The organism is Tardiphaga sp. 866_E4_N1_4 (assembly GCF_052076075.1).
Classification (GTDB): Bacteria; Pseudomonadota; Alphaproteobacteria; order Rhizobiales; family Xanthobacteraceae; genus Tardiphaga; species Tardiphaga robiniae.
The window spans coordinates 728961-786631 of record NZ_CP197242.1 but is presented as its reverse complement, the minus strand read 5'-3'; the positions used below and the strand labels follow the sequence as shown (position 1 = coordinate 786631).

Annotated in this window: 49 protein-coding genes and 2 tRNA genes (2 of these 51 cut by a window edge); 35 read left to right on the top strand and 16 right to left on the bottom strand. The window is 62.2% G+C overall.

The window, feature by feature from the left end:
- The 4 genes in view from AB8B20_RS03980 to AB8B20_RS03965 are tightly spaced (at most 56 nt apart) and all read left to right on the top strand, a layout consistent with a single transcriptional unit that may run on beyond the window.
- Positions 1-1522, top strand: partial view of an ArnT family glycosyltransferase gene (locus tag AB8B20_RS03980; protein ID WP_439071755.1) — the 3' portion only. The gene continues 221 nt to the left of window position 1, outside the view; the window shows 1522 of its 1743 coding nt (coding positions 222-1743); its start codon lies off the left edge, out of view; its stop codon occupies positions 1520-1522.
- Complete coding sequence (locus AB8B20_RS03975; RefSeq protein WP_439071754.1) at positions 1522-2364, top strand: phosphatase PAP2 family protein; 843 nt, start codon at positions 1522-1524, stop codon at positions 2362-2364. Before AB8B20_RS03980 ends, AB8B20_RS03975 begins: the two co-directional genes overlap by 1 nt.
- 56 nt (positions 2365-2420) lie before the next feature.
- Positions 2421-3176, top strand: coding sequence for a glycosyltransferase family 2 protein (locus AB8B20_RS03970; RefSeq protein WP_120289651.1), 756 nt, complete (start codon positions 2421-2423; stop codon positions 3174-3176).
- Positions 3177-3515 carry a lipid-A-disaccharide synthase N-terminal domain-containing protein gene (locus AB8B20_RS03965; RefSeq protein WP_089264280.1) on the top strand — a complete coding sequence of 113 codons (339 nt, stop codon included), beginning with the start codon at positions 3177-3179 and terminating at the stop codon, positions 3513-3515. It abuts the gene before it with no gap.
- Between the two features lie 26 nt (positions 3516-3541).
- Here the strand turns inward: AB8B20_RS03965 and metC are convergent, their stop codons facing one another.
- The gene (gene metC, locus AB8B20_RS03960) at positions 3542-4738 is read right to left on the bottom strand and encodes a cystathionine beta-lyase (protein ID WP_439071753.1); all 1197 of its coding nucleotides are present in this window, start codon (positions 4736-4738) and stop codon (positions 3542-3544) included.
- 336 nt (positions 4739-5074) lie between these two features.
- On the opposite strand from metC, the gene AB8B20_RS03955 reads away from it, so the two are divergent.
- Genes AB8B20_RS03955 through AB8B20_RS03940 form a run of 4 tightly spaced genes read left to right on the top strand, consistent with a single transcriptional unit; the run spans position 5075 to position 9587 of the window.
- On the top strand, positions 5075-6091 hold the full coding sequence (locus tag AB8B20_RS03955; RefSeq protein ID WP_439071752.1) for an amino acid ABC transporter substrate-binding protein: 1017 nt from the start codon (positions 5075-5077) through the stop codon (positions 6089-6091).
- A gap of 14 nt (positions 6092-6105) precedes the next feature.
- Complete coding sequence (locus AB8B20_RS03950; RefSeq protein WP_184516721.1) at positions 6106-7317, top strand: amino acid ABC transporter permease; 1212 nt, start codon at positions 6106-6108, stop codon at positions 7315-7317.
- Complete coding sequence (locus AB8B20_RS03945; RefSeq protein ID WP_439071751.1) at positions 7314-8834, top strand: amino acid ABC transporter permease; 1521 nt, start codon at positions 7314-7316, stop codon at positions 8832-8834. Before AB8B20_RS03950 ends, AB8B20_RS03945 begins: the two co-directional genes overlap by 4 nt.
- A 6-nt stretch (positions 8835-8840) precedes the next feature.
- Positions 8841-9587: an amino acid ABC transporter ATP-binding protein gene (locus AB8B20_RS03940; protein WP_120289657.1), complete on the top strand. Its 747-nt coding sequence runs from the start codon at positions 8841-8843 to the stop codon at positions 9585-9587.
- A 9-nt stretch (positions 9588-9596) separates the two neighbouring features.
- On the opposite strand, the gene AB8B20_RS03935 is transcribed toward AB8B20_RS03940, so the two are convergent.
- From AB8B20_RS03935 to AB8B20_RS03925, 3 genes are all read right to left on the bottom strand, one after another.
- Positions 9597-10637, bottom strand: coding sequence for a cysteine synthase A (locus AB8B20_RS03935; protein ID WP_309949045.1), 1041 nt, complete (start codon positions 10635-10637; stop codon positions 9597-9599).
- Between the two features lie 125 nt (positions 10638-10762).
- Positions 10763-11992, bottom strand: coding sequence for an SAM-dependent methyltransferase (locus AB8B20_RS03930; protein ID WP_093758543.1), 1230 nt, complete (start codon positions 11990-11992; stop codon positions 10763-10765).
- Between the two features lie 128 nt (positions 11993-12120).
- Positions 12121-12342 carry a hypothetical protein gene (locus AB8B20_RS03925; RefSeq protein WP_184516712.1) on the bottom strand — a complete coding sequence of 74 codons (222 nt, stop codon included), beginning with the start codon at positions 12340-12342 and terminating at the stop codon, positions 12121-12123.
- A gap of 368 nt (positions 12343-12710) precedes the next feature.
- Between AB8B20_RS03925 and AB8B20_RS03920 the strand changes: the two genes are divergently transcribed.
- The 5 genes from AB8B20_RS03920 to AB8B20_RS03900 all read left to right on the top strand — a co-directional run bounded on the left by AB8B20_RS03920 (position 12711) and on the right by AB8B20_RS03900 (position 22621).
- A complete protein-coding gene (locus tag AB8B20_RS03920; protein WP_175368993.1) occupies positions 12711-14156 on the top strand; it encodes an efflux transporter outer membrane subunit in 1446 nt (481 codons plus the stop codon).
- Positions 14146-15534 (top strand): efflux RND transporter periplasmic adaptor subunit, encoded by a 1389-nt coding sequence (locus AB8B20_RS03915; protein ID WP_439071750.1) that lies wholly within the window; start codon positions 14146-14148, stop codon positions 15532-15534. Before AB8B20_RS03920 ends, AB8B20_RS03915 begins: the two co-directional genes overlap by 11 nt.
- 62 nt (positions 15535-15596) lie before the next feature.
- Positions 15597-18719: an efflux RND transporter permease subunit gene (locus AB8B20_RS03910; protein WP_439071749.1), complete on the top strand. Its 3123-nt coding sequence runs from the start codon at positions 15597-15599 to the stop codon at positions 18717-18719.
- A 32-nt stretch (positions 18720-18751) separates the two neighbouring features.
- Positions 18752-21829 carry an efflux RND transporter permease subunit gene (locus tag AB8B20_RS03905; RefSeq protein ID WP_305801706.1) on the top strand — a complete coding sequence of 1026 codons (3078 nt, stop codon included), beginning with the start codon at positions 18752-18754 and terminating at the stop codon, positions 21827-21829.
- 57 nt (positions 21830-21886) lie between these two features.
- On the top strand, positions 21887-22621 hold the full coding sequence (locus AB8B20_RS03900) for a tRNA-uridine aminocarboxypropyltransferase (protein ID WP_175368996.1): 735 nt from the start codon (positions 21887-21889) through the stop codon (positions 22619-22621).
- A gap of 29 nt (positions 22622-22650) precedes the next feature.
- On the opposite strand, the gene AB8B20_RS03895 is transcribed toward AB8B20_RS03900, so the two are convergent.
- From AB8B20_RS03895 to AB8B20_RS03880, 4 genes are all read right to left on the bottom strand, one after another.
- A complete protein-coding gene (locus tag AB8B20_RS03895) occupies positions 22651-22974 on the bottom strand; it encodes a hypothetical protein (protein WP_439071748.1) in 324 nt (107 codons plus the stop codon).
- A gap of 132 nt (positions 22975-23106) precedes the next feature.
- A tRNA-Cys gene (locus AB8B20_RS03890) sits at positions 23107-23180 on the bottom strand.
- Between the two features lie 85 nt (positions 23181-23265).
- Positions 23266-23445, bottom strand: coding sequence for a hypothetical protein (locus tag AB8B20_RS03885; RefSeq protein ID WP_068736432.1), 180 nt, complete (start codon positions 23443-23445; stop codon positions 23266-23268).
- A 172-nt stretch (positions 23446-23617) separates the two neighbouring features.
- Positions 23618-24589, bottom strand: coding sequence for a LysR family transcriptional regulator (locus AB8B20_RS03880; RefSeq protein ID WP_439071747.1), 972 nt, complete (start codon positions 24587-24589; stop codon positions 23618-23620).
- 346 nt (positions 24590-24935) lie between these two features.
- Between AB8B20_RS03880 and AB8B20_RS03875 the strand changes: the two genes are divergently transcribed.
- From AB8B20_RS03875 to AB8B20_RS03860, 4 genes are read left to right on the top strand one after another with little or no spacing between them, the layout of a single operon-like run.
- A complete protein-coding gene (locus tag AB8B20_RS03875; RefSeq protein ID WP_309949040.1) occupies positions 24936-26252 on the top strand; it encodes an ABC transporter substrate-binding protein in 1317 nt (438 codons plus the stop codon).
- A gap of 8 nt (positions 26253-26260) precedes the next feature.
- On the top strand, positions 26261-27136 hold the full coding sequence (locus tag AB8B20_RS03870; protein WP_439071746.1) for a branched-chain amino acid ABC transporter permease: 876 nt from the start codon (positions 26261-26263) through the stop codon (positions 27134-27136).
- Positions 27133-29013, top strand: a complete 1881-nt coding sequence (locus AB8B20_RS03865) for a branched-chain amino acid ABC transporter ATP-binding protein/permease (RefSeq protein WP_439071745.1) — start codon at positions 27133-27135, stop codon at positions 29011-29013. Before AB8B20_RS03870 ends, AB8B20_RS03865 begins: the two co-directional genes overlap by 4 nt.
- A complete protein-coding gene (locus AB8B20_RS03860; RefSeq protein ID WP_093758551.1) occupies positions 29000-29704 on the top strand; it encodes an ABC transporter ATP-binding protein in 705 nt (234 codons plus the stop codon). Before AB8B20_RS03865 ends, AB8B20_RS03860 begins: the two co-directional genes overlap by 14 nt.
- Positions 29705-29752: 48 nt before the next feature.
- Here AB8B20_RS03860 and AB8B20_RS03855 read toward each other — a convergent pair whose 3' ends face one another.
- Complete coding sequence (locus AB8B20_RS03855; protein WP_170849674.1) at positions 29753-29926, bottom strand: hypothetical protein; 174 nt, start codon at positions 29924-29926, stop codon at positions 29753-29755.
- A gap of 276 nt (positions 29927-30202) precedes the next feature.
- Here AB8B20_RS03855 and AB8B20_RS03850 point away from each other — a divergent pair.
- The 5 genes from AB8B20_RS03850 (at position 30203) to AB8B20_RS03830 (ending at position 36716) form a co-directional block, all read left to right on the top strand.
- Positions 30203-30277 (top strand) — tRNA-Asn (locus AB8B20_RS03850).
- A 151-nt stretch (positions 30278-30428) separates the two neighbouring features.
- Positions 30429-31007: a protein-L-isoaspartate O-methyltransferase family protein gene (locus AB8B20_RS03845; RefSeq protein ID WP_439071744.1), complete on the top strand. Its 579-nt coding sequence runs from the start codon at positions 30429-30431 to the stop codon at positions 31005-31007.
- Between the two features lie 232 nt (positions 31008-31239).
- Positions 31240-32631 carry a TolC family outer membrane protein gene (locus AB8B20_RS03840; RefSeq protein WP_093758553.1) on the top strand — a complete coding sequence of 464 codons (1392 nt, stop codon included), beginning with the start codon at positions 31240-31242 and terminating at the stop codon, positions 32629-32631.
- 291 nt (positions 32632-32922) lie between these two features.
- Entirely contained in the window at positions 32923-33666 is a 744-nt protein-coding gene (locus AB8B20_RS03835) for a PopZ family protein (protein ID WP_439071743.1), read from the top strand.
- A gap of 176 nt (positions 33667-33842) precedes the next feature.
- A complete protein-coding gene (locus tag AB8B20_RS03830) occupies positions 33843-36716 on the top strand; it encodes a valine--tRNA ligase (RefSeq protein WP_439071742.1) in 2874 nt (957 codons plus the stop codon).
- 136 nt (positions 36717-36852) lie between these two features.
- Here AB8B20_RS03830 and AB8B20_RS03825 read toward each other — a convergent pair whose 3' ends face one another.
- Positions 36853-37455: a DNA-3-methyladenine glycosylase gene (locus tag AB8B20_RS03825; protein WP_089264300.1), complete on the bottom strand. Its 603-nt coding sequence runs from the start codon at positions 37453-37455 to the stop codon at positions 36853-36855.
- 100 nt (positions 37456-37555) lie between these two features.
- Between AB8B20_RS03825 and lipA the strand changes: the two genes are divergently transcribed.
- Both lipA and AB8B20_RS03815 read left to right on the top strand, forming a co-directional pair.
- Positions 37556-38515 (top strand): lipoyl synthase, encoded by a 960-nt coding sequence (lipA, locus tag AB8B20_RS03820; RefSeq protein ID WP_184516693.1) that lies wholly within the window; start codon positions 37556-37558, stop codon positions 38513-38515.
- 10 nt (positions 38516-38525) lie between these two features.
- Positions 38526-39011, top strand: a complete 486-nt coding sequence (locus AB8B20_RS03815) for a type II toxin-antitoxin system RatA family toxin (RefSeq protein WP_439071741.1) — start codon at positions 38526-38528, stop codon at positions 39009-39011.
- On the opposite strand, the gene AB8B20_RS03810 is transcribed toward AB8B20_RS03815, so the two are convergent.
- The gene (locus AB8B20_RS03810) at positions 39001-39624 is read right to left on the bottom strand and encodes a CinA family protein (protein WP_093758557.1); all 624 of its coding nucleotides are present in this window, start codon (positions 39622-39624) and stop codon (positions 39001-39003) included. The genes AB8B20_RS03815 and AB8B20_RS03810 overlap by 11 nt on opposite strands.
- Before the next feature lies 1 nt (position 39625).
- Positions 39626-40822 (bottom strand): bifunctional 2-C-methyl-D-erythritol 4-phosphate cytidylyltransferase/2-C-methyl-D-erythritol 2,4-cyclodiphosphate synthase, encoded by a 1197-nt coding sequence (locus AB8B20_RS03805; RefSeq protein WP_184516691.1) that lies wholly within the window; start codon positions 40820-40822, stop codon positions 39626-39628.
- A gap of 232 nt (positions 40823-41054) precedes the next feature.
- Here AB8B20_RS03805 and dusB point away from each other — a divergent pair, with 232 nt between their 5' ends.
- The 8 genes from dusB to hflX all read left to right on the top strand — a co-directional run bounded on the left by dusB (position 41055) and on the right by hflX (position 51354).
- Complete coding sequence (gene dusB, locus AB8B20_RS03800; protein WP_283805448.1) at positions 41055-42089, top strand: tRNA dihydrouridine synthase DusB; 1035 nt, start codon at positions 41055-41057, stop codon at positions 42087-42089.
- Positions 42086-43264: a two-component system sensor histidine kinase NtrB gene (locus tag AB8B20_RS03795; RefSeq protein WP_231080673.1), complete on the top strand. Its 1179-nt coding sequence runs from the start codon at positions 42086-42088 to the stop codon at positions 43262-43264. The genes dusB and AB8B20_RS03795 overlap by 4 nt, the downstream gene beginning before the upstream one ends.
- 14 nt (positions 43265-43278) lie before the next feature.
- Positions 43279-44721, top strand: a complete 1443-nt coding sequence (ntrC, locus tag AB8B20_RS03790) for a nitrogen regulation protein NR(I) (protein WP_068731842.1) — start codon at positions 43279-43281, stop codon at positions 44719-44721.
- Between the two features lie 192 nt (positions 44722-44913).
- Positions 44914-47199 (top strand): sensor histidine kinase NtrY-like, encoded by a 2286-nt coding sequence (locus tag AB8B20_RS03785; protein WP_184516689.1) that lies wholly within the window; start codon positions 44914-44916, stop codon positions 47197-47199.
- 32 nt (positions 47200-47231) lie between these two features.
- A complete protein-coding gene (gene ntrX / locus AB8B20_RS03780; protein ID WP_089264305.1) occupies positions 47232-48602 on the top strand; it encodes a nitrogen assimilation response regulator NtrX in 1371 nt (456 codons plus the stop codon).
- Between the two features lie 46 nt (positions 48603-48648).
- Positions 48649-49506: a D-amino-acid transaminase gene (locus tag AB8B20_RS03775; protein ID WP_089264306.1), complete on the top strand. Its 858-nt coding sequence runs from the start codon at positions 48649-48651 to the stop codon at positions 49504-49506.
- Positions 49507-49693: 187 nt separating this feature from the next.
- Positions 49694-49939 carry an RNA chaperone Hfq gene (gene hfq, locus AB8B20_RS03770; protein ID WP_068731834.1) on the top strand — a complete coding sequence of 82 codons (246 nt, stop codon included), beginning with the start codon at positions 49694-49696 and terminating at the stop codon, positions 49937-49939.
- A 23-nt stretch (positions 49940-49962) separates the two neighbouring features.
- Positions 49963-51354, top strand: coding sequence for a GTPase HflX (gene hflX / locus AB8B20_RS03765; RefSeq protein WP_175369010.1), 1392 nt, complete (start codon positions 49963-49965; stop codon positions 51352-51354).
- A gap of 17 nt (positions 51355-51371) precedes the next feature.
- On the opposite strand, the gene AB8B20_RS03760 is transcribed toward hflX, so the two are convergent.
- Positions 51372-52157, bottom strand: a complete 786-nt coding sequence (locus tag AB8B20_RS03760; RefSeq protein WP_439071740.1) for a sulfite exporter TauE/SafE family protein — start codon at positions 52155-52157, stop codon at positions 51372-51374.
- A 31-nt stretch (positions 52158-52188) separates the two neighbouring features.
- Positions 52189-53013, bottom strand: coding sequence for a nucleoside triphosphate pyrophosphohydrolase (mazG, locus tag AB8B20_RS03755; protein ID WP_439071739.1), 825 nt, complete (start codon positions 53011-53013; stop codon positions 52189-52191).
- A 119-nt stretch (positions 53014-53132) separates the two neighbouring features.
- On the opposite strand from mazG, the gene queC reads away from it, so the two are divergent.
- A complete protein-coding gene (gene queC / locus AB8B20_RS03750; protein ID WP_089264310.1) occupies positions 53133-53849 on the top strand; it encodes a 7-cyano-7-deazaguanine synthase QueC in 717 nt (238 codons plus the stop codon).
- Here the strand turns inward: queC and AB8B20_RS03745 are convergent.
- The gene (locus AB8B20_RS03745; protein WP_089264311.1) at positions 53846-54745 is read right to left on the bottom strand and encodes a dihydrodipicolinate synthase family protein; all 900 of its coding nucleotides are present in this window, start codon (positions 54743-54745) and stop codon (positions 53846-53848) included. The genes queC and AB8B20_RS03745 overlap by 4 nt on opposite strands.
- A gap of 92 nt (positions 54746-54837) precedes the next feature.
- Positions 54838-55602 carry an SDR family NAD(P)-dependent oxidoreductase gene (locus AB8B20_RS03740; protein ID WP_439071738.1) on the bottom strand — a complete coding sequence of 255 codons (765 nt, stop codon included), beginning with the start codon at positions 55600-55602 and terminating at the stop codon, positions 54838-54840.
- Positions 55603-55905: 303 nt separating this feature from the next.
- Here AB8B20_RS03740 and AB8B20_RS03735 point away from each other — a divergent pair, with 303 nt between their 5' ends.
- Both AB8B20_RS03735 and AB8B20_RS03730 read left to right on the top strand, forming a co-directional pair.
- Positions 55906-56655, top strand: coding sequence for a FadR/GntR family transcriptional regulator (locus AB8B20_RS03735; protein ID WP_439071737.1), 750 nt, complete (start codon positions 55906-55908; stop codon positions 56653-56655).
- Positions 56656-56668: 13 nt separating this feature from the next.
- A protein-coding gene (locus tag AB8B20_RS03730; protein WP_439071736.1) for an FAD-binding oxidoreductase crosses the window boundary here: on the top strand, positions 56669-57671 show its 5' portion. It continues 428 nt past the right edge of the window; 1003 of the gene's 1431 nt are visible here — the first part of the coding sequence; its start codon is at positions 56669-56671; its stop codon lies off the right edge, out of view.

Below are 57671 nucleotides of genomic sequence, written 5' to 3'. Positions count from 1 at the left end.
GCAGATGGTCGAGACCGGCGATTTCGTCGACATCCGGTTCCAGGACGAGGTCCGCTACAAGAAGCCGGTCGGCATCTACTGGATGCAGGCGTCCGTGGTCGAGATCGCCGATGCGCTCGGGCTGCAGAACGCCGAAGTCCGCATCTGGCTCTATCGGGTGCCATCGCTGATCGGCGCCATTGGTGCAGTGCTGCTGACCTATTGGACCGCGCTGGCCTTCCTGGCGCGGCGCGGCGCCGTGCTGGCTGCGTTGATCATGTGCAGTTCGGTCTTGCTCAACGTCGAGGCCCGGCTCGCCAAGACCGACGCCATGCTGCTGCTGACGGTCATTGCCGTGATGGGCGCGATGGCGCGAATTTACCTGGCGTGGCAGCGCGGCGAGGAGGCCGACAAGTCGCGCTGGCAGGAGCCGGCGGTGTTCTGGACGGCCATAGCGATCAGCATTCTGGTCAAGGGCCCGCTGATCCTGATGTTCGTCGGGCTGACGATCATTGCGCTGGCGATCATGGATCGCTCGGTCGCATGGCTGTGGCGATTACGGCCGCTGGTCGGCGTCGTCTGGATGCTGTTGCTGGTGCTGCCGTGGTTCGTCGCGATCTTCCTGAAGTCGGGGCAAGCGTTCTTCTCCAATTCGCTCGGTGGCGACATGCTGAGCAAACTGGCTGCACAAGAATCCCACGGCGCGCCTCCGGGCATGTATTTCCTGCTGTTCTGGATTACCTTCTGGCCCGGGGCACCGCTGGCCGGTATGGCCACGCCGGCGATCTGGCGCGCGCGACGCGAGCCTGGCGCACAATATCTGCTGGCCTGGCTGATCCCATCCTGGATCGTGTTCGAAGTCGTGATGACCAAGCTGCCGCATTACGTGCTGCCGCTCTATCCTGCGATCGCCATCCTCGTCATCGGTGCGCTTGAACGCCAGGTACTGGCGCGCAATTGGCTGGCGCGCGGCGCGGCCTGGTGGTTCGCGATCCCGGCACTAACTGCTGTGGTCGCCGAGATCGGTGCCGTCGCGATCGTCCGCCATCCGGTGTTTCTGGCTTGGCCATTTGCCGCCGCAGCACTGGTCTTCGGCCTGTTTGCCTGGTGGCTGTATGATAACGCCCGCGCAGAACGCTCGTTGCTGAATGCGGTTGTGGCCTCACTGTTCATGAGCGCCGCCTTTTATGGCGTGCTGCTGCCGTCGCTCCGACCGCTGTTTCCAAGCGTGCAGATCGCACGCGCGCTGCGTAACGTGGTCTGCGTCGGTCCCAAGGCTGCCGCAGCGGGATATCACGAGCCGAGCCTGGTGTTCATGACCGGCACATCCACACAACTCACTGATGGTGCCGGCGCGGCGGATTTCCTCGGGCAGGGCAGCTGTCGTTTCGCGCTTGTCGAATTGCGTTCAGAACGCCAGTTCGCGATGCGCGCCGAGGCCATCGGCCTGCGCTACAACATGGCAACCCGCATCGACGGCTATAACTTCTCGCAGGGCAAAGCGATTTCGGTGGCGATCTATCGCTCCGAAGGGACCGAGTAATGGTAGCCCCGGACAAATCGCAACCACAGACCTATCTGTCGCAACTCGTTGCGCTTGTCTGGCAGTCATTCGCACAGCTTGTCCGCGCACCGTCGCATTCGCGGCGTGCCGAAGCTGCTCGTTATTGGGCGCGCCGTTCGCTGGCGCTTGGCGCCGTGACAGCCGTGATCATCATCGCGCTGATGTTCATCGTCGATGCCACCGAGATCGGACTGATGCCGGCGCGGGGCACGGCTGGCCTGTGGCCGCTGCGTATCTTCACTGACTTCGGCAAGGACGAATATGTCCTGCTGGCGTTGTTCGCGTTTATGATCGTTCTGGCGGTGCTGGCGCCGCTGCGACACGGCACGTCGCGTGCCGTACTTGTCAGCTTCGGCACGCGCATTCAGTACATCTTCCTGTCGGTCGCGCTGTCGGTCTTCGTGGCTGAAATCATCAAAGGCATGCTCGGCCGTGGCCGACCTTTCGTCAGTGGCGCGGCAGACCCCTTTCACTTTTCGCATTTCGCCTGGACGCCAGCCTATGCCAGTTTCCCGTCGGGTCATGCGACCACGAGTTTCGCATTGGCTTTCGCGGTCGCCGCGCTTTGGCCGCGGCTGCGCACGGTGATGATCGTCTACGCCGTCGCCATCTGTGCCAGTCGGCTCGTCCTGCTGGCGCATCATGCCAGTGACGTGGTCGGCGGCGGGCTGGTCGGCTGGATTGGCGCCATGACGGTGCGATACTGGTTTGCGGCCCGGCATCTGGCTTTCACCATCCACCAGGACGGCACGATCGACCCGCTGCCAGGGCCGTCCGCAGGCCATCTCAAAAGGGTTGCCCGCGGGACCGCGGCCCCATAATAAGCGGTCTTCGCCGGGCCAGCTGCGACAAGTTCCCGCAGGACCGCCCTCCAACCATGAGCTCCGATTTGTCCGCTCCCGAAGCTGCCCCCGTCGACGTCTCCATTGTCGTGCCCGTGCGCAACGAGCAGGACAATGTCGCGCCTTTGATCGCCGAGATCACCGCCGCGCTCGACGGCCGCTGGCCCTATGAGATCATCTACGTCAATGACGGCTCCACCGACGCGACGCCAGCACGGCTCGCCGAGTTGATGCAAACGCGCGCCAACCTGCGCCGCATCGACCACGCTGCGTCATCGGGCCAGTCGGCCGCCGTGCGAACCGGCGTGCGCAACGCCCGCGGCGCCATCGTGGCCACGCTGGACGGCGATGGCCAGAACAATCCGGCATTCCTGCCCAACCTGATTTTGGCCATTCAGGATGGCGGCGGCCGTGTTGGTCTCGCCGCCGGGCAGCGCGTTGGCCGCAAGGATACCGGCTTCAAGAAAGCCCAATCGAAGATCGCCAATGCCGTCCGCAATGCGATCCTCAAGGACGGTACCCGTGATACCGGCTGCGGTCTGAAGGCGTTCCGCCGTGATGTGTTCTTGTCGATGCCTTATTTCGATGGTCTGCATCGCTTCCTCCCGGCGCTGGTGCGTCGTGAGGGCTTCGACATCGCCTATGTCGATGTCACCGATCGGCCGCGCCATTCCGGTGTGTCCAATTATGGTTTTTTCGATCGGCTCTGGATCGGCATCATGGATCTCGCTGGCGTCTGGTGGCTGATCCGCCGCAAGCGTACGACGCCGGTCGCAACCGAGTTCAAATAAATGCTGATTCAATACGGTCAGGCGCTTGGCGACTATATCTACGACGTATTCGTCGCGAAGTTCGATTTCTGGCTCGCCTTTGGTTTGATCGCGCAACTGCTGTTTACCGCGCGCTTTCTCGTGCAGTGGATTTCCAGCGAACGCGCCGGACAGAGCGTGGTGCCAATGGCCTTCTGGTTCTTCTCCATGGCCGGCGGCTTCATGACGCTGATCTACGGCATCGCGAAGCGCGAGCCGGTGATCATCCTCGGCCAGGCCTTCGCCACGGTGATCTATGTCCGTAACATCATGCTGATCATCAAGAACCGCGGCAGCGGATCGAAGACGCTCGAGAGCTGAGCGTCTTCGTCTGGCGTCCTCGCCGATCAAAGCGCCGCGTTGAACGCCGCCAAGCCGCGCTCCAGATCGGCCTTCAGATCATCCACGCTTTCCAGGCCGATATGAAACCGCAGCGCCGGACCGCCGGGCGCCCATGTCGTCGCGCTGCGATAATCCGAGCAGTCGAACGGGATCACGAGGCTCTCGAAGCCACCCCAGGAATAGCCCATGCCGAACAGCTCGACGGTGTCGAGCAGGGCATCGACGGCCTTTTGCGGCGACGGCTTCAGGATGATGCTGAACAGGCCGGATGCGCCTGTAAAGTCGCGCTTCCAGATGGCGTGGCCTGGATGGCTGGGCAAAGCGGGATGCAGCACCTTCAGCACTTCGGGGCGGGTCTCCAGCCACCGGGCCATCTCCAGCGCCGAGCGCTGATGATGCGCGAGGCGCACCGACATAGTGCGTAGTCCGCGCAGCGCGAGGAAGACGTCGTCCGGACCGGCACATGTCCCGAGCAGCCTGATGCCTTCGCTGATCAGCGGCCACGCTGCGTCATTGGCGGAGATGGTGCCGAACATGATGTCCGAGTGGCCGCCGATATATTTGGTCGCCGCCTGGATACTGATATCGACGCCCTGTTCGAGCGAGCGATGATAGAGCGGCGTGGCCCAGGTGTTGTCGTCGAGCACCAGCGCGCCGCGCGCATGCGCAATGCCGGCAATGAGAGGCACATCCGGCATTTCGAAGGATTGTGAGCCCGGTGCTTCGACCAGGACGGCGCGGGTATTCGATTTGAACAGCGCTTCAATGCCGGCGCCGATCAGCGGATCGAAATAGGTGGTCTCGATGCCGTAGCGTGCCAGCATGCCGTTGCAGAAATTGCGTGTCGGCCGATAGGCGCTGTCGCTGACGAGGAGATGATCGCCGGCCTTGAGCACCGATAGCAGGGCGGTCGAGATCGCGGCGAGGCCCGATGGCACGAGCCCCACGCCGGCACATTTCGGGCCTTCCAGTGCCATCAGCGCTTCCTGCAATGCCTTGGTGGTCGGCGTGCCGTGGCGGCCATACTGAAACTCGCCGCGATGCGCGTGGAGGTCGTCGGCGGTCGGATACAGCACCGTGGAGCCGCGCACGACCGGTGGATTGACGAAGCCCCGCTGCGATTTGGTGTCGCGGCCGGCGGTGACGATCACGGTGTCCGTGTCGAGCGAGGTGGTGCCGTGATTATCGTTCGAAGCTGTCATAATGGGGCCGCCGGTCTGCAGGTGTTGCAAGGCCATTGGCACCTGGGTTGCCGAATGGCTGGTTCCGTCACTAAGAGGACACGGCGGATGGCCGTCAACCCCTTGACCCGGCTGGCTGATCGTTCTCTGTTGCGGACCTCGCGATCCCCCGCGGCACGTTGAGGGGCCTACCGCGAAATCTGCGATTTCCTGCTGATTCGTACGGTCTTTTTAGATCGTCTCTGCTGTCGTTCGCCTTTCCGGTCGGGCCATTCACGGCTATGGAACTGATCCGTAGGCTCGTCATTCAATTCTTTGCGTCGACCGAGCGTCCTGACGTCCCCAAAGAGGCCTTACATGAAACGCGCAACCTTGATGTTCTTTCTCGCTCTTGCCGCCAGTCTGACCGCGCAAGGCGCATCTGCGCAGACGCTCAAGACCGTGAAGGACCGCGGCATGCTGTCCTGCGGCGTCACCCAGGGCTTGCCGGGTTTCTCGGCGCCGGATGACAAGGGCAACTGGGTGGGCTTCGACGTCGACCTGTGCCGCGGCATCGCGGCGGCGATCTTCAACGATGCTACCAAGGTGAAATATGTGCCGCTCTCGGCGAAGGATCGCTTTACTGCCTTGCAGTCCGGCGAGATCGACGTGCTGTCGCGCAATACGACCTGGACCCTGTCGCGCGATACGTCGCTTGGCGTGAACTTCGCCGGTATCAACTACTATGACGGCCAGGGTTTTCTGGTCCGCAAGGCGCTCAAGGTGAATTCGGCACTTGAGCTGAATAGCGCCTCGATCTGCCTGCAGACCGGCACCACCAACGAACAGAATGTTGCCGACTATTTCAAGGGCAACAACATGAAGTATGAAGTGATCGCGTTCTCGACCGCCGACGAGACTATCAAAGCCTATGAGTCGGGCCGCTGCGACGTCTTCACGGCTGATCTCTCGCAACTTTATGCAGAACGCCTGAAGCTCACAGTGCCTGCAGATCATGCCGTGCTCCCTGAGGTGATTTCCAAGGAGCCGCTTGGCCCATTGGTGCGTCATGGCGATGATCAGTGGCTCGATGTGGTGCGCTGGACGCTGTTCGCGATGGTCAATGCCGAAGAGCTCGGGATTACCCAGAAGAACGTTGATGACCAGGCGAAATCCGACAAGCCAGAGCTGAAGCGCATCTTCGGCACCGACGGCAATCTCGGTGAAACGCTGGGCCTCACCAAGGACTGGTTCGCGCGCATCATCAAGGCGACGGGCAATTACGGTGAGGTGTTCGACCGTAATGTCGGCGCAGGCTCGAAGCTCGGGATCTCGCGCGGACTGAACCAGCTCTGGAACAAGGGCGGCATCCAATACGCACCGCCGATCCGCTGAGCGCATCATCGCCCGTGGCGACATCGACCGAAGCCAGAAAACCGCCGCTGCAACTCGTTGCAAAACTGCGACGTGTGCTGGGCGGGCAGGCGGGCTGGAGCGGCTTTGTGCTCCAGGTCGTGTTCGTCGCAGCCCTTGTCTGGATCGGCTATGAGATCGTCGAGAATGCACGCTCCAACCTGGCCGCGCAGAAGATCGCATCCGGCTTCGGATTCCTATCAAATACCGCGGGCTTTGCGGTCAGTCAGGCGCTGATCCCGTATTCGGAATCGGACACCTATCTGCAGGTGTTTTTCGTCGGCCTCGTCAACACACTCGTCGTGTCGCTGATCGGCATATTCTTTGCGACCATCATCGGATTCATCGTCGGCCTCGGCCGGATGTCGCCGAACTGGCTGCTGGCGCGGATCGCAGGCGGCTATGTCGAACTGATCCGTAACCTGCCGCTGCTGTTCCAGATCCTCTTCTGGTATCTCGCCGTGCTCGCCACACTGCCGCAGCCGCGGCAGAGTATCTCGTTGCTGGACAGTTTCTTTCTCAGCAATCGCGGCTTTGGATTGCCGAAGCCGATCGGGACGGAGGCTTTTACGGCGTTCGCGGTCGCTGTGATCGTTGCGATCATCGCCGCGCTGGTGTTGCGCGTTTATGCGCGACAGCAGCTCTTCGCCAAGGGGCGTGTAATAGCGGTCTGGCCGATCACCTTGGGCTTGCTGATCGGTTTGCCGTTGCTGACGGTGCTCGTGCTCGGCAAGCCCGTGACATTCGAGTATCCGGTACTGAGAGGCTTCAATTTCTCAGGCGGCCTGCGTGTGCTGCCGGAATTCGTCGCGCTGACACTAGCGCTCTCGACCTACACCGCCGCCTTCATCGCCGAGATCGTGCGCGCAGGCGTCCAGTCGGTGCATAAGGGACAGGCCGAAGCGGGCGCATCGCTTGGACTTAGCCGGGGTGCAACGCTCCGACTGATCGTGGTGCCGCAGGCGATGCGCGTGATCCTGCCACCGCTGACCAACCAGTATCTCAACCTCACCAAGAATTCGTCGCTGGCTGTTGCCATCGGCTATCCCGATCTGGTCTCGGTCTTTGCCGGGACGACCATGAGCCAGACCGGGCAGGCCATCGAGATCATCGCCATCACCATGGCGGTCTATCTCGTGATCTCGCTGGTCACGAGCGCGCTCATGAGCGTCTATGGCTGGCGGATCTCGCGGAGCATGGGCGCATGAGCGATACCAGCTTCGTTGCAAGAGAACTGGTTGCAGAGCGCGCCGCTCCGGTGCGCAGCACGGGTTTCGTCGGCTTTGTGCAGACACGGCTGCTGAATTCACCGACCAATATTCTGCTGACTGTCATCAGCCTGTTGCTGCTGTGGTTCACCATTGCCCCCACGGTCAAATTCCTGCTGATCGAGGCCGTCTGGCAGGGGCAAGACCGCACAGCGTGCCTGCCGGAAAACGTTGGCCACGCCGTTGGCGCCTGCTGGCCGTTCGTGCAGGCCAAGTTCACGCAGTTTATCTACGGCTTTTATCCTGAGTCGGAACGCTGGCGCGTCAATCTCACTTTCCTGCTGGGCGCGCTATTGCTGTTGCCGCTGCTGATCCCGCGTCTGCCCGCGAAGAGCGTGAATGCCGGACTGTTCTTCCTTGCCTTCCCTGTCGTGGCGTTCTTCCTGCTGTATGGCGGTGGCATCAATGGCTTCGGAATCAGTTGGGCCACGGATTTTCTGTCGACCGTCGCGGTCCACATCACGGATGTCGGTCGCCGGCTCAGGGGCATCGGCCTTCTGTCCGATATTGCTGTCATCGGTTATCCGCTTACGCTGATAGGCGACGGCGTCGTAGCATTCGGCGACGGCCTGCAACTCGTCGCGCTGCCGTTTGAGTGGTTACGCAACGAAGGCGTCAATCATGGCAAACCTGTCTGGTTCGAACTGACGACAACCGCCATCATTGTCTCGCTGCTTATGTTCTTGTTGAACGGCCACTTCCGCAGCGGCTGGCGTGCGCTGGCCAACAGTATCTCCGTCTTCGCTGGCATCGCCGTCGTCATCGCCCTGCTGCGGCTTGATCGTGGCGGATTGCCGATCGTCGATACGCGGCTCTGGGGCGGATTGCTGGTGACGCTGGTGGTGTCGATCACAGGCATCGTCACGTCGATGCCGGTTGGCATCGCGCTGGCACTTGGCCGACGCTCGACCATTCCGTTGATCCGGCTGTTCTCGATTGCCTTCATCGAATTCTGGCGCGGCGTGCCGCTGATCACCGTATTGTTCTTTGCGACCTATATGCTGCCGCTGTTCCTGCCGGGCAATTTCACTGTTGATGGGCTGGTGCGCGCGCTGATCGGCATAGCGCTATTCGCTGGTGCCTATAATGCCGAGGTGATCCGCGGCGGGTTGCAGGCGATCCCGCGCGGTCAGGCGGAGGCGGCAAGTGCGCTAGGCCTGTCCTGGTGGAAGACCACGCGTCTGGTGGTGATGCCGCAGGCGCTGCGCCATGTTATTCCCGGCCTCGTCAATAGCTTCATCGCGCTTTTGAAGGATACGTCACTGGTGTCGATCGTGGCGCTGTTCGATTTGCTCGGCCAACTCCGCGCGGCGTTCGCAGATCCGAACTGGTCGACGCCGACGACCTTGTTCACCGGTTTTGCCTTTACCGGCATCATGTATTTCGTGATGTGCTTCGGCATCTCGCGCTATTCGCTATTCGTCGAGCACCGGCTCAATGTGCATCGACGGAGTTGAGGTGACATGTCCGTATCCGTGAATCCCATCGTCTCGGTTGCCGGCCTCAACAAATGGTTCGGCGATTTCCACGTGCTGCGCGACATCGATCTTGCGGTCGGCCGCAGCGAGCGCATCGTGATCTGCGGGCCGTCGGGCTCGGGCAAATCGACGCTGATCCGCTGCATCAATGCGCTGGAGGAGTTTCAGGAAGGCCGCATCACGGTCGACGGCATCGAACTCGGTCCCAACCTGCGCCGCGTCGACGATATCAGGCGTGATGTCGGGATGGTGTTCCAGAGCTTCAACCTGTTTCCGCATCTGACGGTGCTTGAGAACTGCACGTTGGCGCCGATCTGGGTACGGCATATGCCGAAGAAGGACGCCGATGCTGCGGCGATGAAGTATCTGGAGCGGGTGCGCATTCCAGACAAGGCCAATGCCTATCCCGGTCAGCTCTCCGGCGGCCAGCAGCAGCGTGTGGCGATCGCCCGGGCGCTGACGATGACGCCGAAGGTGATGCTGTTCGACGAGCCGACATCGGCGCTGGACCCGGAAATGGTCAAGGAAGTGCTCGACACCATGGTCGATCTTGCCGGCGAGGGCATGACCATGCTTGTGGTCACGCACGAGATGGGCTTTGCCAGGGAAGTCGCCAGCCGCGTCGTATTCATGGATGCCGGGCAAATCATCGAGGCGAATACACCGGACAAGTTCTTCGCCAATCCGCAGCATGCGCGGACGAAGCTGTTTCTGAGCCAGATTCTCCGCTGAGGCTTTGCCTCAGACTTTCTCGAACGGCACCGAGATATTGTTCTTCGTCTCCAGCCATGCCGGCACCGGCAGGTTCTTGCTGCGCATGAAGTCGGGATTGAACAGCTTCGACTGATAGCGGCCGCCGGAGTCGCAGAGAAGGGTGACGATGGTCTTGCCTGGGCCCAAGTCCTTCGCGAGACGGATCGCGCCGGCGATGTTAATTCCGGTCGAGCCGCCGAGACAGAGGCCTTCGTGCTGGAGCAGGTCGTAGATGACGGCGACGGCTTCCTCGTCAGGGATCAAGAAGGCGGTATCGACCTTCGCGGTCTCGATGACCGGCGTCACGCGGCCAATCCCGATGCCTTCCGTGATGGAATCGCCGGGCGTGGACTTGGCTTCGCCATGCTTGAACCAGTTATACATCGCAAAGCCATTTGGATCGGCGCAGGCCGTAACAATGTTGTTGTTCTTTTCCTTCAGGTAGCGGGTCGTGCCGGCTAGCGTGCCGCCGGTACCGACTGCCGAAATGAAGCCGTCCACCTTGCCGGCAGTCTGCTCCCAGATCTCGGGGCCCGTCGATTCATAATGGGCTTTGGCATTGTCGAGATTGTTCCACTGGTCGGCAAACAGAACGCCGTTCGGTTCGGTCTTGCGCAGCTGATCTGCGAGCCGTCGTCCGACATGTTGATAGTTGTTCGGATTGGCGAACGGCAGCGCGGGCACTTCGATCAGCTCGGCGCCGTTGAGCCGCAGCATATCTTTCTTTTCCTGGCTCTGCGTCTCCGGGATCACGATCAGCGTGCGATAGCCGCGCGCGCTCGCCACCACGGCGAGACCGATACCGGTATTGCCCGCAGTCGACTCGACAATGAGACCGCCGGGCTTCAGATCGCCGCGCTTCTCGGCTTCAAGGATCATCCATTTGCCCGCGCGGTCCTTCACCGACTGGCCGGGATTCATGAATTCGGCCTTGCCGAGAATGGTGCAGCCGGTCAGTTCGGATGCGCGCTTCAGCTTGATCAGAGGCGTGTTGCCGATCGCCTCGACGACGTCTTTGTTGAAGGTCATGGTGCTGAAATTCTTCGCTCGGGTTGTCGATCTCGCGGCGACCCTAGTGGAGGCCGCCGGGCCAGACAAGGGAAGGGTCTGGCCTCAAGATCTGGTGCCGCAGTGCGGAAAGTCCAGAGCGCGGACTATGGGGCTTTTGCGAATACGACCTGGCGAACGTCGATATTCCCCGACAGGAAACCGGCCTCGCAATAGGCCAGGTAGTATTCCCAGAGCCGCCGGAACCGGTCGTCGAAACCGAGCGGCGTCAGGCTTGGCCAGGCCGCGCGGAAACTATCTCTCCAGGTCGCCAGCGTCTTAGCATAATCCAGTCCGAATATGCGTTCCTTGATGACAGGAACGCCGTATCTGGCCCCGAGGGATTTCAGGATTTCCGGCGACGGCAGCATGCCGCCGGGAAAGACGTAGCGCTGAATGAAGTCGACCTCGCGCCGATAGGTCTGGAAGAACTTGTCTTGGATCGTGATGGCCTGGATACCGATCAATCCGCCGGGCAGCAGCCGGTCGCGCAATTGTGAGAAATACTGCGGCCAGAACTGTTCGCCGACGGCCTCGATCATCTCGATCGAAGCGATGCGGTCATACTGTCCACGTTCGTCGCGATAGTCCTGAAACTTGATCTCGACCTTGTCGCCAAGGCCCGCGTCCTGCATCCGCTTACGTGCGAAATCGCGCTGCTCGGTCGAGATGGTGAGACCGGTGACATGCGCGCCGTAGTTTTTCGCGGCATATTCGGCAAAGCCACCCCAGCCGCAGCCGATCTCCAACACCTTCTGGCCGGGCTTCAGATCGATTGCTTCTGCAAGCCGGCGATATTTGTTGTTTTGCGCGGCCGTGAGATCCTGCGTACCGTCTTCGAAAATCGCGGACGAATAGGTCATGCTCGGATCGAGCCACGCAGAATAGAACGCGTTGCCGATGTCGTAGTGCGCGTAGATGTTCTTGCGAGCTTGCCGCTTGGTGTTGCGATTGAACCAGTGACGAACGATCTGCACGAAGCGCATCAGCGGATTGTTGCCGAGCATCACCTGAATGAGATCGTGATTGACGCAGAACAGATAAAGGAATTGCGTGAGATCCGGCGTGTCCCATTCGCGGTGTAGATAGGCTTCCGCGATGCCGATATCGCCGCCATTCACAAGACGCGACGCGAACGCATAGCTGGTGATCGTCATCTCTGCGGCGGGACCAGGTTCCATGCCGCCGAGGCGGACACGCCGGCCATCGGGGAGTGTCACATCAAGTGTACCGCGGCGCAGACGTGAGCCGAAGCCCAATGCCAGCCGGACGATGCGCGGCAGATCGGGCAGCGCCTTGTCGACATTTTCCGGAGTGAGAACGATCAAGTCAGACATGCGCAGATCCAGGGGAGTTCGTGGTTCTGTGTTCGCATTCAAGTCGCATGGATAGATGTGGCCGCCGTTCTTTTGTCGGACAGGACCGCCCTTGTGCGTTGCAAAATCCGATCAACGCGCGGGCGATTTTACGGGAGTATAAGCGCGGCTTTGTTTGCTCGCCAAGCCGGTATTTCTCGCATGGCTTGCTTCACGCGACACCAGGCGTATGCACCCTTGATCCAATAACCAGTCCATGCGTCGCAGAACCTGGTGCGGTGCTCGCCCTGAATCTGGTCGAGGCGCTTTCGCGCCGCGAGCGCCCTGGCGTCATCGTCGGCAATGCCCTGCAAACGGTTCATCCAGGTCACGGTTGGCATCCCCAGCGGTTTTCAAAATGGCGCCGACGGCGCAGGTGAACGCAATCCGGATGTCAGCAACAAATGAACACATGAAATCTTCGTAAGCCTGACCTGCCGGCGCTTCTGTGAGGGACCAAAAAACCCCACAAAATCGGGAGAATCTGTGCAAATCCACTCATTTGCGGGCATCCAGCATTCGTGTCGCTTGCACGTTGCGATACGTAAGAACACTGTCCGCAGGATGATTGGGCCGCTAGAATGCGGGCTCGCTTCATTGACCAGCATCACCCGGTGAACGTGTCTCAGGCTGCATACTCCAACGCCCCGAATCTCGGCGCAAAGCGCGCGCGGCGGAGCCTTGTCCGGATGTTCGTGCGGTGAATCTCGTGTTCGCGAAAAAGATTGGGCGTTCGGTCGTCGCCTTTGCCGTTGCTGCCAGTTCGGCAGGCTGCATTTTGACCAAGGATCTGCCTGATCCGGCCCTCGATATTCCCGAGGGCTATAAGGCGGCACGGCTGGCCAATCCGAACGGCGCCACGCCGACACTGGACTGGTGGCGCGGCTTTCGCTCCAGGGAACTGACGCAGCTGATGGAGGAGGCCCAGACGGTCAACCTCGATATCGCTGCGGCAACATCGCGAATCATGCAGGCCGATGCGCAGGCACGAATCACCGGCGCAGCGCTGCTGCCCAGCGTGAGCGGCGGCGGGCAGGAGACCTATTCGCGGACCTCGGGCTCAAGCTCTAGCGGCCTAACCAATGGCGGCCGCGAGGTGGTGACCTATTCTGCCTCGCTCTCGGCCAGCTATGAGATCGACTTCTGGGGCAAGAACCGCGACGCGGCGCTGGCTGCGGAAGAAACCTCGACGGCCAATCGCTTTGACCGCGACGTGGTGGCGCTAACCACTATGGCGGCTGTCGCCAATGCCTATTTCCAGGTGCTGACCTCGCAGGACCGCATTCGCACAGCGGAGCGCAACATCGCCAGCGCGCAGCGTATCCTTGATGCGATCAAACAGCGCTTCAGTGCCGGCACCGGCACCGATCTCGATGTCGCGCAGCAGGAAAGCGTGCTGGCCAATCAGCGCGCTGCGGTGCCGCCGCTGCGGACCACGCTGGCGCAGAACGTCAATGCGCTCGCGACGCTAGTGTCCCGCCCCCCTGAAAGCGTGCGCGTGGCCGGCGGGTCGCTGAACAATATCGCAGCCCCGCGCGTCACGCCCGGCCTGCCGTCAGAGCTGTTAACCCAGCGGCCGGATATCCGCCGGCAGGAGGCGCAATTGGCCTCGGCCACGGCCAATGTCGGCAGCGCCCGGGCGCAGTTCTTTCCGAGTATCCAGTTGACCGGCTCGGGCGGTTATCAGAGCGCAGCGCTGGCCTCGCTGTTCCAACCCAATGCCGCCTTCTTCAGCCTCGTCGGGGGCCTGACACAGCCGATCTTCGATGGCGGGCGCATCCAGGGCAATTTCGAGCTGACCCAGGCACGGCAGGACGAGCTCCTGCAGACCTATCGCAAGACGGTCGTGCAGTCCTTTGCCGACGTGGACAACGCGCTGGTCGCGATTCGCCAGACCACCGAGCGGCTGCGGCTGCAGCGTGAGGTGGTCCGGGCGTCCCGGCGGGCCTTCGAGCTGTCCGAGCAGCAATTGCGCGCCGGAACCGCTGACATCGTAACTGTGCTAAACACCCAGCTGACGCTGTTCCAGGCGGAAGATGTCCTGTCGCAGGCGCAACTGGCGCGACTGCAGGCGATCATCAGCCTCTATCAGGCGCTGGGGGGCGGCTGGGAGCCGAAAATGGAAAGACCGGTCAATGCTCTTTAAGCCGGAGTTGAAAGAGGCCGCGAAAGCGACGGGCGATGGTGTCGCCAAGGTCGCCGGCAAGGCGCGCCGACGCACGGTGTCGATCGCCGTGACGCTGCTGATCCTCGGCGGGCTCGGCTATATCGGCTGGAACGCCTTCCAGCAGCGTCAGACCGCCAATCGCGGCGGTTTCCGGCCGGACATGATGACGGTGCCGGTGCTCGCGGCGACGCCGAAGATCCAGGACGTGCCGGTCTATCTCGATGGCGTCGGCTCGGTGAAGGCCTTGAACAACGTCACCGTGCGCGCGCAGGTCGACGGCAAACTGATCAAGGTCAATTTCAAGGAAGGCCAGGACGTCAAGGCCGGCGATGTTCTCGGTGAGATTGACCCGGTGCTCTACAAGGCGCTGTACGATCAGGCTGTCGCCAAGAAGGCGCAGGACGAGGCGACGCTGGCCAATGCGCGGCTCGACCTGATCCGCTACCAGCAGCTTGCAACGTCAAACGCCGGTTCCAAGCAGCAGGCCGACACCCAGAAGTCTCTCGTTGCCCAGCAGGAGGCGCTGGTGAATGCCGATCAGGCGGCCATCGACAATGCTGCCGCGACGCTGAGCTACACCAAGATCATCGCACCGCTCTCTGGCCGTGCCGGCCTGCGTCAGGTCGACCAGGGCAACATCATCCACGCCTCCGACACCACGGGCCTCGTGGTGATCACGCAGCTGCAGCCCATCGCTGTGCTGTTCAGCCTGCCGCAGCAGCAGATCGTCCGCGCCAATGCCGCTGCTACCAAGGGCACGCTGATGGTCGACGTGTTCGGCAATGATGGCGTCACCGTCATCGACACCGGTACGCTCACCGGCATCGACAATCAGGTCGATACCACCACGGGCACCGTGAAGCTGAAGGCCGAATTCCCGAACCCGAATTATCAGCTCTGGCCCGGTCAGTTCGTCAATGTGCGGCTGAAAGTCGAGACCCTGAAGGATGCGATGGTGGTGCCGACCTCGGCCGTACAACGCGGTCCCGCCGGTACGTTCAGTTACGTGATCGAGGAGGGCGACATCGTCAAGGCGGTGCCGGTCACCGTGACGCAGCAGAACGAGACCACGGCCGTCATCGCCAAGGGCCTGTCGGCGACCGAGCGTGTTGTCACCACGGGTTTTGCCAATCTCGCAGAAGGATCGAAGGTGTCTGTCGGCACCAACGATCAGGAGCCGACCGCCGACTTGGCACCCCGCAAGCGTGGCGGGGGCAAGGGCAATGATGCTGGCGAGCGTCGTGGCAAGCGCGGCCAGAATTCAGGTGGTGCGGGTGGCCAGGGCAATCCGCAGGCACCGATTGGCCAGACGCCGCCCCCAGCCAGCCCGAGCGCTGCGCCATCGGGAGCGAAGTAGCCATGATGTTCGCACGATCGATCGCTTGAGTTGATGATTTCGATACAAGAGAGCGCACAGTCATGAGCGTCTCGGAACCCTTCATCCGCCGGCCCATCGCGACGTCGCTGCTCGGCATCGCGTTGTTGATCGGTGGCGCGCTTGGCTACTTCGGGCTTCCGGTATCGGCGCTGCCGCAGGTCGATTTCCCGACCGTGCAGGTCTCGACGCAATTGCCGGGCGCGAGCCCCGAAGTGACAGCGTCGCTGATCACCGCGCCTCTGGAACGTCAGCTCGGACAGATTCCGTCACTGTCATCGATGACCTCGACGAGCTCGTTCGGCGTCAGCCAGATCTCGCTGCAATTCGATCTCAACCGCGATATCGATGGCGCGACCCAGGACGTGCAGGCGGCTATCAATGCTGCCGCCGGCGTGCTGCCGAAGAACCTGCCATACCCGCCGGTCTATGCGAAGGTCAATCCGGCCGACGCGCCGGTGATGACATTGGCGTTGACCTCGGACACCATCTCGCTGCGATCGATGAGCGACCTGTCCGACACATTGCTGGCGCAGCGGCTCAGCCAGATTTCGGGTGTCGGCAAGGTTGCCGTGCTTGGCGGCTTGAAGCCGGCGGTGCGTGTGCAGGCGGATCTGGCGCGGCTCGCTGCCTATGGCATCGCGATGGAAGACCTCCGTACGGCGATTGCCGGTGCCAATGTATCGGGGCCCAAGGGCTCGCTCGATGGCGCGCAGCAAGCTTACACCATTGCCGCGAACGACCAGATTGCGGCAGCGGATCAGTATCGGCCGATCATTATCGCTTATCGCAACGGATCCCCTGTCACCATCGGCGACATCGCCCAGATTGTCGACGGCCTGGAAAACGACCGCACGGGCGGTTGGTATCAAGGCACGCCCGCCGTCATTATCGAGATCCAGCGTCAGCCCGGTGCAAATGTCATCGAGGTCGTCCGTCAGATACGCGAGGAAATTCCGAAGGTGCAGCGCTCGATGCCGGCCGGTGTAAAGCTGACCATCGTGAGCGACCGCACCGTGACCATTCGCGCCTCGGTCCATGACGTGCAATTCACGCTGGTGCTGTCCGTCATCCTCGTGACGCTGGTGGTGCTGCTGTTCCTGCGGTCGCTGCGTGCAACGCTGATTGCCGGTGTGGCGCTGCCGCTGTCGCTGATCACGTCCTTCGGCGTGATGTATTTTGCCGGCTTCAGCCTCGACAATCTCAGCCTGATGGCGCTGACCATCGGCACCGGTTTCGTGGTCGACGACGCCATCGTGATGATCGAGAACATCGTCCGTCACATGGATGATGGCGAGAGCCCGATGGAAGCGGCGCTGGCGGGAGCGAAGGAAATCGGCTTCACGGTGATCTCGCTGACGGTGTCACTGATCGCGGTGTTTATCCCGCTGCTATTCATGTCCGGCCTCGTAGGCCGCATGTTCCGCGAATTCGCGATGACGCTGACCATCGCCGTAGTCATGTCCGCCGTGGTCTCGCTGACGTTGACGCCGATGATGTGCTCGCGGATGCTGAAACACACCAAGGATGAATGGCAGGTGCCCGGCTTGGGCGCCGTCAGCCGCTTCATCGACCGTATGGTGGCATTCTATCACCGCACGCTGTTGTGGGTGTTGCAGCATCAGCCGGCGACGCTGGTCGTCACGTTCCTGACCATCGTTGCAACGCTGGGTCTCTATGTCATTGCCCCCAAGGGCTTCTTGCCGCTGCAAGACACCGCCTCGATCACGGCCGTGACGGAGGCTGGCGCCGATGTGTCCTTCACGGAGATGCAGAGCCGGCAGAACGCGGCGGCGGCAGCGATCCAGGCCGATCCGGATGTGACAGGAATCATCTCGGTGATCGGCGGCGGCTCGGTCAATCCAACCACCAATGTCGGCCGGCTGGTGATGACCCTGAAGCCGCGCGGCGAGCGCAAGGATGACATGAACGCCGTGATCGCGCGGCTCAAGGATCGCGTCGCGGCGATCCCGGGCATGACCGTGTATTTCCAGCCGGTGCAGGATATCCAGATCAGCACGCAGGCGAGCCGTTCGCAGTATCAATATACGCTGACCGGGACTGATGCGGCGCAGGTGACCGAGTGGTCGCAGAAACTGGTTGCTGAATTGCGCCGCGATCCGATGTTCCGGGACGTCTCCTCGGAAGCCCAGACAGGCGGATTGCGGGCCTCGCTCGATATCAACCGGCAGCGCGCCGGTCAGCTCGGCGTCAATCTGCAGGGCGTCACCGACACGCTGAATGACGCCTTCGCGCAGCGCCAGATTTCGACCATCTACGGACAGGCCAATCAGTACCGCGTTGTGCTGGAGGCATTGCCGTCACAGCAGCGCGATCCCGACGTGCTGTCGAAACTGTATCTGCCCGGTGTGGCCGGCGCGCAGGTGCCGCTGTCTGCCGTAGCCACACTGACGCGTACCACGGCGCCACTGGCGATCTCGCATCAGGCGCAATTCCCCGCGATCTCGCTCAGCTTCAACCTCGGGCCTAACGAGGCGCTCGGCGATGCGGTCGACGAAGTAAAGAAGATCGAGACCCGGATCGGCATGCCGACCAGCATTGTTGGGATGTTCTCCGGCGATGCTGCGGAATTCTCCAAGTCGCTGTCAGGGCAGCCCTGGCTGATCCTCGCGGCGCTGGTGACGATCTATATTGTGCTCGGTGTGCTCTATGAGAGCTACATTCATCCGATCACGATTCTCTCGACGCTGCCATCGGCTGGCGTCGGTGCGATCCTGGCCCTGATGCTGACCGGACAGGACCTGTCCGTCATTGGCCTGATCGGCATCATCCTCTTGATGGGCATCGTCAAGAAGAACGCGATCATGATGATCGACTTCGCGCTGGATGCGGAGCGCAATCGCGGCATGGCACCGGAAGCGGCGATCGTCGAAGCCTGTCTACTGCGGTTCCGGCCCATCATGATGACGACGCTGGCGGCGCTGTTCGGCGCATTGCCGCTGGCGATCGAAAGCGGCACCGGCGCAGAGTTGCGCTTCCCGCTCGGTGTGTCGATCATTGGCGGTCTGCTGCTCAGCCAGATCCTGACGCTCTACACCACGCCGGTGATCTATCTGGCGCTGGATCGCATCAATCGCCGGTTCGAGAAGAGTGCACCGCCCGTTGCGGGTGCAGCCGGAACGGCGGGAGCAGGGGGGCCGCCCTAGTGGCTTCCATCTCCATCTCAGCGCCATTCATCATGCGGCCGGTCGGCACTACGCTGCTGGCGATCGGACTGTTTCTTCTCGGCGTCGTCGCCTATCACTTCCTGCCGGTCGCCGCGACACCCAATGTCGACTTCCCGATGATCCGCGTACAGGCGTCGCGTCCGGGCGCCGATCCGTCGATCATGGCGGCGACCGTTGCTGCACCCCTGGAACGACGTCTGGGCATCATCGCCGGCCTCGATCAGATCACCTCGACGAGCTCGCTGGGCTCGACCAGCATCCAGCTGCAATTCGCCATCGGCCGCGATGTCGATCGCGCCGCGCGTGACGTGCAGGCCGCGATCAATGCGTCGATGGCGGATCTGCCGACCGATCTTCCGACACTGCCTACGTTCCGCAAGGCCAACCCGTCAGCCGCACCTGTCTTCATTCTCGCTTTGACGTCGCCAACCATGTCGGCCTCCGCGATCTACGACGTCGCCGACACCGTGATCGTACAGCGGCTGTCGCAGGTGCCGGGGGTCGGCGAAGTCACTGCCAGCGGCGCCGACCAGCCCGCGGTGCGCATCCAGCTCAATCCGGTCGCGCTGTCGAATGCCGGGATTGCCACCGACGACGTGCGCACCGCCATCGTCAATGCCAATCCACTTGGCCCAGTCGGCATCTTCCAGGGATCGCGGCAGAGCGAGACGATCTCGATGAATCCGCAGATGCGCACGGCGGAAGAGTTTCGCGAGATCATCGTCAAGAGTTCGAACGGCAATTATCTGCGGCTGTCTGATGTCGCCGATGTTCAGGATGCGACGCGCAACAGCCGCTCGGTTGCCTGGTTCAACAAGCAGCCGGCGGTACTGATCCAGATCACCAAACAGGGCGACGCCAACGTCATCGACACCGTCGATCGCGTAAAGGCGCTGATCCCCGATCTGAAACAATGGATTCCTGCCGGGATCGAGATTTCGGTTCTGACCGACCGCACGGGTACCATTCGCGCCTCGGTCGAGGACATGGAGTGGACGCTGTTTGCCACGGCCGTACTGGTGATGGCCGTGGTGTTCCTGTTCCTGCGTCGTGGCACCCCCACCATCGCGGCCGGCGTCTCGGTGCCGCTGGCGCTGGCGGGTACCTGCGTCGGCATGTGGCTGGCCGGCTTCTCGATCAACAACCTGTCACTAATGGCGCTGGCGATCTCTGTCGGCTTTGTGGTCGATGACGCCATCGTCATGATCGAGAACATGTACCGCAATCTCGAAGAGGGCATGGCGCCGATGCAGGCGGCGCTCGCAGGCGCCAGGCAGATCGGCTTCACGGTGCTGTCGATCAGCCTGTCGCTGATCGCCGCCTTCATCCCGCTGATCTTCATGGATGGTCTGGTCGGCCGATTGCTGCGCGAATTCTCGTTGACGCTGACATTCTCGATTGTCGTCTCGACGCTGGTTTCACTGACGGTGACACCGATGATCTGCGCGCAATATATCAAGAGCGGTCTGTCAAGCACCGAGACCCGTTTCGACCGTATCGTCGAAGGCACGCTGTCACGCGTCGTGGCGTTCTATGAACGCACGCTGCATGTGGTGCTGGGTTTTCCACTCCTGACGCTGTTGGTGTTCTTCGCCACCATCGCGCTGACGGTCACACTCTACATCAAGACGCCGAAAGGTTTTTTCCCGAACGACGACAGCGGCTTCGTGATCGGTGCAACGCGCGCATCGGCCGATGTCTCGTTTCAGGCGATGCTCGGATTGCAGCAGCATATGGCTGATCTCGTGCTGAGCGATCCCGGCGTGGCCAGTATCGGTTCGTCGCTTGGCGGCACTGGCGGCCCGGGCGGCGGCGGCGCCAACCGGGGCACCATGTTTATCGCCTTGAAACCACCAGAGGAGCGCAACGGAGCGTCGACCGAAGACGTCATCAACCGGTTGCGTCCGAAGCTCAGCGCGGTCCCGGGTATTCGTCTCTTCATGTTTGCTGCGCAGGATCTGCGTGCAGGGGGGCGCCAGAGCGACTCCAACTACCAATACACGCTGACCTCGACCAATCTCGACCTCCTGCAGAAGTGGGCGCCGCTGGTCGGCAAGCGGCTGGAGAGCGTCGAGGGCATCACCGATGTGTCGAGCGACCGCGATCCCGGCGGATTACAATTGACGCTGACCATCGACCGCAAGATGGCATCGAGCCTCGGCGTCAAAGTGCAGGATATCGACAACGCTTTGAACAACGCGTTCTCGCAGCGACAGATCTCGACGATCTACACCCAGCGCAACCAGTATAAGGTGGTGCTGGAAATCGATCCAAAATTCCAGAACGATCCGTCCGACCTCGATCGCATCTATGTCGCGGGCCTGAATGGGGCGCAGGTGCCGCTGTCGGCGGTTGTGCGCATGTCGCGCACGTTGTCCGCGCTGGCGGTGTTCCACTCGCAGGGATTCCCGTCGACGACGGTGTCGTTCAACACGCTGCCCGGCGTGCAGCTCGACGCCGTAACCGGCAACATCCAGCGCGCGGTCGACGAACTGCATATGCCCGAAGGAATCCGGGGAGGATTCGACGGCAATGCCGGTGACTTCAGCAAAACGACGGGGCGGCAGCCACTACTGATCCTGGGCGCGCTCATCGCGATGTATATCGTGCTGGGCGTGCTCTATGAGAGCCTGGTGCATCCTCTGACCATCATCTCGACGCTGCCCTCGGCAGGACTCGGCGCGTTGCTGGCGTTGCAGATCACCAACACGCCGCTGACCGTGATCGCCTTCGTCGGCATCATTCTCCTCATCGGTATCGTCAAGAAGAACGGAATCATGATGGTCGACTTCGCCATCGAGGCGGAGCGGCATCGTGGATTGTCGCCCGCCGAGGCGATCTTCGAGGCCTGCACCGTGCGCTTCCGCCCGATCCTGATGACCTCGCTGGCGGCGGTATTCGCGGCGATCCCGCTGGTCATCGCGACCGGGCCGGGCACCGAGCTGCGCCGCCCGCTGGGGATCACCATCATTGGCGGGCTATTCGTCTCGCAAGTGTTGACGCTCTACACCACGCCGGTGATCTATCTCCTGATCGACCGGCTGCGTAACCGCTTCCGCCCGGCGCCGCTGCCTGCGCCTGCCGAATAGCAAAAATCCGGGCGTCACGGCGGTTGAAGCCTCGGGCGGCGCGGCGTATAGCGGGCAATGTCCAAGAAATCAGATCTGCAAGCCGCTGAGGTCGCTGAAGCGATCCCGGAATGTCCGCATTGCCACAAGCCGATGCCGCTGTGCATCTGCGACAGCATTACGCCCATCGACAACAAGATCGAGCTCCTGATCCTGCAGCATCCGCAGGAGCAGGACAGGGCGCTGGGCACCGCTCGCGTCGCGGCGCTTCATTTCAAGAAGGCCACGGTCAAGATCGGCCTGTCCTGGCCGAGCCTCGCCAAGGCGCTGGGCAAGCCGGTCGCCGATCCCGCCCGCTGGGCGATCCTCTACCTTGGCTCCGCCAAGGTCACCGATTACGAGACCGATCGCGACATCCTGGCCATCGATCGCAAGGGTCAGGCTGAGGAAAACCAGCGCGCACTGCTCAAGGACATCCAGGGCATCGTGCTGCTCGACGGCACCTGGAGCCAGGCCAAGGCGCTGTGGTGGCGCAATGCCTGGATGCTGAAATGCCAACGCGTGATCCTCGGACCGGCCAAACCGTCGCTTTACGGCAAGCTGCGCCGCGAACCGCGCAAGGACGGCCTGTCGACCATCGAAGCCGCGGGGATGTTGCTGGCCAGCCTCGAACGGAAGCCGGAGATCGAGACCACGCTGAACGAGGCTTTCGAGCGGATGCTGGCGAAATATCGCGAAGCCCAGACCGTCATGCCGGAATTGGCGCCCAAGCCAAAACCCAAGCGCGACTGGCGGCGCAAGAAGCACGCCTGATCGCGTTCGGTTTTGATTGATTTCGGGGCCTATCGGCTGCCGGGCGGAGGACCGACCCCAGCTTCACGCTCGTCAATCGATGACGACGGCCTGACGAGCGACGGAAACGGATTGCGGAACAGTCCGCCGCGAGCTTCTTCCACGACGGGTGCGGGAGGCGGTGCCGGGGCTGCAGCCTGCGGCGGCACCACTGGAACCGGCAGCTTCTCGCACTTCAGGGAGTAGACCAACTGGCCGTCGGCGGTCCGGCCGATCGGCGCGCAGGGATCGGTGCGGGCCGGAACGGGCGGTTTGGCCTGGGCCCAGCCTGGCGAGGTCATCAGCAACGTTGCGATCAAGACCCGGATGTTCATCGTGCCCCCCTAGGGTTGGCAGGATGCTACGATCAATACTCCAATCTTGCCAAGCGAAGTGTTGCAGCGCACCACTCATAGCAGTCGCGCCCCGATCGCGGGTCCGGCAGGCTAAGTTATTGATTGGATTGATGGAGGCCACGTCGGGAATCGAACCCGAATAAACGGTTTTGCAGACCGGCGCGTAACCATTCCGCCACATGGCCCCATAGCGGGTTAGTTACAGACCGTTCGCCATTTAGGCAATGCCCGGCTGAAATCTTTCATGGGGTCCGACATACCGACAAAAGATCAGCAGGAGGCCTGCCAGCCATCCGGAAACGGAATCAGCGGCCAGGGGCCGTCATTGTCGTTCGCAGCGGTCGGAATCGGGGCGAAGAACATTTCCTGGCTGCGCAGATCGTCCCGCACATCGGCCTCGATTTCGGCCCGGACTGTCTCCAGCAGATAGTCAAATTCGGCTTCGCTCATCTTTTAGCTCCCTGTCTTGAGAGCAATCTGACGCAAAGCCTTTGTTGGGCTGTTGAATGGATCGTTCAAATTGTACCGATCCACACGTGAGGCCCGTCATGGTTACCGGGACGTTTACCTCATTGAATCAGGTGCGGGGTTCCATGCACCAATCCGATGGTTCACGGTAACATCAAACTGTTTGCTCCGTGACAGGTGTGTCCGTCTCCAGCAGCGTATCAAGCATCTTGCGGCCCTTCGTGCTGGCCTGCATCAGAGGATCCGCCTTGAAGGTCGACTTCAGGAAGCTCGACACCGCGCGGATGCGCGGCACGAATTGCAGATCGTTATGGACGTTGATCCACAGCTCTCGCGTGGTGGACAGCTTGTCGTGCAGCACCGGGATCAGGTCAGGACGGCGCGCCGTCGCAAAACTCGGCAGCAGCACGAGCCCGATGCCGCCGGCCGCAGCGTTCATCTGCGCGCACATGCTGTTGGAATGGAACGAGACTGGCGGGCTCTTGATGATGTCATCGAGCCAGCGCACCGAGTCGAGCTGGATCTGGTCGTCGATATAGGTGACGAAGCAGTGCTCCGTGAGCTCGGATGCGTTCTTGGGCATGCCATGTGCGTCCAGGTAACTCTGCGACGCATAGAGCCCAAGTTGGAAGCAGCCGATACGCTCCGAGACCATGCCCTGACCGGTCGGGCGGAAGAAGCTCAGAAACAGATCGGCCTCGCGCCGGTTCACCGAGACGCTCTGCGGTGATGTCAGCAATTCGACGGTCAGGTCCGGATGCTGTTTTCGCAATTCGACGAAGCGGTAGGCGAGGTAGAGCGAGGCGATGCCTTCCATCGTGGCGAGACGGACCCGGCCGGCCATACGGCTGCCGCCGCATTGCACGTCTTCCCGCATGGCAATCACCGCGCTCTCGATGCGTTCGGCGTGGCAGAGCAGGCGGTCGCCGGTCTCGTTGACCTTCAATCCCGACGGCAGTCGCTCGAACAGCGCCACGCCCAGCGTGCTCTCCAGATGCGCGATGCGGCGGCTGATGGTGGATTGATCGACCCGGAGGCGCTTGGCCGCACTGCCAAGGCTGCCGCCGCGCGCCGCGTGAATGAAGACCTTGAGGTCATCCCAATCGAGCGATTTGAAATTGTCCATCCGAGAGTAACAGCAAGAGCTGTGCCAGTGCGCGTCGCTGGGACGCCATGTCGCGGTGGAAAAGCCAGTCTGCAAGGCCCTTTGCAGGATTGTCTATACCCCGTGCGATCCGAAGCAACCTAGCCTGACGGGAACAAAGAACGATCCGTCTCTCTCGCTTTGCGGACGCAGCGCTGCCGGTATTTCAGGTTCAGCGAGTGACCACGAATGAGGCTCCTGCGATGATCTCGCAGGCACCACGAGAGTCGCGACGGCATCCCGTTCCAGAAACTCAACTTCGCCGGGGCTAATCCCCATTGCGGCTCACCAGCCAATGGCGGCGGTGATCGAACCAAAAGGGTGTGTCATGCAGTTTGACCGTCGACAGCTTTTGCTTGGGGGAGTCGGCACTGCCGCCGGCCTCATGCTTCCAGGCAGCGCGTTCGCACAATCGCCAGCGACGATCGGCACATTCCCGGAAGGCGTCACGGCGGACTCGGTGTTCGTCGGTCTGACCATCCCGCTCACCGGCGTGTTCTCAGGTGACGGCGGCGATCTCAAGCTCGGCTATGAACTGGCCATCGCGCAGATCAATGCCGGCGGCGATATCGCGCAGAAGTGGGGCCTCAAAGGCAAGGGCGTGCTCGGGCGTCAGATCCGCTACAAGGTCTCCGACACCGAGGGGAAACCCAACCTCGACGTGCAGAGCGCCACCCAGTTCATCCAGCGCGACAAGGCGATCATGGTGTCGGGCTCGGTATCGAGCGCCAGCGCGATTGCACTCGAAGAACTCGGGTCGCGCGAGAAGGTGCTGTACATGGTCGGCATCGCCGGCTCCAACGACATCACCGGCAAGAACTGCCAGCGCTACGGTTTCCGCTCGCAGCAGAACGCCTACATGGCCGCCAAGGCGATGGCGCCGGTCGTCGCCAAGGCGCTCGGCAAGAACGTGAAGTCCGCCTTCCTCGTGCCCGACTACACCTATGGCCACACCGTCTATGACAGCTTCGCCAAATTCTCGGCCGAGCAGGGCTGGAAGCAGGTCGCCAAGGAGGTCGTGCCGCTCGGCACCACCGACTATTCGTCGGCGCTCCTGAACATCGCCAACAGCGGCGCAGATGTGTTCGTCAACATCGCCTTCGGCGGCGACGCCGTTGCGTCGACCAAGCAGGCCGAGCAGTTCGGCGTGCTGAAGCGCATGAAGCTTGTGGTGCCGAACCTGTCCTCGTTCCAGGACAAGGAGCTCGGTGCCGAGCTGATGCAGGGCGTCTATGGCAGCTGCGATTTCTGGTGGGGCCTGCAGGACACCTATCCGCTCGCCAAGACCTTCGTCGAAAGCTTCGTGGCGCAGAACAAGTACTATCCGCGCTGGGGCGCGCATATCGGCTACATGCAGACCTATCTGTGGGCGATGTCGGTGGAGCGCGCCGGCACGTTCAATCCGGTCGATGTGATCAAGGCGATGGAGAGCTCCAAGGCGCAGCCTTACGAGACGACCATCGGCAAGGTCTATTTCCGTGCCGAAGATCATCAGATGGTGCGGCCGATCCCGATCCTGCGCGGCAAGAAGCCGTCCGAGATGAAGAACAAGGAAGACTTCTACGAGATCGTCGATATTGCGGATGGCGAGAGCGTGATGAACGCGCCGGACTTCTTCGGCTGCAAGCTCGGCCCCTACACCTAAGGATCACCATGCCAAGCTGGCCCGTCCTCATCTCCCAGGCCTTCAATGGCCTGGCCCTCGGCACGCTGCTGGCGCTGGTCAGTAGTGGTTTGACGATCATCCTGGGCACGCTTGGCGTCCTCAATTTCGCTCACGGCGCGCTGTTCGCCGTGGGTGCCTATGCCGCTTTCGTCCTGCTGCAATACACCTCGTCTTTCGTGCTCGCGATCGTCGTTGGCTGCGGCTTCATGCTGGTGCTCGGCTTCTTGCTGGAACGCATCATCATCCGTTATTTCTACGACCGGCCGCATGAGGATCAGATCCTCGTCACCTACGGTGTCGGGATCGTGCTCGTCGAATGCGTGCGTGCAGCCTTCGGCGGCAATGCGCAGCGTGTGCCGGTGCCGTCCTGGGGGCAGGGCGCGACCCAGATGGGCTTCCTGATCTATCCGACTTATCGCCTGCAACTGATCGCCATCATCGCCGGGCTGCTGCTCAGTCTCTATCTCGTGCTCTATCGCACCTCGATGGGCCTTGTGGTTCGCGCCGGCATCGAAAATCCCGGCATGGTCGGCATCCTCGGCATCAATGTGCGCCGCGCCTTCCTGCTGGTCTTCGCCATCGGCGTTGTCGCCGTCGGTCTCGCCGGCATGCTCTATGCGCCGGTCGTGGCCGTGACGCCGGACATGGGCGCCAATTTCATGGCGCAGTCTTTCGTGGTCATCGTGCTCGGCGGCCTCGGCTCGTTCCCGGGCGCCGTCATCGGCGGCCTGATCGCGGGCGAGATCATCAGCCTGACCAGTGCTTTCAACTCGTCCTATTCGGAAGTGATGCTCTACGCGCTGATGGCGGTGCTGCTGATCATGCGCCCGCAAGGCCTGTTCGGTTCGGAAGACCGCGCATGATGCGTCCTCGTTCCGGCGGCTTGCGGGGCTGGCTTCCCGAACTCGCGGTGCTGTGCACGCTGATCGTGGCACCCATCGTGTTTCCGCATCTCGGTTTCTCGACCGATCTGCTGACACGTGTGTTGAACTGGGGCCTGATCGGCCTCGGCTTCGATATCCTGTTCGGCCTGACGGGCCTGCTGTCGTTCGGGCAGGCCGCGTTCTTCGGCGTCGGCGGTTTCGTCAGCGCCTATCTGCTGGTGTCCCACACCATTGATAGCGTCTGGCTGGCGCTGGCGATCGGCACCGTCGCAGCCGGCCTGTTTGGCCTCCTGGTCGGCTGGTTTGCCGTGCGCCGGGTCGGCATCTATTTCACGATGATCACGCTGGCCTTCGGCCAGATGGCCTATTTCATCGAGAACTCGCCGCTGTCGGACTACACTGGCGGTGAGAACGGTATTCCCGGCGTGCCGGTGCCCGTGCTTGGTTTCGGCGCCAATGCGATCCGCATCAGTGCGGGTATGCCGATGTATATCCTGTTCGCCGTGATCTTCTTTCTCGGTTATGTGCTGGCTCGCCGCATCGTCGGCTCGCCGGTCGGCGCGATCCTGCTGGCGATCAAGGAGAATACCGGCCGCGTCGCGATGCTTGGCCATAACGTGCCGGCCTACAAGCTGACGGCCTTCGTCATCGCCGCGCTCTATGCCGGATTGGCCGGCGGTCTGCTCGGCTCGTTCCAGAGCTATATGCCGCCGGATGCGTTCTCGCTGGAGACGTCGGGACAACTCGTAGTTCAGACCATCGTCGGCGGCGCCGGCACGCTGATCGGTCCGCTGGTCGGCGCGGCCGTCTGGCTGTGGCTGCGCGACAATCTGCAGCTCATTCCGGGCTTTGCGATCCTGTGGAAGCTGGTGCTCGGCATCGCCTTCATCATTCTGGTCATCGGGCTACGCCGTGGCATCTGCGGCGAGATCGCCCATTGGTGGCACGAACGCCGTAATCTGGCTGCCGCACGGGCGGCCGAGGCTAAAACCGAAGCCATCGAGGCGCATAATATCGACGTCGCCACCAAACCCGTCGTGCCGCTCAAGGAGGTCAGGCTGACCCTTGCCGAGCCCATGACAGGTGATAGCGACATTGCACTCGAAGCCCGATCTCTGGCGCGGCACTATGGTGGCCTCAAAGCCGTCGATGGCGTCTCCTTCAAGGTCCGCCGCGGCTCGATCCATGCGGTGATCGGCCCGAATGGAGCCGGCAAGAGCACGCTGTTCAAGATGCTGCTCGACGAAGTCAGCCCGTCCTCCGGCGAAGTCCTGCTGTTCGGCGAGAAGGTCACGGGCGTCGGCGTCAGCCGCGCGGCGCAGCTGGGCATCGCCAAGAGCAACCAGCTCAATCAGCTGTTTCCCAACCTGTCGGTGCGCAAGAATCTGCGGATCGCGGCGCTGGCACGCCGTCGCGGCCCGATGCGCTTCGATCTGTTGCGCAGCGCCGGCAGCATTCCCGACGTCGAGGAGCAGATCGCCTCGATCCTCGGCCTGCTCAATCTCGTCGAACGCGCCGACACGCCGGCGCATATTCTGGCCTACGGCGAAAAGCGCCGGCTCGAAATCGGGATGGCGCTGGCGACCAGCCCGAATGTGCTGCTGCTGGACGAGCCGCTGGCCGGCATGAGCCCGGCAGAACGCATCGCGACTTGCGCCTTCATTCGCGATATCGGGCGCTCGCGAACCGTGGTCATCGTCGAGCACGATCTCGACGCCATCTTCGAACTCGCCGAGCGCATCACCGTGCTCTATGAGGGCCGGCTGCTGGCGGATGGCACCGCCGACGAGATCCGGCGCAATCCGGCCGTGCAGGACGCCTATCTGGGAGGGCTGCACGCGCATGAGCCTGCTTGAAGTCGACAAGATCAATACGCTGTATGGCGATTCCCACGTGCTGTTCGACCTGTCGATCCGGGTCGAGCAGGGCGAGGTGGTCGCGCTGCTCGGCCGCAACGGCGCCGGCAAGACCACGACGCTGCGCTCGATCATGGGTGTGCTGTCGCCGCGCAGCGGCCATATCCGTCTCGATGGCAAATCAATCGAGGGCCTGCCGCCCTCGGCGATCGCCGGCATGGGCGTTCAACTGGTGCCGGAAGAGCGCGCCATTTTCGGCGGCCTGACGGTCGAGGAAAACCTGCGCATTGCCGCGCTGACGGCACCGAATGCGTGGTCCTACGATCGCATCTACGACGTGTTTCCGCGCCTCAAGGAGCGCCGCAAATCGGCCGGACGCACGCTGTCGGGCGGCGAGCAGCAGATGCTGGCGATTGCCCGCGCGTTGATCCGTGATGCACGCATCATCCTGCTGGACGAGCCGTTCGAGGGCCTGGCGCCGCTGATCGTGCGTGATCTCGTCGAGGTCTCACGCAATCTCGCCGCTGAGGGCCGCACCATGATTGTGGTTGAGCAGAACGTTGCGGCGGCATTGAGTTTCGCCAACCGCGTTTATGGGCTCAATAACGGCCACGTGGTGTTCGAAGGCACGCCTGCGGACCTCAACGCCAGCCCAGACCTAATGCGGGACTTCCTCGGCGTCGGAATGTGATTCCCGGGACGTAATCCCGGAGACAATGGCCCCGGGCAACGTGATTCCCTAGATTTCGATCGGCACCGCGAGGCGCCCGATCAGGAGCGCCACCTCATCGAGGTGATCACTGTCATGCGCCTCGACGGCTTCGGCGAGCCGGGTGACGCATTCGTCATCACTGATAAAGGGCAGGGAGTTGAGGTCGGTCGGAAGCGCGCGGTCGGTGTGCGTGGCTGGCATCGGTCACCTCGTTCGATTCGGAACTTGTTCAACGTCGCAACGGGCAGTCTTGCGGTGCAATAAGACTAAATAGCGACACGGTTGGAAAGATTATTCTTCGCCCGCATGCGACATGGGCCCGGCGAGAACGGGTCAAGCATCAAGAAAATCCCGTAACATGAGACTTTTTCGGAGTTTTCCCCGATTGGCGGCCTCTATGGGAAGAGGTGCATTTCCTGCTTTCCAAGCGCGGATCGCTTTGTTATACGCTGCGGCCTGCGAACAAGCTTCGCACGTTCCCTGGTAGCTCAGCGGTAGAGCATTCGACTGTTAATCGAATGGTCGCTGGTTCGAATCCAGCCCGGGGAGCCAAACATCCTTCCGCAAAAATGGCTGCCAGAAACCGCGCTCGGGACCGCCTCGATAGCGCGTTGGCTGCTGTGTTTTTACGAACCTTGCATCCCGCTGTGCGCTGCCGTAATTCCTGCAAAAGGAACTTCCAGCCGTTTGCAAGGGATTGCTCATGTCCGACTTTTCGACCGCACGCCAGAAGATGGTTGATGGTCAGGTGCGTCCCAGCGACGTCACCGATTTGCGCATCATTGATGCCATGCTCGCCGTGCCGCGCGAGGAGTTCGTTCCTGCCAGCCAGCGCGCCATGGCCTATCTGGACCTCGACCTGGAAGTCGCCCCGAATCGCTTTCTGATCAAGCCGGTGGTGCTGGCGCGGATGCTGCAGGCCTCCGACGTAAAGGCGACCGACAAGGTTCTGGTGGTTGGTTGCCCCACGGGCTATGCGGCCGCCGTGATCGCCCAATTTGCCGGGCAGGTCACCAGCGCGGCCGGCATGGCGGCTGATGGCGATGCCGCGAACGGCCCCTATGATCTGATCGTTCTGGCCGGCGCGACGGAAGTCGTCCCGACCGGGCTTTACAAGCAGCTGGCCCCCGATGGTCAGCTAGTGGGCGTATTCGCCCTGACCAAGCCCGCCCGCGCCGTGATCGTGACCCATTCCCACGAGGATTTTGGCTCCCGCCCGCTGTTCGATGCTACCGCACCGGTCCTGCCGGGCATGGAAAAGCTCCCGGCATTCGTTTTCTAGGGCTGACTGTCCGCCTTATCGGGCATCGGGGCACCGCTAATATCGCCAGCGGTAATTACAAGTGTGGCTTGGATGTCCCATTCGCCAAGTTTTCACTGTCAAGTTTCCACGAGAGGTTCCGTCTCGCCAATGCGCGGAATATGGTGAGTGGAGACTCGCTAACGGACATCATCTGTTCGGTCGCCATAAGTGTGCGCCCGGATCAGTGAACGGCATGAATGGATTACCAAGAATGGGCGGCGTAAAAGCTCTCACCGGTGCTGCAGCTGCGGCCCTTTTGCTGGCATTTGCCGGAGCGTCACCCGTTCTGGCTGACACGATCGAAGCGGCGTTGGTTCGCGCTTATCAGAACAATCCTCAATTGAATGCCCAGCGCGCTTCGGTGCGCGTCACTGACGAGAACGTGCCGCAGGCTTTGTCGGGTTATCGGCCGAGGGTCGCGATCACCGCGAGCGGCGGCTATCAGTACACGGACGCGGTCAACAGCATTGCAGGTACTGCGACCGCAATTCACGGCGTGCAGGTTCCCCGCGCCGTCGGCGCAACCATCACGCAGAATGTGTACAACGGCCAGCAGACGGCGAATCGCACACGCGCCGCCGAGGGACAGGTTTCCGCTGCGCGCGAAGGTCTGCGCGTACTCGAACAGTCAGTGATTCTCTCCGCCGCGACGATCTACATGGACTATCTGCGCGACTCGGCCGTGGTCGAGGTGCAGAAGAGCAACGTGCGCGTGCTCGAGCAGACGCTGAAGCAGACCCGCGATCGCTTCAATGTCGGCGAAGTCACCCGTACCGACGTGGCGCAGTCCGAAGCCCAGCTCGCTGCCGGCCGTACTCAGTTGCTGACCGCCGAGTCGAATCTCACCACCACGCGCTCGAACTTCCGCCGCATCATCGGCAACGAACCGAGCAACCTGCAGGCGGGTTCGCCCGTTGATCGCTTCCTTCCGAATACGCTGCCCGGCGCCGTCGATCTAGGCCTCGTCGAAAACCCCAACGTCACCGCGGCGATGTTCGGTATCGACGTCAGCTTCCTCAATGTGAAGGTCAACGAAGGCGCTCTGTTCCCGAGCGTGACTTTGCAGGCCAACATCCAGCAGGGTTGGGAACAGTCGATTTCGCAGCCGCGCGGTTTGACGGCATCAGGCATCGCGCAGGTGTCGATCCCGGTTTACCAGGGCGGCGCGGAATATTCGCTGATCCGGCAGTCCAAGGAAACGCTAGCCCAGCAGCGTCTAGCACTGGAACAGGTGCGCGATCAGACCCGCGCGAGCGTCGTGCAGGCCTGGGGGCAGTTGCTGGCGGGCAGGGCGCAGGTCTCGTCCGCACAGGCGCAGGTGCAGGCTTCGGAAATTGCACTGAACGGCGTTCGCGAAGAAGCCAAGGCCGGCCAGCGCACCACGCTCGACGTGTTGAACGCCCAGCAGGCGCTGGTGAACGCGCGCGTCGCGCTTGTCACCGCGCAGCATGATCGTGTGGTGGCATCATACTCGGTGCTTAACGCAGTCGGTCGTCTGTCACCGACGGTGATGAAGCTGAACACCAATGTGTATGACCCCAGCGTGCACTATCATCAGGTGCGCGATAGCTGGGTCGGCGTGCGTACGCCTGACGGGCGCTAACGCGCTCAGATATCACCTGATATCGTATCGAAAGGGCCGCTTGTGCGGCCCTTTGCTTGCAATCAATTTGTCCGATGACGTACCGTTTGCATTGCTGGCTTAGCGATTCGGAATGCCTTTCCTAATTCCTTGGGCATTTCCCGCGCGACAGTTGGTGGTCAGGCGTCGCTTGATCTTGGGGACAAGTCAGGCTTGCGCGCTGAATCGAACGGTCGTCAAAACGACAACCCGCAAATTCAGCCTCGTCTGGTGTAAAATATTGACGAGAGCGTTGATGATGCGGAGTCGGACATGACGCAACCTGCAAAGGTCCAGGAGCCCTCGATGGAGGAGATTCTGGCGTCGATCCGACGTATCATCGCCGACGACGAAGCGAAGCCGGCCGTCGCCGAAGTTGCTCCTCCCCCGCCGCCCAAGCCGGCTCCTGCAGCCAAGCCTGCTGCGATGACAGACATCCCGCCGTCGGCGATTCCTGCCGCGCAGGCTGCTGCCGCCCAAGCACCGCCGCCAGCCCCGAAGCCCGCGCCACCGCCGCCGGAGCCTGCTGCCTCCAACAGCCAGGACGACATCGACGCGATGTTGGCCAGTCTGGAAGCCGCGACCACCGAGGAAGAGGTGCGCCCGGCGCAGCCCGACGGTGATGTGTTCGAACTGACCGACGAGATGGTGGTCGCCGACCCCGAGCCGGAACCCGCATTCCAGCATGTCGAGCCGGATGACGACCTCGAATTCGCCGAAGCTGTCGCCGCCAGTAGCCAACGACCCGCACCGCGCTTCGACCCGCCGTCCTATGATCCGCCCCCGGTCGCACCGCAGCAGCAGATTCTGTCACACAGCACCGTGTCGTCCGTGGAGTCGGCCTTCAATGCGTTGGCAAATACGGTCCTGAGCAACAACGCGCGGACCCTTGAGGATCTCGTCAAGGAGATGCTGCGTCCGATGCTGAAGTCCTGGCTGGACGACAACCTGCCGGGCCTCGTCGAGCGCATCGTCAAGGCTGAGATCGAGCGCGTCTCACGCGGCGGCGGCCGCTAGGCCCGCGAGACAGGCAACGACGGCCTTTCGGGGCCTTCGTTTGGCCCTCCGGGATGGCTAAACAGCCCTATATGTTGACTTGAGCCGCGCTGGCGGGTTTCTAGCGCCATCGGCTTCCTGCGTTCGCCCCAGGCCTCAAAACCGTGGCCAAAAACCCCTGATTTGATTGAATTGTCATGATCGAAAAGACCTATCAGCCCGCCGATATCGAGACCCGCATCGCCGCTGCCTGGGAAGCCGAAGGCGCGTTCAAGGCGGGCCGCGCGGACCGGGTGGATGCCGAGCCCTATACGATCGTGATCCCGCCGCCGAACGTCACCGGCTCGCTGCATATGGGCCACGCCCTCAACAACACGCTGCAGGACGTGCTCTGTCGTTTCGAGCGCATGCGCGGCCGCGATGTGCTGTGGCAGCCCGGCACCGACCATGCTGGCATCGCGACCCAGATGGTGGTCGAGCGCCAGTTGATGGAGCGCCAGGAGCCCGGTCGTCGCGACATGGGCCGCGAGGCATTTCTCGAACGCGTCTGGAAGTGGAAGGCCGAGAGCGGCGGCGTCATCGTCAATCAGTTGAAGCGCCTCGGCGCCTCCTGCGACTGGTCGCGCGAGCGCTTCACCATGGACGAGGGCCTGTCCGAGGCCGTCATCAAGGTGTTCGTGCAGCTGCACCGCGAGGGCCTGATCTACAAGGACAAGCGCCTTGTGAACTGGGATCCGAAGCTGCTGACCGCGATTTCCGATCTCGAAGTCCAGCAGGTCGAGGTCAAGGGTAACCTCTGGCATCTGCGCTATCCGCTCGAAGGCAAGAGCTTCGATCCGGAAGATCCGACCTCGTTCATCACCGTTGCGACCACGCGTCCCGAGACGATGCTCGGCGACAGCGGCGTCGCCGTGAATCCGGATGACGAACGCTACACGCATCTGATCGGCAAGAACGTGGTTCTGCCGCTGGTCGGCCGCCTGATCCCGATCGTCGCAGATGAATATTCGGACCCGGAGAAGGGCTCCGGCGCGGTGAAGATCACGCCGGCGCACGACTTCAACGACTTCGAAGTCGGCAACCGCCACGGCCTTGCACGCATCAGCATCCTCGATATCGAAGGCAAGCTCGCACTCGCCGATAACGAGGACTATCTGCGCGGCTTGCCGGTCGCGGCGTCAGAGCTGGTCGAAGAATTGCACGGCATGGAGCGCTTCAAGGCGCGCAAGACCATCGTGCAGCGGCTGGAAGATTTCGGCTTCCTGGAGAAGATCGAGCCCAACACGCATATGGTGCCGCATGGCGACCGCTCCGGCGTCGTCATCGAGCCCTATCTGACCGACCAGTGGTATGTCGACGCCAAGACCATGGCGCAGCCGGCGATCGCCGCCGTGCGCACCGGCGCGACCGAGTTCGTGCCGAAGAACTGGGAAAAGACCTATTACGAGTGGATGGAGAACATCCAGCCATGGTGCATCTCGCGCCAGCTGTGGTGGGGCCATCAGATCCCGGCCTGGTACGGTCCGGACGGCAAGGTGTTCGTCGCCGAGACCGAGGAAGAAGCAGTCGGCAACGCACTCGGCTATTATGTCGAGCAGGAAGTGATCACGGAAGAGCAGGGCCACGATATGGCGCTCGATCCGGCGAAGCGCGAGGGCTTCATCACACGCGATGAAGACGTGCTCGACACCTGGTTCTCGTCAGCGCTGTGGCCGTTCTCGACGCTCGGCTGGCCGCAGAGCTCAGTCGATGTCGATCGCTACTATCCGACCAATGTGCTGGTGACCGGCTTCGACATCATCTTCTTCTGGGTCGCCCGGATGATGATGATGGGCATGCACTTCAAGAAGGATGTGCCGTTTCCGACCGTCTACATCCACGCCCTCGTCCGCGACGAGAAGGGCGCCAAGATGTCGAAGTCGAAGGGCAACGTCATCGATCCCCTGAACCTGATCGACCAGTACGGCGCCGATGCGCTGCGCTTCACGCTGGCTGCGATGGCCGCACAGGGCCGCGACATCAAGCTCGCGACCCAGCGCGTCGAGGGCTATCGCAATTTCGCGACCAAGCTCTGGAATGCCTGCCGCTTCGCCGAGATGAACGAGTGCGTGCTGCCGGCGGCTTTCGATCCGACCAAGGCCAAGGAAGTGCTCAACCGCTGGATCGCGCATGAGACCGTGAAGGCAACGCGCGAAGTCACCGAAGCCATCGAAGCCTATCGCTTCAACGATGCGGCGGGCGCGGCCTATCGCTTCGTCTGGAACGTGTATTGCGACTGGTATCTCGAACTCGCCAAGCCATTCATGATGGGCGAGGATGGTCCGGCCAAGACCGAAACCCGCGCGATGGTCGCTTGGGCCCGCGACGAAATCCTGAAGCTGCTGCATCCGTTCATGCCGTTCATCACGGAAGAACTCTGGGCCGTGACGGCGCCGCGCGACGGTCTGCTGGCGCTAGCGCCGTGGTCGCGCAAGGCGAGCCGCCTGACGCGCGAGCAGGAAGCGCTGATCATCGCGACCGCCGCGAGCGATCCGATCGTCGCACCGATCCTGATGGGCGATCCCGAACCGGTCGCCGATTTCAAGGATGACGCCGCCGAAGCCGAAATCGGCTGGGTCATCGATCTGGTGACAGAGGTTCGTTCGGTGCGTGCCGAGATGAACATCGTGCCGGCGACATTGACGCCACTCGTGCTGGCCGGTGCGTCTGCCGAAACTCAGGCCCGCGCCCAGCGCTGGAGCGACGTCGTGAAGCGCCTCGCGCGTCTCGGCGATATCTCGTTTGCCGATGTCGCGCCGCAAGGCGCCGTCCAGCTTCTGATCCGCGGTGAAGTCGCAGCGCTGCCGTTGAAGGGCGTGATTGATTTCGGCGCCGAGAAGACACGTCTCGACAAGGAATTGGTGAAAGCCGAAGCCGACATCAAGCGCGCCGACGCCAAGCTCTCCAACGAGAAATTCGTCGCCAACGCAGCGGAAGAGATCGTCGAGGAAGAGCGCGAGAAGCGCGAGGCAGCCGAGGCCCGCAAGGCCAAGACGCTGGAAGCGCTGGAGCGGTTGAAGAACGCGGTGTGATGCGCCGCAATTCCGCGACTGCCACAAGTCTCAATGTTCGTCATGGCCGGGCTTGTCCCGGCCATCCACGTCTTCCGTGCTAGTAGTGGCCAAGGCGTGGATACCCGGGACAAGCCCGGCCATGACAGCGCTATAATTACCTCGCAAACGGCTTGCTGAGATAACGCGAGCCTCTCACCCCGTATCGCCACGGCAATTCCACGGCCTTGGTGATGCCGATGCGGATGCCTGCGACAATGTCCGGCACTTCCGTCCTTGCGTGAATCGCAATCGGCGGCTTGTCCAAAGCCAGCCCGTTATGCGCGATGCTGATGCTGAGCGCCTGGCAGACCTTGCCAGGCCCGGAGCACAGCATACGCTCATCCTGTAGCCCGCGTCGCAGCTGCATCTCGCCAATCCCGAAGGTCGGCTGCAGGGCCCGGATCAGCACGGCGCTGGCCGCCCCCTCGGCCTCGCAGACGAAATTCACGCACCAGTGGATGCCGTAGGAGCGGTAGACATAGGCAAAGCCGGGCGGCCCGAACATGATCTGGTTGCGCGGCGTCTGCCCGTTGAAGGAGTGGGCCGCGGGCTCGGTGTGATGATAGGCCTCGACCTCGACGATCTCGCCACCGACGCCATCCACCAGGAGTGTCGCACCGATCAGTTCGGGGGCCACATCGTGCACGCTCCGCGCGAAAAAGCTGCGTTTGAGTGCCTTGCCGAGCTTTTGAGGGATTTGGTGAGGTTTTGGAGCCATTCTGCCTGCTATGTTACGATGCAGGGCCTGGCAAGGCGAGGGCGGGTTGCAGGACAGGGCCCGGCGGATTACCTAAGGCTTCACTCAGAACGGACAGTTCATGGTCGTCGTCCTCGATACCGTATCCACCACGCAGCTCCGCCCACGTCACCCTGAAAAAGTGAATCGGCCGGATTCGTTCTCGCCGCCGAAGCCGGACTGGATCCGGGTCCGTGCGCCGACCAGCCGTGGCTATGGCGACACCCGCAAGATCGTCAAGGAAAACGGTCTCGTTACCGTGTGCGAGGAAGCCGGCTGCCCGAATATTGGCGAGTGCTGGCAGAAGAAGCACGCCACCTTCATGATCATGGGTGACACCTGCACCCGCGCCTGTGCGTTCTGCAACGTCAAGACGGGCATGCCCAACGCGCTCGACGGCATGGAGCCCGAGCATGTCGCCGAAGCCGTGCGCAAGCTCGGCCTGCATCATGTGGTCATCACCTCGGTGGACCGCGACGATCTCGCCGATGGCGGCGCCGAACATTTTGCGCAGACGATTCGTGCGATCCGCGCGGCATGTCCCACGACCACCATCGAAATCCTGACGCCTGACTTCCTGCGCAAGCCGGGCGCCCTCGAAGTCGTTGTCGCGGCGAAGCCCGACGTGTTCAATCACAATCTCGAAACCGTGCCGTCGCGCTATCTGACGGTGCGACCGGGCGCGCGTTATTTCCATTCGCTGCGCCTGCTGCAGAAGGTCAAGGAACTCGACCCGACCATCTTCACCAAGTCCGGCATCATGGTCGGCCTCGGCGAGGAGCGCCCTGAAGTGTTGCAGGTTATGGACGACATGCGCTCGGCCGATATCGACTTCCTGACCATCGGCCAGTATCTGCAGCCGACGCGCAAGCATCACGTGGTGTCGCGCTATGTCACCCCCGATGAATTCAGCGGCTATGAGAAAGTCGCCTACACCAAGGGCTTCCTGATGGTGTCGGCGAGCCCGCTGACGCGCTCGTCGCATCATGCCGGCGAGGATTTTGCCAAGCTGCAGGCTGCGCGCGCCGCTCTCGCGCGCTGAGAACGCGACGATGCCGAGATTTGCCAACAAGCGCCGCGTGCGCCACAGCGCCTCCCAGATGTTCGATCTGGTTGCTGATGTCGAGCGCTATCCGGAATTCGTGCCGTTGTGCAAGTCGTTGAAGATTCGCCAGCGCACGCCGCAGGAGAATGGCACCGAGGTCATCGTTACCGACATGACTGTGTCGTTCAAGCTGGTGCAGGAATCCTTCACCAGCCGCGTGACGCTGGATCGGCCGAACCTGAAGATCATGGTCGAATATCTGCGCGGCCCATTCAGCAATCTCGAAAATCGCTGGACCTTTGAGCCGAAGGCCGAAGGTCAGGAATGCGACGTCGGCTTCTTCATTGCCTATGAGTTCAAGAGCCGCATGTTGGCGATGCTGATGGGAACGATGTTCGACGCAGCATTCCAGCGCTTTGCCGTAGCCTTCGAGAAGCGCGCGGACGAAGTCTATCGTGTGCCGCGCGTCACGGGCGTTCCGTCTACTTCTTAGTCGTCGGCTTCTTCAACGGCGCGGTCGGCCGGCGACGCTTGACGGCAGTCCGTCGCGGCGAACGCGCCACGCGCGGGCGCGCCAGACTCGCTGCTTCGCGCTTCTTGGCCGGCGGCTGTGGCCCACGTGCCAATTCCATCAGCATCCGCAGAGCTTCAAGCACGGAGCGCTGACGCACCGCGCTACGGCCAATGGCGCCGAAACGGCATTCCTTGTTGACGATGCGACCGTCACGCGACGCAACGGCAAAATGCACGAGGCCGACCGGCTTGCCCGGCGTTGCGCCTCCGGGACCTGCGATGCCTGTGATCGACACTGCGAGGTCAACGTCGGCTTCTTCCAAAGCGCCGACCGCCATCTGGATCGCCGTCTCCTTGCTGACCGCACCAAAGCTGTCGAGCGTCGCAGTCTTGACGCCGAGCATCGCGTGTTTGGCGGCATTGGAATAGGTGACGAAGCCGCGATCGATCACGTCGGACGAGCCGGGAATTTCGGTCAGTGCGCCAGCGACGAGGCCGCCGGTGCAGGACTCAGCGGTCGCGATCGTCAGCTTGCGGCTGCGGCAGAGATCGAGCAGCGCGCGGGAGAGGGCTCGTGCGTCGCTCGCTGCCATGTCAGTCCATCCAGGGAAGGCGAATGGTAGCAGCCGCAGTCGCGGCGATACCTTCTTCACGGCCGGTGAAGCCGAGACGTTCGCTGGTGGTCGCCTTCACCGCGACGCGTGACAATGCCACACCGGAAATCTCGCTGATCTTGGCGCGCATCGCATCGCGCAGCGGACCGATTTTGGGTCGCTCGCAGATCAACGTCACTTCAAGATTGGCTATACGGCCGCCACGTGCGGTCACGCGCTCCACGGCGTATTTCAGGAACTTGTCGGACGCCGCGCCCTTCCATTTGTCATCACTCGGCGGGAAGTGCGAACCGATATCGCCGTCAGCCAGCGCGCCCAGGATCGCATCGACCAGCGCATGCAAGCCGACGTCGCCATCTGAGTGAGCAAGGAAGCCGCGCGTATGCGGCACACGGACGCCGCAGATCATCAGGTGATCGCCGTCGCCGAAGGCGTGCACGTCATAGCCCGTGCCCATGCGGATATCGCCGAGCGAGGCGGCGAGACGCGCTTCTTCACGAATGAAATCTTCGGGAGTCGTGAGCTTCATATTTGCAAGATCGCCTTCAAAGGTTGCCACGGTCAATCCCGCCCATTCGGCGAGCGCGGCATCGTCGGTGAAATCATCGCGGCCTTCCTTTGCAGCACGACGATGCGCTTCAAGGATGACATCAAAACGAAATGCCTGTGGCGTTTGCGCGCTGCGCAAGCGTGCACGGTCCGGCGTCGCTTCCACGTGTCCGGCCTCGTTGACCTGTTTGATCGTATCGGTAACGGCGACGCCGGGCACCGCAGCGCCAGTGATCTGTGCCGCGGCGATCGCACGCTCGATCAAAGCAGGGGTCACGAACGGGCGGGCTGCATCGTGAATCAACACGATGTCCGGCGCGTGATCTGCCAGTGCTTCCAGTCCGGCATGCACCGAAGCCTGACGCGTCGCACCGCCATTAGCAGGAACATGATACCTCAGATCGCTGACCGCCTCGTTGAAGATCGCGATGTCGTCGGGATTTGTAATCGGCTGGACCGCAAAGACCTGGGGATGGTTGCAGAACGGCTCCATAGCCCGCGAGATAACGCTGCGGCCTCCGATCATGCGATATTGCTTCGGTCCACCGGCGCCAGCGCGGAGGCCGCGGCCGGCGGCAACGATAATGGCGGCTGTCTTCAAACCGGCAGGATTAGGTGATTTTGTCATCAGGGTCAGGTGATTAAGGGGTAAGCGGTGATCGCACAGCCCTTAGCACGGCCGCGGGCAAAAACAGTATGATTACATTCTCGTGGCTGCATAAGAGTGCATTGCTGCACTGCACTTGCAAAATGAGCGCATCTGTCTAATGTGTAGGCATGACGGTTGACTGCACAACAAATGTGCGCATTATGCGCCCTATGCCCGCAATGCAGCGGACGAGAGAACGACGAGCAGGTCTGTGACCACCCCGGACTCAGTATACAGCAAGCCGTTACAAATCGGTGGCATCGAGATCGCCAACCGGGTCGTTTTGGCGCCGATGTCGGGTATCACCGATGCGCCATTCCGGCGGCTCACCGCCGAACTCGGAGCCGGCCTCGTCGTGTCAGAAATGACCGCCAGCGACGATCTCGTCAATGGTCGTCCCATGTCGGTATTGCGCTGCGAAGCGACAGGGATTGGCCCGCATGTGGTCCAACTGGCCGGCTGTGAGACCCACTGGATGGCGGAGGGGGCCCGTGTGGCCGAAGCCGCCGGCGCCGACATCATCGATATCAATATGGGCTGCCCGGCGCGGCATGTGACCGGTGGCCAGTCTGGCTCCGCGCTGATGCGCGACCTCGATCATGCGTTGAAGCTGATCGAGGCGACCATCGCTGCCGTGAAAGTGCCTGTGACTCTCAAGATGCGCCTGGGCTGGGACGATCGCATGCTGAACGCGCCTGAGCTTGCGCAGCGCGCAGAGCAGGCGGGTGTGCAGCTCATCACCGTGCACGGTCGCACGCGATGCCAGTTCTACAAGGGCGAGGCAGACTGGAGCGCCGTGCGCCCGGTGAAGGACGCCGTCAGCATTCCCGTCATCGTCAATGGTGACATCACCTCCTACGACAAGGCGGTGAGTGCTCTGAAGATGTCCGGCGCCGATGCCGTGATGATGGGTCGGGGCGCGCAGGGTATGCCGTGGCTGCCCGGCCAGATCGGCCGACGTCTTGAAACCGGCATCGCGGAAGCCGTGCCGTCGCTGCAGCAGCAACTCGCTTATATCTGCGCCCTATACGACGATGTGGTCCGTCACTACGGCCTGCGCATCGGCCTGCGTCACGCACGCAAGCATCTCGGCTGGGCGCTTGATGCGGCAGCGGCTACGAGCTGCGCGCCGACCGAGACCCTGAAGACCTGGCGACAGAAGATCCTTACATCCGAAGATCCCTCCGGTGTGCAGCGGTCTCTGAATGACGCTTTTGATGATTTCGCATGGAGTGCTGCCGCATGAACGCCGCAGAGCACCGTCGCCCTGTCCCGACCGACAGTGAGGCCATTCTCAACGCGCTACCTAATCCGGTGATCCTGATCGCGCCCGATGGCAAGATTGTCGACGCCAATATGGCTGCGGAATCCTTTTTCGAGATTTCTACGCAGTTCTTGCGCAGGCAGTCTCTGAAAGAACTGGTGCCATTCGGCAGTCCGCTGCTGGCGCTGATCGATCAGGTTCGCGCCGCCGGTTCGCCGGTGAACGAATACAAGGTGGATCTGGGCACACCGCGCATCGGCGGCGATCGTCAGGTCGATCTGCATGTCGCGCCGCTCACCGAGCGTCCCGGCCATATTGTGGTGATGCTGCAGGAACGCACCATTGCCGACAAGATGGACCGTCAGCTCACCCATCGCAGCGCTGCGCGTTCGGTGATCGCGCTGGCGGCCATGCTGGCGCATGAGATCAAGAATCCGCTGTCGGGCATTCGCGGAGCCGCTCAGCTACTTGAGCAGTCGGCATCGTCGGAAGACCGCATGCTGACACGCCTGATCATGGACGAAGCCGATCGCATCGTGACGCTGGTCGATCGCATGGAAGTGTTCGGCGACGACCGCCCGGTGGCGCGTGGCCCGGTCAACATTCACTCCGTCCTCGATCACGTGAAGCGCCTCGCGCAGTCCGGCTTCGCCCGCAACATCCGCTTCATCGAGGATTACGACCCGTCGCTGCCGCCGGTGCTGGCCAATCAGGACCAGCTCATTCAGGTGTTCCTGAATCTGGTGAAGAACGCCGCGGAAGCCATCGTCGATCTCGGCTCCGATGGCGAGATCCAGCTCACCACCGCGTTCCGGCCGGGCGTCCGCCTGTCTGTGCCGGGCAAGAAATCGCGCGTCTCGCTGCCGCTGGAATTCTGTGTCAAGGACAACGGCCCCGGCGTTCCCGAAGATCTGCTGCCCAACCTGTTCGATCCCTTCGTCACCACCAAACCGACCGGAAGCGGCCTGGGTCTTGCATTGGTAGCGAAGATTGTCGGCGATCACGGTGGGATCATCGAATGTGAATCTCAGCCACGAAAGACGACTTTTCGCGTGCTGCTGCCGATGTTCAACCCCGCCAAGAAATTGGACGACAAGACCCTTGATCCGAGCAGCGCCGATGCCCCCGCGGCACCGACGCACACCTCACAGACGTAAGACGAGGACTAACGATGGCTGCAGGTAGCATTCTGGTTGCGGACGATGATACGGCGATCCGCACCGTCCTCAATCAGGCGCTATCGCGCGCCGGATATGAGGTTCGCCTGACCGGGAACGCAGCCACGTTGTGGCGCTGGGTCAGCCAGGGCGAGGGCGACCTTGTGATCACCGACGTGGTGATGCCTGACGAAAACGCGTTCGATCTGCTGCCGCGTATCAAGAAGATGCGGCCCAATCTGCCGGTTATCGTGATGAGCGCGCAGAACACCTTCATGACCGCGATCCGCGCCTCCGAGCGCGGTGCCTATGAATATCTGCCGAAGCCGTTCGATCTGAAGGAATTGATCGCCATCGTCGGTCGCGCGCTGTCCGAGCCGAAGGAGCGTGTCGCAAGCCACGCCGATGACGGCGAGTTCGACTCGATCCCGCTGGTCGGCCGTTCGCCGGCGATGCAGGAAATCTACCGCGTCCTCGCCCGCCTGATGCAGACCGATCTGACGGTGATGATCTCCGGCGAGTCCGGCACCGGCAAGGAACTGGTGGCCCGCGCGCTGCACGACTACGGCAAGCGCCGCAATGGCCCGTTCGTTGCGGTCAACATGGCGGCGATCCCGCGCGACCTCATCGAGTCCGAACTGTTCGGCCACGAGCGCGGCGCCTTCACCGGCGCCAATGCCCGCGCCACCGGTCGCTTCGAGCAGGCTGAAGGCGGCACACTGTTCCTAGACGAAATCGGCGATATGCCGATGGAAGCCCAGACCCGTTTGCTGCGCGTGTTGCAGCAGGGCGAATACACGACGGTTGGCGGCCGCACGCCGATCAAGACCGACGTGCGTATCGTCGCCGCCTCCAACAAGGATCTACGCATCCTGATCCAGCAGGGCCTGTTCCGCGAGGATCTGTTTTTCCGCCTCAACGTCGTGCCATTGCGCCTGCCGCCGCTGCGCGAGCGCATCGAGGATCTGCCCGATCTGATCCGCCACTTCTTTGCACTCGCGGAGAAGGACGGCCTGCCGCCGAAGAAGCTCGACGCTTTGGCGCTCGAGCGCATGAAGCAGCATCGCTGGCCGGGCAATGTTCGCGAACTGGAAAACCTCGCGCGCCGTCTGGCAGCACTCTATCCGCAGGACGTCATTACCGGCTCGGTGATCGACGGCGAACTGGCGCCGCCCGCTGTGGCCTCGGGTGGTAGCGCGCCGACCGGCGTGGATAATCTCGGTGGTGCCGTCGAGGTCTATCTGTCCTCGCACTTCTCCGGCTTCCCGAACGGCGTGCCGCCGCCGGGCCTCTATCACCGCATTCTCCGCGAGATCGAGGTACCGCTGCTGACCGCAGCACTGGCCGCGACCCGTGGCAACCAGATTCGCGCTGCGGATCTGCTCGGCCTCAACCGCAACACGCTGCGGAAGAAGATTCGCGATCTCGATATCCAAGTCTATCGAACCGGCGGCTGATCCCGGCAGCGGGATCGAGCAATTCCAGGGTTTGAGACGCAAAAACAAACGAAAACGCAGGGTATGCGTTTTCGTTAGCTAGTCTGCGCCGTGGATTTGTCGTAATTGGGCAACATTGTTGTATGATTGCATCAGTGCGGTCCGGGCTGTCTCCGGCAGCCGCACGGCGTCCACGCTCACCACATTGTCGGAATGACCAGCGCAGACACGTCGGCTACAGCCTATGAACCGTCGATGGCGGAGCCGCGCAGGTGGACCCTGCGGCGGCTGTTCGTGCCATTGGCCGTTGGCTTGGCACTCCTGTCGTCATGCCTGACCTTCCTCGTTCTGAATGGCCTTACGCCGATCGCACCGACCCATCAGGTCGTCGTCACCTTTCTGCTGATCAATGCCGCCAGCGTCCTCCTGCTGGTCCTGATCATCGCGCGGGAGATCTGGAAGGTCGTCCAGGCGCGTCGCAGGGGCAGGGCGGCGGCCCGGCTGCATGTCCAGATCGTCAGCCTGTTCTCGGTGATCGCTGTGCTGCCGGCGGTGCTCGTCTCGATCGTCGCCAATGTGACCCTCGACCGCGGCCTCGACCGGCTGTTCTCCGGCCCGACCAAGGCGGTCATCAACAATTCGCTCGTGATTGCCAGCGCTTATCTGCACGAGCACGGCCAGTTGATTGGCGGTGATATCCTCGGTATGGCCGACGATCTCGCGCGCATCCAACCGCTTTTCTATCAGGACCGCGGTACGTTCCGTTCGTTGATGATGGCAAATGCAACCGCGCGCAATCTGCCGGGCGCCATGTTGATCGACAAGGATCGCAACGTCATCGAACCCGACCAGCCCGGCATCAAACAGGAATTCTCACCGCCGCCGGCAGACTTCCTCGTCAATGTCAGCGCGTCCGAGCCGGCCATCGCTGTGATCCCCGAGGGAAATTACGTCGCCGCCGTGATCCGATTGCGCGCGTTCGACAACATGTTCCTCTATGTCGCCCGCAAGCTCGATCCGCGCGTGGTCGCGCAGATGAACCAGAGCCAGGCCGGTGCGGCCGAATATGCCGAACTGGAATCGCGCAGGCTCGGCATTCAGGTCGCCTTCGCGCTGATGTTCACCGTGATCGCACTGACGGTGCTGATGTCCGCCGTGCTGATCGGACTGAATTTCGCCAACTGGCTGGTGGCGCCGATCCGCCGCCTGATGGGCGCTGCGAACATGGTCTCGACCGGTGATCTTCACGTCCAGGTGCCGGTGATCCAGTCGGAGGGCGATCTCGCCCATCTCGGCGAGACGTTCAACAAGATGACGCAGGAGCTGCGCACCCAGCGCGACGAACTGGTCAGCGCCAGCGACGTCATCGACAGTCGCCGCCGTTTCATCGAGGCCGTGTTGTCATCGGCCAGCGCCGGCATCATCGGCGTCGATGGCTCGAACATGATCGGCATTCTCAACCGCTCGGCCGAGAAGCTGGTCGGACATTCGGAGTCCGAGACGCTGGGCCACCCGCTGCACGAGATCATTCCCGAGCTCGATGAATTGATGCAGACCGCACGCGAGGGATCGCAGCGGCTGGTGCAGGGGCAGGTGACGATCACCCGCGACGGGCAGGAGCGCAATCTGTCGGTGCGCGTCAGCGCCGAACAGACCAGCCAGTCGCGCGACAGCTACATCATCACCCTCGACGACATCACCGAACTCGTCTCGGCACAGCGCACCTCGGCCTGGGCCGACGTGGCGCGCCGCATCGCGCATGAGATCAAAAATCCGCTGACGCCGATCCAGCTCTCCGCCGAGCGCATCAAGCGCAAGTTCGGCAAGGTGATCGTCGACGACAAGGCGATCTTCGAACAATGCACCGACACCATCGTCCGGCAGGTCGACGATATCCGGCGCATGGTCGACGAATTTTCGCGCTTTGCGCGCATGCCCAAGCCCGTGATCGAAGGTGAGGATGTCGCCGACACTGTGCGTCAGGCCGTATTCCTGATGCGGGTCGGTCACCCCGACCTCGACATCTCCGCCGAGATCAAGGAAGAGCCGATGCGCGCGCGGTTCGACCGCCGACTGATCTCGCAGGCGCTCACCAATATCATCAAGAATGCGACAGAGGCGATCGAGGCCGTGCCGCCAGAAGAACTCGGCAAAGGTCGTATTGATGTCACAGCGTCGCGCGAGAACGACATGATCTTGATCGACGTGATCGACAACGGCATCGGTCTGCCGACCGTCAACAGGTCGCGTTTGCTCGAACCCTATGTCACGACTCGCGAGAAGGGCACTGGCCTCGGCCTCGCGATCGTCGGCAAGGTGCTCGAGGATCATGGTGGAGGCATCGAACTTGGCGACGCATCGAGTGTACGTCCAGGACAGCGCGGTGCCTGGATGCGACTGCGGTTTTCTATCTCTGGTCAGAAGGCTGACGCGGACAAGAGTGAACCGGAAGCCCCGCCTGACGACGAACCGAAGATCAAAACTGCTACCGGCAACTGACAAGAATAAACGTGACCAGGATATTTTGACCCATGGCAAATGACATTCTGATCGTCGACGACGAAGCCGATATTCGCGATCTTGTTGCGGGCATTCTGGATGATGAGGGCTTCACCACCCGCACCGCACGAGACAGCGATTCCGCGCTCGCGGAAATCGCCAATCGCCGCCCCAACATGGTGTTTCTCGACATCTGGCTGCAGGGCAGCAAGCTCGACGGCCTGCAACTGCTCGAGCAGGTCAAACGCGACAATCCCGAATTGCCTGTGGTGATGATCTCAGGCCACGGCAATATCGAAACCGCCGTCGCAGCGATCAAGCGCGGCGCCTACGACTTCATCGAAAAGCCGTTCAAGGCTGACCGGCTTATCCTTGTGGCGACGCGCGCGCTGGAAACCTCGCGACTGAAACGCGAAGTCAAGGAACTGAAGCAACTCGCGCCGGTCGCCAATTCGCTGACGGGGCGCTCGGCCGCCATGAACCAGCTACGGCAGACCATCGATCGCGCCGCCAAGGCCAATAGCCGCATTCTGATCGTCGGCCCGTCGGGCGCCGGCAAGGAGCTCGCCGCGCGCACGCTGCACACGGCCTCTGCCCGCTCCACGGGGCCGTTCGTCGTCATCAACGCTGCGGCGATTACGCCGGAGCGCATGGAAGTCGAACTGTTCGGCATCGAACAGTCCAATGGCGAACAGGCGCGCAAGGCTGGCGCTCTGGAAGAAGCCCATGGTGGCACGCTGTTCATCGACGAGATCGGCGATCTGCCGCGCGAGACCCAGAACAAGATCCTGCGCGTGCTGGTCGATCAGACTTTCATGCGGGCAGGGGGCACCACCAAGGTCAATGTCGACGTCCGCATCATCTCGTCGACCGCGCGTAATCTCGAAGAGGAAATCGCCGAAGGTCGTTTCCGTGAGGATCTTTATCATCGCCTCTCGGTGGTGCCGATCCGCGTGCCGCCGCTGTCCGAGCATCGCGAGGATATTCCGGAGCTCATCGAATATTTCATGGAGCAGATCTCCATCGCGACGGGCCTGCCGAAGCGACAGATCGGCGAGGACGCCATGGCCGTCCTGCAGTCCCACGTCTGGCCCGGCAATATCCGGCAGCTTCGCAACAACGTCGAACGCGTCATGATCCTGGCCGGCGGCGGACCGGAAGTGATCATCACCGCCGACATGCTGCCGCAGGACGTCGGTTCGATGGTGCCGTCGATGCCGACCAGCAACAATGGCGAGCACATCATGGGCCTGCCGCTGCGCGAAGCCCGCGAAGTGTTCGAACGCGATTATCTGATTGCGCAGATCAGCCGTTTTTCGGGTAATATCTCGCGCACCGCTGAATTCGTCGGCATGGAGCGCTCCGCTTTGCACCGCAAGCTCAAGGCGCTCGGCGTCGGCTAAATCACTCACCTCACTTCAAAGCTTCAACTCAAGCCTCGGAACGAACATGTCGCGCATCGCCTATGTGAATGGTCAATACGTCAACCTGCGCGATGCCGCCGTGAACGTTGAGGACCGCGGCTATCAGTTCGCCGATGGCATTTACGAGGTTTGCGAGATCATCGGTGGCAAGATGGTCGATTTTCCCCGTCATATTGCGCGCATGCAGCGCTCGTTGCGGGAGCTGCGCATCGCCGAGGCCATGCCGCTGACATCGCTCAAGGTGGTGATGCAGGAAGTCATTCGTCGCAACCGCATCAATTACGGCATCGTCTATCTGCAGATCAGCCGTGGCGTCGCCCATCGCGATCACGGATTTCCGTCGCCGGACGTGAAGCCAAGTGTGGTCGTGACGGCGAAATCGCTCAACTTCGCCAAGAACCAGGCGACTGCTGCCAAGGGCGTGAAGGTCATCACCACGGCCGAGAATCGCTGGCCGCGCGTCGACATCAAGACTGTCGGTCTGCTGCCCAATGTGCTGGCGCGCCAGGAAGCGCGCGACAAGGGCGCCTATGAAGCCTGGTATGTCGACGCCGATGGTTTCGTCACCGAGGGCGCGTCGTGCAACGCCTGGATCGTCACCAAGGACGGCAAGGTGGTGACGCGTACGGCCGCGTCAGGCATTCTCGCAGGCATCACCCGCGCCGTACTGATCGAGGTTCTGGCTTCGATGCAGCTCAAGCTGGAAGAGCGGAACTTCACACCGGCAGAGGCTTATGACGCCGCGGAAGCCTTCGTCTCGTCGGCGAGTCAGATCGTGATGCCGGTCATCAATATCGACGGCAAACCGATCGGTGACGGCAAGCCTGGTGGTATCGCGACGCGCCTGAGGCAGGAATTCCATAAATTCGCAGCGATTTCATAAAATTTGCCGGGCTTTTAGGCACCAATTCCGCGTTCCGGCTTGCCTAAAAAGCGCGCCTGCCGTCTAATCACGTCGTCGCGCTCCCGGAGGGGGATCTCAGGGGAAAGTGCGGCAGCTTGGTAAGGCCCCGGAGAGGGCTGCGCCGGGTTCAAAAAAAGCAACAAAACAGACTGCGGGATTAAAAAAAATGGCGGCAGACCGCGCACAAAATCTACAGGACACCTTCCTCAACCACGTACGCAAGACCAAGACTCCGCTCACGATCTTTCTGGTGAACGGCGTCAAATTGCAGGGCATTGTCACCTGGTTCGATAATTTCTGTCTTCTGCTCCGGCGCGACGGACACTCGCAGCTGGTGTATAAGCATGCGATCTCGACCATCATGCCGGGCGCACCGATTCAGCTTTTTGAGGGTGGCGAGGATCCGGCTTGAGCGAACTCCTGAGAGACGCTTGATTGGAATTTCGTAGCTTCGAAGGCAATGCTGCCGACCGACCCTCGGCCAGCAGCGAATCGACCGGCCGCGTTCTCGTGGTCGGTCCTTACCTGCGCGAACGGCGGGGCGACGCCGACGCGCAAGCCTATTCTCATGTCCGCGATACGGAAGCCCGGCTCGAAGAGGCGGTTGGTCTCGCACGCGCCATCGACCTCACCGTGGTCGAGGCCGTCGCCGCGCCGCTGAGCCAGATCCGCCCGGCCACCTATCTCGGCAAGGGCAAGGTCGAGGAGATCGCCGGCCTGATCGCGGCGAACGAGATCGGCATCGTGGTGATGGATTGCGCGCTGTCGCCGATCCAGCAGCGCAATCTCGAAAAGGAACTGAAGGCCAAGGTGCTCGACCGCACCGGTCTCATCCTTGAAATCTTCGGCCGACGTGCCAAGACCAAGGAAGGCACGCTGCAGGTCGAGCTTGCGCATCTCAATTATCAACGCAGCCGTCTGGTCCGTTCATGGACCCATCTGGAGCGCCAGCGCGGCGGCTTTGGCTTTATGGGCGGCCCCGGCGAAACCCAGATCGAGGCGGATCGCCGCATGATCGGCGACCGCATCGCGCGGCTCGAAGCCGATCTGAAGAAGGTCCAGGCAACGCGGCGCCTGCATCGCGCCGGCCGCCAGCGCGTGCCGTATCGCGTTGTTGCGCTGGTCGGTTACACCAATGCCGGCAAGTCGACGCTGTTCAACCGGCTGACGCGCGCCGACGTGCAGGCCGAGGACATGTTGTTCGCGACCCTCGATCCGACGCTGCGCGCGCTGACGCTGCCGCATGGCGGCAAGGCCATGCTGTCGGACACGGTGGGCTTCATCTCCAACCTGCCGACCCAGCTCGTAGCCGCGTTTCGCGCGACGCTGGAAGAGGTACTGGAAGCCGACATCATTCTCCATGTCCGCGACATCTCGCATGAGGATGCGGAAGCGCAGCAAAGCGACGTCGACAACGTGCTGCGCAAGCTCGGCATCGATACCGATGCAACAGCGCGCATTCTCGAAGTTTGGAACAAGATCGATCGTTTCCCTCCGGAGGAGCGCGAGAACCTCGCCAATATCGCGGCGCGGCGGCCGCTGGACAAGCCGTGCTTCATGGTCTCAGCCGAAACCGGCGAGGGCATCGACGATCTGCTCGCTGCCATCGAAACACGGCTCGCCGCCAGCCGCATCACGCTGGATCTGTCGATTGATGCTGCGGACGGCGCCGGCGTGAGCTGGCTGCATCGCAATGCGGAAGTACTGGTGAAAGAACTGCACGACGGCCATTTCGACATGGTGGTGCGTGTCGATGAGACCAAACGCGATATCGTCATGAGTCGGTTCAGTGCAGTGCTGCATCCGGTCGTGGATCTGAGTGCCTGACGAAACTCCGTTGTTGTTCAGGTGGCAGCTTTAAACGCCATGAACACTGCCATGCCGGCGATGACAGCGATGAGTGTCATCCGCAAAGCTCTCTGACTTATGCGATTCGCCAGCCGTGATCCAAGACCGGTACCGATCCACAGCCCAATGATCAGACTTGCAATCGTGAGCCACGGCAGCTCTGTGCCCTGCCGCACATAGAGCAGGGCGGCCGGTAAAGTGACGGGCAGTGCCGTGACGGCAAGGCTAAGGGCCTGGGATTGATGCTGGGACACCTTCAGCAGGCCCGTCATCAAGGCGGTGATCGCAAGCCCGCCGCCGATCCCCAGAAATCCCGACGACCAGCCCGCGACCGCGCCGATGGCGACGAGCGCTGACCCGCGTAACGGCACCTCTTTCGCTTCGTCTGCAGTGCCTTCGAGCTTGGGATGTGACGGCCGACGGATGACGATCACTTCGAGAACCAGCAGATAGCCGACAAAAGTCCATTGCAGCGCGCGAGCAGAAACGGTTGTTGCGAGCAAGGCGCCAACGCACCCGCCCACTGCAAATCCGATGGCCAGCCAGGCAAGCCAGCGCGGCGGCACGTGATGGCCGCTGCGTTGATAGTTGCGGACGCCGCAAAGACTGGTGGGCACGACCTGCACGACGAGAGAAACGCCCTGGGCGACGTGCTGATCTTTGCCAAGCAGGAGCACCAGCAGCGGGACGAGGATTCCGCCACTGGTAATACCGAGCAAGCCGGACGCCATGCCGCCGACACCGCCCGCCAGAAGACCGCCGAGGACGTCAGTCAGTGTCATCGTCGGTTGTTCCCTAGCGGTTGCGAGTCATTCAATCCGCGATTTCGTTACCCTTCGCCTCATTCCACAGCGCATCCATCTCTTCGAGCGACGCCTCCTGCAGGGTCAGTCCCTTCGCCGCCAGCGCCTGTTCGATATAGCCAAAACGTCGCTCGAACTTCACGTTGGTGCCGCGTAGTGCGAGTTCGGGATCGGCGTCCACATGGCGCGCCAGATTGACCAGCGCGAACATCAAGTCGCCGGTCTCGGCCGCTACTTCGCTCTGGTCGCCGCGATCGAGTGCGGCTTCGATCTCGTCGGCTTCCTCGCGGATTTTCGCCAGTACGGCACGCGGATCATTCCAGTCGAAGCCGACGCTGGAGGCTTTTGTTTGCAGCTCCATGGCCTGGCTCAACGCGGGTTGCCCGGCCTTGACGCTGGCCAGGAACGAGGAGGGCGGCGTGGCCTCAACGCCGCGCCGGGCGGCGCGTTCAGCCTTTTCCTCGGCCTTGATACGCCCCCACGTCCCCTTCACATCCGTCGGTGCGATCTTGCCATCCTTGCCGGGAAACACATGCGGATGCCGGCGGATCATCTTGCGGGTGATTGCCTCCACGACGTCGCCGAACGCGAATGCGTTCTGCTCTTCGGCCATCCGGGCGTGGAACACCACCTGCAGCAGGAGATCGCCGAGTTCGTCGCAGAGGTCGTGGAGATCGTGCCGGGCGATGGCATCGGCGACCTCGTAGGCCTCCTCGATCGTATAGGGCGCGATACTCGCGAAATCCTGCTCCAGATCCCATGGGCACCCCGTCACGGGCGTGCGCAACTGGGCCATGATCTCGATCAGGCCGACGATATCGCGGGAAGGGGTCATGAGGCACCACGGTTCACAGCAGGAACCTTTGCTATGCCGCAGGACGGCGGCGTGGCCCAGCGGAAATGCCCGGTTTTGCCTGTCTTTCACACAGGGCTGCAGAGTGCTATCTGCAGCCGATGAGCGACACTTTCCCCGATCAAACCGCGCTGGTGCTGTTCTCCGGCGGCCAGGATTCCGCAACCTGTCTGGCCTGGGCGCTGGCGCGCTTCAAGCGCGTCGAGATGCTCGGCTTCGCTTACGGCCAGCGCCACGCCATCGAACTCGACAGCCGCGACAAGCTGCTGGCCGGCGTGAAAGCCTTGAATGCTGATTGGGCCACGAAACTCGGTGACAGCCACACGCTGGACATCCCGACGCTGAGCGACATTTCCGACACCGCGCTGACGCGTGACGTCGCCATCGAGATGGGTGCCGACGGCCTGCCCAATACGTTTGTGCCCGGCCGCAATCTGGTGTTCCTGACATTCGCGGCAGCGCTGGCCTATCGACGCGGCATCACCCACATCATCGGCGGCATGTGCGAGACGGATTACTCCGGCTATCCCGATTGTCGCGACGACACCATCAAGGCGCTGCAGCAGGCGCTCAATCTCGGCATGGCCAAGAATTTCACGCTGCACACGCCGCTGATGTGGCGCGACAAGGCGGCGACCTGGGCGCTGGCGCATGAGCTCGGCGGGCAGGGCCTCGTCGACCTGATCCGCGAACACTCGCACACCTGCTATCTCGGTGAGCGCGGCGCATTACACGACTGGGGCTATGGCTGCGGCAAATGCCCGGCCTGCGAACTACGCGCCAAAGGCTGGCGCGCGTTCGCAGCCACGGCTGTCTAGACGGACAGCGACTCGCGGACCTTGGCCGCTTCAGTAGCGCTGAGGCCCGTCAGCGGCGGACGCACCCGGAGCCAATTGTCATTGTTGTCGCGCTTCGCCAGCAGCACCTTGAGCGAGGGAAGCTGCGCATAGCTGGACACCGCATTGCGCGCCGCGACGATACGCTCCTGCGCAGTCGCAACTTCGGCCGCCTTGGCCGGATCTTTGTAACCATTGAACACCGTGGCGAGCTCGCGGCTCACGAGGTTGGAGGTCGCCGTGATGCAGCCGGCGCCGCCCATCGGCAGCAGCTTCAACATCAGGGGATCGGCGCCGACCAGTACCGAGAAACCCGGGAAGCGGTCGACGATGGCGCTCATATTGGCGAACTCGCCCGCGGAATCCTTAATGCCGACCACGATTTCCGGGAAGCGCTTGCGTAACCGATCGATGACGTCGAGCGAGATCGGCACCGCCGACATCTGCGGGATGTGATAGAGCACGACGCGCAGGCGCGGATCGGCGACGCGCTCGATCACAGCCGTATAGGCATCGACGATGCCATCATCGGACACGCCCTTGTAGTAGAACGGCGGCAGCATCACGACGGCCCCGACGCCACTGGCGACAGCGTGCTTTGTGAGTTCAACCGTTTCCATGATCGACGCAACACCGGTGCCCGGCAGCAGCTTCGACGGCGCGATCCCGGATTTCACCACGGCTTCCAGCAGCGCCATGCGCTCGCGCGATGACAGCGAATTGGCTTCGCCTGTCGTGCCGAGCATGGCGATGCCGGTGCAGCCGTCATCGAGCAGACGCTGGCAGTGGGAGGTGAACAGGCCCTGATCCACCGACAGGTCGGCGTTGAAGGGGGTGGTCGCGGCGCAGTAGACGCCGGTCGGGAAGGGAGCTGTCATCGTTGTGCTCTTTCGGGTGCGTGTTGCAGGAGTTCTTCTAACGAAGCGCTTGTTTTTTTACCTCTCCCTGCTTGCGGGGAGAGGTAAATACATTACGGCATGATCTGGCCGCCATTCACCTCGATGACCTGACCGGTGATGTAGCTGCTCATGGTCTCGTCGGCGAGGAACTGATAGGCGCCGACGCAATCCTCGGGCGTGCCTATCCGGCCCAGCGGAATGCCCTGGCGGGCGCCTTCGAGCTGCTCCGCGGTCGAATAGCGCTGGTGGAACGGCGTCATAATCACGCCCGGCGCCACCGCATTGGCGCGCACGTTGAACGGAGCCAGTTCCTTCGCCAGCACACGCGTGATGGTCGAGACAAAACCCTTGGCCGAACCATAGAGGCCGGCGCCGCCGCTACCGCCATTGCGGGCCGCAACCGACGTCGTGTTGATGATCGAGCCTGAACGCTGCGTCTCCATGATCTTCGCTGCCTTGCGGCAGGCGAAAAACACCGAACCGATATTGAGATCGACCACGACGTCATACTGTTCGTCGGTGGCATTGGCGATCGAGGTGCGGCCGAACATGGCACCGGCATTGTTGATCAGCACGTCGATGCGGCCGAGCTTGGCATGGGCTTCGTCGATCACGCGCGTGGCCTCAGCGCGCTCCGACACGTCGCCGCGCACAAGGTCGGCGGTGCCACCACTCGCGCGGATATTCGCGACCACTTCCTCGGCGCCTTCCGGATTGCCGTTGTAGTGCACGATCAGCTTGGCACCGAGGGCGCCGAATTTCTTCGCCACGGCAGCGCCGATGCCGGAGCTTGCGCCGATGATCACGATAGCCTTGCCGTTCAGTCCGTTGGTCACGCCTGGTCCTTTCCGATTGAGCGAGCGTTCGACCACGATTTCAGCAACCTGACAAGTTGCCAGAATTTGTGCGACGCAGCACGGTATTTGATCAGCCATAAGATTTAACCTTTATATATCAACGATATATAACCATCACAATCCATCTGCGCGACATTGACATGTTGACAAGTTTGCCGCCGCCTCCCATGGTCGCCGAAATTTTTGGGCGAGGAAGTGTTTCCATGCGACGGCGCTCCCGGGCGATCGGGCTGTCACACGAAACCTCCGCCGCCATCCCTGTGAGCCGCGGTTTGACTGATCATGAAGCCGATTGATCCCTCTGAATTGCCTGAAGCGCCGCGTCCGCGCGGTGCCGCTGGTTCGCTCGTCGACAAGGTCTATGGCGAACTCGCGCAGCGCATCGCCAATGGCGACTACGCGCCGGACCAGAAGCTGCCCGGCGAGCATGAACTTTCCGATATGTTCGACGTCTCCCGCCCGGTGCTGCGCGAAGCCCTCGGCCGGTTGCGCGAGGATGGCCTGATCACGTCTCGACAAGGTGCGGGCAGTTTTGTGCAGGTCCGCGCGCAACAACAGCCGCTCGGATTCGCACGGGTGGAGACCATCGCGGACATCCAGCGTTGCTTCGAATTCCGCATCACCATGGAAGCCGATGCCGCGCATTTTGCAGCGCTCCGACGCAGCGACGACAATCTCGGCAAGATGGAAGCCGCGCTCGGCCTGCTGCGCGAGGCGACCAAGAAGCGCAAGCATCGCGAAGACGCCGACTACGCCTTCCATCTCGCTGTCTCCGAGGCGACCAACAACCACTATTTCGCGACCTCGCTGAACGCCCTCAAGGACCATGTCGCTGTCGGCATGAAGCTGCACGGCCTGTCGCTGATGGGGCCGCGGCCCGGCCTCGAGCAGGTGTTCGAGGAACACAGCAGTATTTTTGAAGCGATCCGTGACCGCGATGCCGAGGCAGCGCGCACGGCCATGCGTCTCCATCTCGAAACGTCGCGCGACCGCCTGTTCGAAGGCCGTCTGCTCGACCTCTCGTTCCGGTGACGGGGAGAGTGAATTGACTGACCATACCGCATTTCTTGCAACGCTGGCTGGCATCGTCGGCGACCGACACCTGATCGGTCCCGGCGGCGATTTCGAACCCTATGTGGTCGACTGGCGCGGCCGCTATCACGGCAAGGCGCTGGCCGTCGTGAAGCCTGGCTCGACGCAGGAAGTCTCATCCATCGTGAAGGCCTGCGCGGCCGCCGGCATCGCCATCGTACCCCAGGGCGGCAACACCGGCATGTGCGGCGCGGCCACGCCGCTCGCCGACCGCACCACGATCGTGTTGCGTCTCGATCGCCTCAACAAGATCCGCAGCGTCAGCCGCCTCGGCGACTCCATCGCCGTCGATGCCGGCTGCATCCTTGCCGACATCCAGAAAGCGGCCGACGATATCGACCGCCTGTTTCCGCTCAGCCTCGGCGCTGAAGGTTCGTGCCAGATCGGCGGCAATCTCTCCACCAATGCCGGCGGCACCGCCGTGCTGCGCTATGGCACCACACGCGAACTCGCGCTCGGCCTCGAAGTCGTTCTGCCCGATGGCGAGATCCTTGACGGCATGACGGCGCTGCGCAAGGACTCCACGGGCTTTGACACCAAGCAGCTCTTCATCGGCGCCGAAGGCACGCTCGGCATCATCACTGGCGCAGTGCTGAAGCTGTTTCCGAAGCCACGGGCGAGGGCGGTGTCCTTCGCCAAGCTGAACAGCATCGATGCGGTGCTCGACCTGCTCGCGCAGGCACGTACCGAACTCGGTGACCGCATCGGGGCCTTCGAGGTGATGTCGCGCGGCCAGATCGAGGTGATCGCCGAGAACCTGCCGCTGGTGAACATCCCGTTCGAGCTGGATACGCCCTGGTACGTACTGATCGAGCTCGTCGACACGCTGGTGTCGGTCGATCTGAATGCAGCGCTCGAAGCGTTGCTCAGTAACGCCTATGAGCGCGAGCTGGTTACCGATGCGCTGGTGGCCTCCAGCGAGACCCAGGCTGCGGCGTTCTGGAAGATCCGACACA

What these genes read in the sequence shown, in the direction of transcription:
- AB8B20_RS03975 (WP_439071754.1), top strand. Translation starts at nt 1,522, where the DNA reads ATGGTAGCCCCGGACAAATCGCAACCACAGACCTATCTGTCGCAACTC.
- AB8B20_RS03970 (WP_120289651.1), top strand. Translation starts at nt 2,421, where the DNA reads ATGAGCTCCGATTTGTCCGCTCCCGAAGCTGCCCCCGTCGACGTCTCC.
- AB8B20_RS03965 (WP_089264280.1), top strand. Translation starts at nt 3,177, where the DNA reads ATGCTGATTCAATACGGTCAGGCGCTTGGCGACTATATCTACGACGTA.
- metC (WP_439071753.1), bottom strand. Translation starts at nt 4,738, where the DNA reads ATGACAGCTTCGAACGATAATCACGGCACCACCTCGCTCGACACGGAC.
- AB8B20_RS03955 (WP_439071752.1), top strand. Translation starts at nt 5,075, where the DNA reads ATGAAACGCGCAACCTTGATGTTCTTTCTCGCTCTTGCCGCCAGTCTG.
- AB8B20_RS03945 (WP_439071751.1), top strand. Translation starts at nt 7,314, where the DNA reads ATGAGCGATACCAGCTTCGTTGCAAGAGAACTGGTTGCAGAGCGCGCC.
- AB8B20_RS03940 (WP_120289657.1), top strand. Translation starts at nt 8,841, where the DNA reads ATGTCCGTATCCGTGAATCCCATCGTCTCGGTTGCCGGCCTCAACAAA.
- AB8B20_RS03935 (WP_309949045.1), bottom strand. Translation starts at nt 10,637, where the DNA reads ATGACCTTCAACAAAGACGTCGTCGAGGCGATCGGCAACACGCCTCTG.
- AB8B20_RS03930 (WP_093758543.1), bottom strand. Translation starts at nt 11,992, where the DNA reads ATGTCTGACTTGATCGTTCTCACTCCGGAAAATGTCGACAAGGCGCTG.
- AB8B20_RS03915 (WP_439071750.1), top strand. Translation starts at nt 14,146, where the DNA reads ATGCTCTTTAAGCCGGAGTTGAAAGAGGCCGCGAAAGCGACGGGCGAT.
- AB8B20_RS03910 (WP_439071749.1), top strand. Translation starts at nt 15,597, where the DNA reads ATGAGCGTCTCGGAACCCTTCATCCGCCGGCCCATCGCGACGTCGCTG.
- AB8B20_RS03905 (WP_305801706.1), top strand. Translation starts at nt 18,752, where the DNA reads ATGCGGCCGGTCGGCACTACGCTGCTGGCGATCGGACTGTTTCTTCTC.
- AB8B20_RS03900 (WP_175368996.1), top strand. Translation starts at nt 21,887, where the DNA reads ATGTCCAAGAAATCAGATCTGCAAGCCGCTGAGGTCGCTGAAGCGATC.
- AB8B20_RS03895 (WP_439071748.1), bottom strand. Translation starts at nt 22,974, where the DNA reads ATGAACATCCGGGTCTTGATCGCAACGTTGCTGATGACCTCGCCAGGC.
- AB8B20_RS03885 (WP_068736432.1), bottom strand. Translation starts at nt 23,445, where the DNA reads ATGAGCGAAGCCGAATTTGACTATCTGCTGGAGACAGTCCGGGCCGAA.
- AB8B20_RS03880 (WP_439071747.1), bottom strand. Translation starts at nt 24,589, where the DNA reads ATGGACAATTTCAAATCGCTCGATTGGGATGACCTCAAGGTCTTCATT.
- AB8B20_RS03875 (WP_309949040.1), top strand. Translation starts at nt 24,936, where the DNA reads ATGCAGTTTGACCGTCGACAGCTTTTGCTTGGGGGAGTCGGCACTGCC.
- AB8B20_RS03870 (WP_439071746.1), top strand. Translation starts at nt 26,261, where the DNA reads ATGCCAAGCTGGCCCGTCCTCATCTCCCAGGCCTTCAATGGCCTGGCC.
- AB8B20_RS03865 (WP_439071745.1), top strand. Translation starts at nt 27,133, where the DNA reads ATGATGCGTCCTCGTTCCGGCGGCTTGCGGGGCTGGCTTCCCGAACTC.
- AB8B20_RS03860 (WP_093758551.1), top strand. Translation starts at nt 29,000, where the DNA reads ATGAGCCTGCTTGAAGTCGACAAGATCAATACGCTGTATGGCGATTCC.
- AB8B20_RS03855 (WP_170849674.1), bottom strand. Translation starts at nt 29,926, where the DNA reads ATGCCAGCCACGCACACCGACCGCGCGCTTCCGACCGACCTCAACTCC.
- AB8B20_RS03845 (WP_439071744.1), top strand. Translation starts at nt 30,429, where the DNA reads ATGTCCGACTTTTCGACCGCACGCCAGAAGATGGTTGATGGTCAGGTG.
- AB8B20_RS03840 (WP_093758553.1), top strand. Translation starts at nt 31,240, where the DNA reads ATGGGCGGCGTAAAAGCTCTCACCGGTGCTGCAGCTGCGGCCCTTTTG.
- AB8B20_RS03835 (WP_439071743.1), top strand. Translation starts at nt 32,923, where the DNA reads ATGACGCAACCTGCAAAGGTCCAGGAGCCCTCGATGGAGGAGATTCTG.
- AB8B20_RS03830 (WP_439071742.1), top strand. Translation starts at nt 33,843, where the DNA reads ATGATCGAAAAGACCTATCAGCCCGCCGATATCGAGACCCGCATCGCC.
- AB8B20_RS03825 (WP_089264300.1), bottom strand. Translation starts at nt 37,455, where the DNA reads ATGGCTCCAAAACCTCACCAAATCCCTCAAAAGCTCGGCAAGGCACTC.
- lipA (WP_184516693.1), top strand. Translation starts at nt 37,556, where the DNA reads ATGGTCGTCGTCCTCGATACCGTATCCACCACGCAGCTCCGCCCACGT.
- AB8B20_RS03815 (WP_439071741.1), top strand. Translation starts at nt 38,526, where the DNA reads ATGCCGAGATTTGCCAACAAGCGCCGCGTGCGCCACAGCGCCTCCCAG.
- AB8B20_RS03810 (WP_093758557.1), bottom strand. Translation starts at nt 39,624, where the DNA reads ATGGCAGCGAGCGACGCACGAGCCCTCTCCCGCGCGCTGCTCGATCTC.
- AB8B20_RS03805 (WP_184516691.1), bottom strand. Translation starts at nt 40,822, where the DNA reads ATGACAAAATCACCTAATCCTGCCGGTTTGAAGACAGCCGCCATTATC.
- AB8B20_RS03795 (WP_231080673.1), top strand. Translation starts at nt 42,086, where the DNA reads ATGAACGCCGCAGAGCACCGTCGCCCTGTCCCGACCGACAGTGAGGCC.
- ntrC (WP_068731842.1), top strand. Translation starts at nt 43,279, where the DNA reads ATGGCTGCAGGTAGCATTCTGGTTGCGGACGATGATACGGCGATCCGC.
- AB8B20_RS03785 (WP_184516689.1), top strand. Translation starts at nt 44,914, where the DNA reads ATGACCAGCGCAGACACGTCGGCTACAGCCTATGAACCGTCGATGGCG.
- ntrX (WP_089264305.1), top strand. Translation starts at nt 47,232, where the DNA reads ATGGCAAATGACATTCTGATCGTCGACGACGAAGCCGATATTCGCGAT.
- AB8B20_RS03775 (WP_089264306.1), top strand. Translation starts at nt 48,649, where the DNA reads ATGTCGCGCATCGCCTATGTGAATGGTCAATACGTCAACCTGCGCGAT.
- hfq (WP_068731834.1), top strand. Translation starts at nt 49,694, where the DNA reads ATGGCGGCAGACCGCGCACAAAATCTACAGGACACCTTCCTCAACCAC.
- AB8B20_RS03760 (WP_439071740.1), bottom strand. Translation starts at nt 52,157, where the DNA reads ATGACACTGACTGACGTCCTCGGCGGTCTTCTGGCGGGCGGTGTCGGC.
- mazG (WP_439071739.1), bottom strand. Translation starts at nt 53,013, where the DNA reads ATGACCCCTTCCCGCGATATCGTCGGCCTGATCGAGATCATGGCCCAG.
- queC (WP_089264310.1), top strand. Translation starts at nt 53,133, where the DNA reads ATGAGCGACACTTTCCCCGATCAAACCGCGCTGGTGCTGTTCTCCGGC.
- AB8B20_RS03745 (WP_089264311.1), bottom strand. Translation starts at nt 54,745, where the DNA reads ATGACAGCTCCCTTCCCGACCGGCGTCTACTGCGCCGCGACCACCCCC.
- AB8B20_RS03735 (WP_439071737.1), top strand. Translation starts at nt 55,906, where the DNA reads ATGAAGCCGATTGATCCCTCTGAATTGCCTGAAGCGCCGCGTCCGCGC.